This window comes from Bariatricus sp. HCP28S3_F11, assembly GCF_052065395.1.
Taxonomy (GTDB): domain Bacteria; phylum Bacillota; class Clostridia; order Lachnospirales; family Lachnospiraceae; genus Allocoprococcus.
Map to the genome: position 1 here is coordinate 57,672 of NZ_JBQHUC010000009.1, position 47,691 is coordinate 105,362.

General features: G+C 43.5%; 43 protein-coding genes, 1 rRNA gene and 2 pseudogenes (1 of these 46 cut by a window edge). 41 read left to right on the forward strand and 5 right to left on the reverse strand.

Translation table 11 applies throughout. The features are described 5' to 3' along the window. Both ACTNBR_RS06375 and ACTNBR_RS06380 read left to right on the forward strand, forming a co-directional pair. Positions 1–274 carry the final stretch of a molybdopterin-containing oxidoreductase family protein gene (locus ACTNBR_RS06375; RefSeq protein WP_441017174.1) on the forward strand. Its footprint begins 1,820 nt before the window's first position, so 274 of the gene's 2,094 nt are visible here — the last part of the coding sequence; the start codon falls outside the window, past its left edge; it ends in the stop codon at positions 272–274. A 20-nt stretch (positions 275–294) separates the two neighbouring features. Next, positions 295–687, forward strand: coding sequence for a pyridoxamine 5'-phosphate oxidase family protein (locus ACTNBR_RS06380; RefSeq protein WP_427820138.1), 393 nt, complete (start codon positions 295–297; stop codon positions 685–687). A 63-nt stretch (positions 688–750) separates the two neighbouring features. Here the strand turns inward: ACTNBR_RS06380 and ACTNBR_RS06385 are convergent, their stop codons facing one another. Together ACTNBR_RS06385 and ACTNBR_RS06390 are read right to left on the reverse strand one after the other, a co-directional pair. Beyond that, complete coding sequence (locus tag ACTNBR_RS06385) at positions 751–1,842, reverse strand: 2-hydroxyacyl-CoA dehydratase (protein ID WP_441017171.1); 1,092 nt, start codon at positions 1,840–1,842, stop codon at positions 751–753. After that, entirely contained in the window at positions 1,835–3,022 is a 1,188-nt protein-coding gene (locus ACTNBR_RS06390) for a double-cubane-cluster-containing anaerobic reductase (RefSeq protein WP_441017168.1), read from the reverse strand. Before ACTNBR_RS06390 ends, ACTNBR_RS06385 begins: the two co-directional genes overlap by 8 nt. A 390-nt stretch (positions 3,023–3,412) precedes the next feature. On the opposite strand from ACTNBR_RS06390, the gene saoC reads away from it, so the two are divergent. Then, entirely contained in the window at positions 3,413–3,961 is a 549-nt protein-coding gene (saoC, locus tag ACTNBR_RS06395; RefSeq protein WP_441017287.1) for a Cys-Cys-COOH (seleno)protein SaoC, read from the forward strand. A gap of 86 nt (positions 3,962–4,047) precedes the next feature. Here saoC and ACTNBR_RS06400 read toward each other — a convergent pair whose 3' ends face one another. Continuing rightward, positions 4,048–4,560 (reverse strand): response regulator transcription factor, encoded by a 513-nt coding sequence (locus ACTNBR_RS06400; RefSeq protein ID WP_427808118.1) that lies wholly within the window; start codon positions 4,558–4,560, stop codon positions 4,048–4,050. 161 nt (positions 4,561–4,721) lie between these two features. Between ACTNBR_RS06400 and ACTNBR_RS06405 the strand changes: the two genes are divergently transcribed. Further along, positions 4,722–5,636 carry a selenium metabolism-associated LysR family transcriptional regulator gene (locus ACTNBR_RS06405; protein WP_427808116.1) on the forward strand — a complete coding sequence of 305 codons (915 nt, stop codon included), beginning with the start codon at positions 4,722–4,724 and terminating at the stop codon, positions 5,634–5,636. Positions 5,637–5,739: 103 nt separating this feature from the next. On the opposite strand, the pseudogene ACTNBR_RS06410 reads toward ACTNBR_RS06405, so the two are convergent. Beyond that, positions 5,740–5,910 (reverse strand): annotated as a pseudogene (locus ACTNBR_RS06410) (ABC transporter permease subunit SaoP); the annotation flags it as partial. Here ACTNBR_RS06410 and saoT point away from each other — a divergent pair. The 5 genes from saoT (at position 5,900) to saoD (ending at position 8,597) form a co-directional block, all read left to right on the forward strand. Continuing rightward, on the forward strand, positions 5,900–6,142 hold the full coding sequence (gene saoT, locus ACTNBR_RS06415; protein WP_441017165.1) for a thioredoxin-like (seleno)protein SaoT: 243 nt from the start codon (positions 5,900–5,902) through the stop codon (positions 6,140–6,142). The pseudogene ACTNBR_RS06410 and the gene saoT overlap by 11 nt on opposite strands. Then, positions 6,139–7,278, forward strand: a complete 1,140-nt coding sequence (gene saoE, locus ACTNBR_RS06420; protein ID WP_441017162.1) for an efflux transporter SaoE — start codon at positions 6,139–6,141, stop codon at positions 7,276–7,278. Before saoT ends, saoE begins: the two co-directional genes overlap by 4 nt. 3 nt (positions 7,279–7,281) lie before the next feature. Further along, positions 7,282–7,926: an ABC transporter substrate-binding (seleno)protein SaoB gene (saoB, locus tag ACTNBR_RS06425; protein ID WP_441017159.1), complete on the forward strand. Its 645-nt coding sequence runs from the start codon at positions 7,282–7,284 to the stop codon at positions 7,924–7,926. A 137-nt stretch (positions 7,927–8,063) separates the two neighbouring features. Beyond that, complete coding sequence (locus tag ACTNBR_RS06430; RefSeq protein ID WP_441017156.1) at positions 8,064–8,189, forward strand: hypothetical protein; 126 nt, start codon at positions 8,064–8,066, stop codon at positions 8,187–8,189. A gap of 9 nt (positions 8,190–8,198) precedes the next feature. Beyond that, the gene (gene saoD, locus ACTNBR_RS06435) at positions 8,199–8,597 is read left to right on the forward strand and encodes a DsrE-related protein SaoD (protein ID WP_441017153.1); all 399 of its coding nucleotides are present in this window, start codon (positions 8,199–8,201) and stop codon (positions 8,595–8,597) included. 57 nt (positions 8,598–8,654) lie between these two features. Here the strand turns inward: saoD and ACTNBR_RS06440 are convergent, their stop codons facing one another. Beyond that, complete coding sequence (locus ACTNBR_RS06440) at positions 8,655–8,945, reverse strand: hypothetical protein (RefSeq protein WP_441017150.1); 291 nt, start codon at positions 8,943–8,945, stop codon at positions 8,655–8,657. A 191-nt stretch (positions 8,946–9,136) separates the two neighbouring features. Here ACTNBR_RS06440 and ACTNBR_RS06445 point away from each other — a divergent pair, with 191 nt between their 5' ends. The 32 genes and pseudogenes from ACTNBR_RS06445 to ACTNBR_RS06600 form a co-directional block, all read left to right on the forward strand. Continuing rightward, positions 9,137–9,907 (forward strand): TatD family hydrolase, encoded by a 771-nt coding sequence (locus ACTNBR_RS06445; RefSeq protein ID WP_427808128.1) that lies wholly within the window; start codon positions 9,137–9,139, stop codon positions 9,905–9,907. Between the two features lie 49 nt (positions 9,908–9,956). Further along, positions 9,957–10,829, forward strand: a complete 873-nt coding sequence (gene rsmA, locus ACTNBR_RS06450) for a 16S rRNA (adenine(1518)-N(6)/adenine(1519)-N(6))-dimethyltransferase RsmA (RefSeq protein ID WP_427808104.1) — start codon at positions 9,957–9,959, stop codon at positions 10,827–10,829. Between the two features lie 19 nt (positions 10,830–10,848). Next, positions 10,849–11,529, forward strand: a complete 681-nt coding sequence (locus ACTNBR_RS06455) for a TIGR00266 family protein (RefSeq protein WP_427808102.1) — start codon at positions 10,849–10,851, stop codon at positions 11,527–11,529. A 190-nt stretch (positions 11,530–11,719) separates the two neighbouring features. Next, positions 11,720–13,102: a citrate/2-methylcitrate synthase gene (locus tag ACTNBR_RS06460; protein WP_427808100.1), complete on the forward strand. Its 1,383-nt coding sequence runs from the start codon at positions 11,720–11,722 to the stop codon at positions 13,100–13,102. Positions 13,103–13,254: 152 nt separating this feature from the next. Further along, positions 13,255–13,767, forward strand: coding sequence for a MarR family winged helix-turn-helix transcriptional regulator (locus ACTNBR_RS06465; RefSeq protein WP_427808098.1), 513 nt, complete (start codon positions 13,255–13,257; stop codon positions 13,765–13,767). Beyond that, a complete protein-coding gene (locus ACTNBR_RS06470) occupies positions 13,730–15,478 on the forward strand; it encodes an ABC transporter ATP-binding protein (RefSeq protein ID WP_441017147.1) in 1,749 nt (582 codons plus the stop codon). The genes ACTNBR_RS06465 and ACTNBR_RS06470 overlap by 38 nt, the downstream gene beginning before the upstream one ends. 3 nt (positions 15,479–15,481) lie before the next feature. Next, a complete protein-coding gene (locus ACTNBR_RS06475) occupies positions 15,482–17,389 on the forward strand; it encodes an ABC transporter ATP-binding protein (protein WP_441017144.1) in 1,908 nt (635 codons plus the stop codon). 284 nt (positions 17,390–17,673) lie between these two features. Next, a complete protein-coding gene (locus ACTNBR_RS06480; RefSeq protein WP_441017141.1) occupies positions 17,674–19,110 on the forward strand; it encodes a M20/M25/M40 family metallo-hydrolase in 1,437 nt (478 codons plus the stop codon). A 34-nt stretch (positions 19,111–19,144) separates the two neighbouring features. Then, positions 19,145–20,158, forward strand: coding sequence for a transglutaminase domain-containing protein (locus ACTNBR_RS06485; RefSeq protein WP_441017138.1), 1,014 nt, complete (start codon positions 19,145–19,147; stop codon positions 20,156–20,158). Continuing rightward, entirely contained in the window at positions 20,158–21,105 is a 948-nt protein-coding gene (locus ACTNBR_RS06490; RefSeq protein WP_441017135.1) for a DUF3878 family protein, read from the forward strand. Before ACTNBR_RS06485 ends, ACTNBR_RS06490 begins: the two co-directional genes overlap by 1 nt. Before the next feature lie 75 nt (positions 21,106–21,180). Further along, positions 21,181–22,386, forward strand: a complete 1,206-nt coding sequence (locus ACTNBR_RS06495) for a MalY/PatB family protein (RefSeq protein WP_441017284.1) — start codon at positions 21,181–21,183, stop codon at positions 22,384–22,386. Between the two features lie 110 nt (positions 22,387–22,496). After that, entirely contained in the window at positions 22,497–23,672 is a 1,176-nt protein-coding gene (locus ACTNBR_RS06500; RefSeq protein WP_427820548.1) for an iron-containing alcohol dehydrogenase, read from the forward strand. Between the two features lie 312 nt (positions 23,673–23,984). Beyond that, positions 23,985–25,835, forward strand: coding sequence for an ATP-dependent nuclease (locus ACTNBR_RS06505; RefSeq protein ID WP_441017281.1), 1,851 nt, complete (start codon positions 23,985–23,987; stop codon positions 25,833–25,835). Beyond that, positions 25,829–26,582: pseudogene (locus tag ACTNBR_RS06510) on the forward strand (flotillin family protein); the annotation flags it as partial. The gene ACTNBR_RS06505 and the pseudogene ACTNBR_RS06510, both read left to right, overlap by 7 nt. Before the next feature lie 521 nt (positions 26,583–27,103). Continuing rightward, the gene (locus ACTNBR_RS06515) at positions 27,104–27,799 is read left to right on the forward strand and encodes a response regulator transcription factor (RefSeq protein WP_427808069.1); all 696 of its coding nucleotides are present in this window, start codon (positions 27,104–27,106) and stop codon (positions 27,797–27,799) included. Positions 27,800–27,814: 15 nt separating this feature from the next. Continuing rightward, entirely contained in the window at positions 27,815–30,415 is a 2,601-nt protein-coding gene (locus tag ACTNBR_RS06520) for a sensor histidine kinase (protein WP_441017132.1), read from the forward strand. A gap of 140 nt (positions 30,416–30,555) precedes the next feature. Next, entirely contained in the window at positions 30,556–31,707 is a 1,152-nt protein-coding gene (locus ACTNBR_RS06525; RefSeq protein WP_441017129.1) for a class I SAM-dependent methyltransferase, read from the forward strand. Beyond that, complete coding sequence (locus ACTNBR_RS06530; RefSeq protein ID WP_441017126.1) at positions 31,700–34,210, forward strand: hypothetical protein; 2,511 nt, start codon at positions 31,700–31,702, stop codon at positions 34,208–34,210. Before ACTNBR_RS06525 ends, ACTNBR_RS06530 begins: the two co-directional genes overlap by 8 nt. A 36-nt stretch (positions 34,211–34,246) precedes the next feature. After that, positions 34,247–35,110, forward strand: a complete 864-nt coding sequence (locus ACTNBR_RS06535) for a methionyl aminopeptidase (RefSeq protein ID WP_427808061.1) — start codon at positions 34,247–34,249, stop codon at positions 35,108–35,110. Positions 35,111–35,228: 118 nt separating this feature from the next. Beyond that, positions 35,229–36,305 carry a 6-phosphofructokinase gene (locus tag ACTNBR_RS06540; protein WP_427808059.1) on the forward strand — a complete coding sequence of 359 codons (1,077 nt, stop codon included), beginning with the start codon at positions 35,229–35,231 and terminating at the stop codon, positions 36,303–36,305. A 20-nt stretch (positions 36,306–36,325) separates the two neighbouring features. Continuing rightward, positions 36,326–37,891 (forward strand): DNA polymerase III subunit gamma/tau, encoded by a 1,566-nt coding sequence (dnaX, locus tag ACTNBR_RS06545; protein WP_441017123.1) that lies wholly within the window; start codon positions 36,326–36,328, stop codon positions 37,889–37,891. A gap of 56 nt (positions 37,892–37,947) precedes the next feature. Continuing rightward, complete coding sequence (locus tag ACTNBR_RS06550) at positions 37,948–38,301, forward strand: YbaB/EbfC family nucleoid-associated protein (protein ID WP_427808055.1); 354 nt, start codon at positions 37,948–37,950, stop codon at positions 38,299–38,301. A gap of 24 nt (positions 38,302–38,325) precedes the next feature. Continuing rightward, positions 38,326–38,922 carry a recombination mediator RecR gene (gene recR, locus ACTNBR_RS06555; RefSeq protein WP_427808053.1) on the forward strand — a complete coding sequence of 199 codons (597 nt, stop codon included), beginning with the start codon at positions 38,326–38,328 and terminating at the stop codon, positions 38,920–38,922. A gap of 55 nt (positions 38,923–38,977) precedes the next feature. Next, a complete protein-coding gene (locus ACTNBR_RS06560) occupies positions 38,978–40,114 on the forward strand; it encodes a LacI family DNA-binding transcriptional regulator (RefSeq protein WP_441017120.1) in 1,137 nt (378 codons plus the stop codon). Positions 40,115–40,331: 217 nt separating this feature from the next. Continuing rightward, positions 40,332–40,988, forward strand: a complete 657-nt coding sequence (fsa, locus tag ACTNBR_RS06565; protein WP_427808049.1) for a fructose-6-phosphate aldolase — start codon at positions 40,332–40,334, stop codon at positions 40,986–40,988. A gap of 55 nt (positions 40,989–41,043) precedes the next feature. After that, positions 41,044–41,880 carry a transketolase gene (locus ACTNBR_RS06570; RefSeq protein ID WP_427808047.1) on the forward strand — a complete coding sequence of 279 codons (837 nt, stop codon included), beginning with the start codon at positions 41,044–41,046 and terminating at the stop codon, positions 41,878–41,880. Then, positions 41,868–42,809, forward strand: a complete 942-nt coding sequence (locus tag ACTNBR_RS06575) for a transketolase family protein (RefSeq protein ID WP_427808045.1) — start codon at positions 41,868–41,870, stop codon at positions 42,807–42,809. The genes ACTNBR_RS06570 and ACTNBR_RS06575 overlap by 13 nt, the downstream gene beginning before the upstream one ends. Before the next feature lie 197 nt (positions 42,810–43,006). Then, positions 43,007–43,558 (forward strand): phosphohydrolase, encoded by a 552-nt coding sequence (locus ACTNBR_RS06580; protein ID WP_427820555.1) that lies wholly within the window; start codon positions 43,007–43,009, stop codon positions 43,556–43,558. A gap of 60 nt (positions 43,559–43,618) precedes the next feature. Then, positions 43,619–44,794 carry a LysM peptidoglycan-binding domain-containing protein gene (locus ACTNBR_RS06585; RefSeq protein ID WP_441017117.1) on the forward strand — a complete coding sequence of 392 codons (1,176 nt, stop codon included), beginning with the start codon at positions 43,619–43,621 and terminating at the stop codon, positions 44,792–44,794. A 52-nt stretch (positions 44,795–44,846) separates the two neighbouring features. Then, positions 44,847–46,019, forward strand: coding sequence for a DUF5711 family protein (locus ACTNBR_RS06590; protein WP_441017114.1), 1,173 nt, complete (start codon positions 44,847–44,849; stop codon positions 46,017–46,019). Between the two features lie 8 nt (positions 46,020–46,027). Continuing rightward, positions 46,028–46,927, forward strand: a complete 900-nt coding sequence (locus ACTNBR_RS06595) for a CvpA family protein (protein WP_441017111.1) — start codon at positions 46,028–46,030, stop codon at positions 46,925–46,927. A gap of 648 nt (positions 46,928–47,575) precedes the next feature. Continuing rightward, positions 47,576–47,691: ribosomal RNA gene (locus ACTNBR_RS06600) — 16S ribosomal RNA — on the forward strand; the annotation flags it as partial.

Consider the following 47,691-nt stretch of genomic DNA (forward strand, 5'->3'; position numbering starts at 1 on the left):
TGATATGAACGCAGAAGATGCAAAACGTTATGGCTTGGAAGATGGAGAAGAAGCAATCGTAGAGACAGTCTTTGGAAAAGGTGAATTCAAAGTACGCATTTGCCCGATGGCAAAAGGCAGTATACATATTGCCGGCGGTGCAGGAAGCTTCTATATGGAAGGAGAATGGAAGAAACATAATGTCAATGAAATCTGCAGTATGAAGTATTCAGATCCATTGTCCGGATTCTTGACATTCAAATCCGTACCTTGTAAAGTGACAAGTATAAAATAAAGAACATGGAGGATACTAACATGGAACGCGTTGAAAAATTTTTAAAAGAAGCAGAAACATATTATCTCGCAACGATGGACGGAAACCAGCCAAGAGTCAGACCTTTTGGAACGGCGCATATCTTTGAAGGAAAGTTATATATACAGACCGGAAAAGTGAAAAGTGTGTATAAACAGTTGAAAGAGAACCCGAACGTAGAAGTCTGCGCATGCATGAACGGAAAATGGCTTCGCGTATCAGGAGAATTGGTAGAAGATGACAGAAGAGAGGCAAGAAAATCTATGTTGGATGATTATACATCTCTTAGAGCCATGTATTCCGAAGATGATGGAAATACAGCAGTATTTTATTTTCAGAATGCAACTGCAGTATTCAGCAGCTTCACAAGTGAACCGGAGACGATTTGTTTCTAGTTTGTTTTGGGGACAGGTTCCGTGACTCACTCTCTTGTGAGTGAGCCACGGAACCTGTCCCCGTTATAACATTTCAATAAATGCCGCAACACGAGTCGCAAGCTGTCCGCTGTTTTCTTCGGAAGAATCCGTTTCCACTGCCATGTAAGGAATTCCGAGAGAATCCTCACAAAGCCTCAGCATTTTGTCTCTTTCCACTGTATACGGGTGGCATGTCTGCAGTGTGACATCCAGAACTCCGTCCACTTTATACTCTTCACAGAGGCGTTCGATCAGCCGGAAACGCAGATTATTCGGAGCCATGATCGCACAGGCGGTATTTTGGTAGCAGTCTGCAAGCGCAGCAATGACATCGCTGTTTTCTGTGTCGAAATGCCGGATGGCAGATTTGACAACTTCACAGTTCTCGATACATACGACAACCCCTCGGTTTTCTTCAACAGTGTGCAGGATTTTCTGGTAAATGCTGCTTAACGGGCATCCGGTTACGAGGATTCGTTTTGCCCGTTTCGGCACAGGACTTTCTCTGCTCAGCAGTTCATCACGGGTTTTTATGTTGGCAGCGATCCGCTCTTCGATATCCGGAATCGTACGATGCTTTTCCAGTGCTTCGAAAATCTCACTTCCCCAGGCAGCCGGCGGAGTCTGACGCTGAATTTCCATTAGGTTCATAATACTTTCACGCTCACGGTTCAGAAGAGCTCCGGCTGAGTGAATTTTTTCTTCTGTCACATCTACATCAAAACGCTTTTTCAGTTCCCGGATGAGAAAACGGCATTCAGACTGGATGAGCGGTTTCACATAATGGCGGTCAGCACCCTGTGGAACTTGATAAAAATAAACGCGGTCCTGCCGTGAAATCAGTTCGTACATTTTTCGTTTTCCATCGCAGGAAGTCTCGGCGAGAATTAAATCGGCATCTTTGAGAGCCTCATCCTCGCAGATATCACAGCAGTTCTTCACAACCGGACAAACATTGCGGGGGAGAAGCCGTGAGGCTGCATCTTTTACACCCCGCACATAGGGGATCCGAAGCGGGATCATATCTGCGGCGAGAAGAATTTCCTGAGGCACATGGGAACAGAATAAAACAGCCACTTTTTTCCCGGTTTTATGGCAGTCATCGATCAGTTGCTGCAAATTCTGATTATTCATGTGCAGCCTCCTTTCCCATACGAATCATTTCAAGGAAAGCTTCAATTCGGGTGCGGATCTGTCCTGCATCACCTGGGTAAAAATCGGTCTCAATATGTAGGAGCGGGATGTCCATCTCTTCACAGACACGACGGATATTTTCGGTTTCGATGGCAAATGGGTTGCAGGAATGCAGCGTGATGCTCACATACCCGTCTGCGTGCCATTCTTTAATCGTTTCTCTGACCTGATCCATACGCCGGTAGTTCGGAGAAACAACTGCACAAGGAACTTCAATATATTTTTCCGCGATACGGACATATGGATCACGGCTGCGGTCTTCATCGACCAGACGGCGGCGTGAGGAAATGCCGCAGCAGCCTTCATAACAGACGATGGCGCCGCCAAGTTCTTCCATAACATTGATCGTTTTGGCAGAGACTCCGCCGTATCCGCCGCCGGAAACGATCAGACGCGGACGATTCGGATCCGGTTCATATGGATAGATACCATCGTGCCAGTTCTTCTCGCACTGGTCAAGAATCTCGTTAATCTTATTATATTTTGCCTCACGGTCGAACATATACTGCTCGCCTTCCATGATGTCGTTCATTTTGGTTCCGGTGATAGCCGGCGGGTCGTATTTACCCAATTCATAGATGCGGGCAGCCTGAATCCTTTCTTTGTTGCACCATTCGATGGACTCGTTCAGCATATCATCCGTGATCGTGACATTGAATTTCTCTTCCAGACCTTTGGCAAATGCTCGGATCTCTTCGGTCCACATTTCCAGAGAACGTTCATAGTCCGGTACATTCGGAAGATGAATGACCTGCATTGGTTTTAATTCCCCAAGAAGTTCGTACATTTTTTTCTTGCCGTCACAGGTTGTTTCACCGACAACCACATCTGAGAAATAAGCATATGGGCAGCTTTCTTCCAGGGCATGTCCGTAACTTGCTTTGATGAGAGGACATAAATTGGCAGGAAGCCTTGTCTCGGCAGTTTTGATGGGATCAGGACTTCGACCACAGAGAGCCACCTGGTAAAGTCCGGCTGCATAGATGATTTCGGATGGGGTGTACTGGCAGAAAGCGCCGCATATTTTTTCACCCTTGTCTTTTAATTCTTTTACTTTGAGGAAGCCTTCCCGTCTGGCTTCTGCGAAATCCTCAAAATGTTCAGGCAATGAAGTTGGCATGTCATTTTCCTCCTTTAACGTATTGTAAAACTACTGTGACTGTTCAGAGCCAACCTCGAAAACACTTCGTGTTTCCTCAGTGTGGCGTATCCGCCAAATAGATTTGTACAAAAAAGTGCTCACGAATGCAAGCATTCATCGCCCTTGTTTGACAAATCTGCTTGGCTCTGAACAGTTACAAACTACCTATTATTATATGTTACGAAAATCAAATAGGCAATGAAACAACCGACTTGCATGAAAAGATAATATTTGAATAGTGATTTATTGGGAATTTTGATATTTGAAAAAACCAAGTACCTAAATGGATAATTCCTTTACATTAAAAAAATGCAGTTAGAATATATTACAGAATTGTTATAAATGCAAGAAACAAACAGAGGAAATAAAGTGAAAGAAAAGAAATCAATTTTACGAAGCACGTGGGCGAAAGCAGTACCGATCGTTTTGCTCGTATTTGCAGGATTTTTAATCCGGGGAAAACTGGATAATGTCTATGAGCAGATGAAGGAAAAAGAGAAGCAAGAGGCCGAGGAAGGACCGGTTGGAAGAGAACTGGATTATGCGGAAAATGTTTCAGAAGACAATAAGATTCTGCAGGCGTTTCTGGCAGAGTATCCGGGAGCGGAGGTGCTTGTTGCCTGTGAAAATGATTTGACGAACGATGGCCTTGACGATTTGGTCGTCATATACAGGCTGGAGGGGCATACGTGGCTGCTGGTTACAGTGGACTCGGGAAACAGCATTGATTATGGCTTCACAGAAGCGATTCCGGCTCCTGTTGAGAATCAGAAGATTACGTTCAAGAATATAGATGAGAAGGACGAAATGGAATTTGTCCTGCAGGGACAGAAAGGAAATAAAGTGGGATACGGCATTTACAGGGTGGTCGATAATGCACCGATGAACCTCTTTGGAGAAGGAATGGAAGATTGCTGAGATGTCGTGTAAATTAGAGATTTCTAATTAGGGCAATTCAAGTTAAAGATAAAACAAAACGCGTCTATGACGCGTTTTGCTGAATATTAAGGGAAAAACTGGTATCCTTTTCCCCATACTGTCATCAGATGCTTTGGCTTAGAAGGGGTATCTTCGATTTTGTCACACAGACGCTTGATGTAGACCAGAATGGTGTTATCATCAGAAGCCTCACTTTTCCACACCTTGGAAAAAATCTCCTGTTTCGTGAGGAGCGTTTCCGGATTCTCTATGAAAAGGCATAACAGTGCGAATTCTTTTGATGAGAGCGAAATCTCTTTACCATCTTTTAGGACAGTCTGTGAATCAAAGTGAAAAGTAAAACTTCCGCGTTGTGCCACAGTCTGGAGAACAGATGGGGACGACGGTACTGCAGTATATTGCTGTGCTCGTCTTACGATTGCACGGATCTTGGAAACAAGTACTGTTTTGCTGAATGGCTTGGTCATATAATCATCAGCACCAAGCCCCAGACCTTCTACCTGGGCTGAATCTTCCTCACGTCCGCTCAGCAGGATCACGGGAGTCAGAATCTGGCGTTCTCTAAGTTCTTTTAACAAAGATGAAAAAGAATATTCCGAATCTAAATAAATAGATATAATAAATAATTAAGATTATCCATTGCTTTTTTCGATTAGACTAAAGTGTGAATGAGCATTATAATTATAAAAGAAATAGAAATATGGTTTTATGTTATTAAAGGAAGTTGAAAGTAAGTAAAATGCGTTTAGAGTACGTAAGAAGTTTTATTGGAGTTGTAAATTACAAAAGTTTCTCTTTGGCTGCCAAATATCTCTATTTGTCACAGCCGACAATCAGCACACATATCAAACAACTGGAAGCCGAACTGGGGGTACAGCTTTTGGTTCGTTCGACAAAGGATGTTTTGCTTTCTGAGGAAGGAAAGGTATTTTATCCATATGCATTGCAGTTATTAGAGACGGAGAATCAGGCACTGAAACAATTATGCCGAAGTGAAAATGAGATGAACCAAATGGTCAATGTAGCTGTTTCATCGGTGCCGGGGCATTATATGTTTCCGCAGTTTTTGGCTTATTTTCGAACTAAGAATCCAGATATATGTTTCCGGATTTCGGAAGGTGACAGCGGTGATGTTCTGCAGAAAATTTTGGATTATGAAGTAGAAATCGGGATTGGAGGACTTGATAGCGAAAGTGAAAAGATTCATATGGAAATGTTGTTTGAAGATGAGATTATCCTGATTACACCCAACACGGCAAAATACAGGAATATGAACGGAAAATTCCCGGTTGAGCAGATGAGAAAAGAGTGGTTTATAACGCGTGAATTGGGCAGTGGGACAAAGAATGTCTCTGAAAATATAGAACAGGCACTGAAGCTGGATACTACATCATTGCATGTGGCGGCGCAGTTTGAATCTTCAGAGATGGTGCGAAGAGCAGTAGAAGCGGGAGCAGGAATTGCGTTTATCAGTAAAACCGCAGCAAAGGAATCTCTGGATAAGCAGAAAGTACTGGAATTCTCTTTTGGCGGAGTGAATACAAAGCGGAAAATGTACTTAATGTATCACAAAGAGAGGAGACTGGGAGAAGCAGCGGAACAAATGATCGGTACACTTAAAGATTACTGTGTGGAAAAATACAGCATTATATAATGAATAAAAAAGGGTGCTGCCCCATAGATGATGATTTATCTATGGGGCAGCACCCTTTTTAGACGGCGGCAACCTGGTGGACATGCCGTAGATTCCGTCTTTATTATTCTTTCCATCTTAATAATACGCGTTCACAAAGAACTAAGATTGTATCAATAAGGAAGCCGATAAGTCCGGCAATCACCATATAAGCGAGAACCTTCTCTGTCTGCAGTCTTCCTTGTGCTTCCACCATTATGTAACCGAACCCGGCACTTGTCGCAATGAACTCCGCTCATTGTGCATGTGCGTGATGCGAAGTATTTGGCGACTTGGTTCAAGTCCTGGAGAAAGAATATGAAGGACGGGTAAATGTAAAAATTTATCGTGCTGGAAAAGATTTCGATTATATAAAAAAGTATGGAGCAACTACGAAAAGTATGCTGATTATTAATGAGAAAAAAGCAATTACAAAGCTGACGAAACCTGCTGTGCGTCAGGCTTTTGAGGAGGCATTGAAGTTATGATATCCGAATTGGGAAGTTTTATTTTCAGCATCATTCAGTCCGCGTGGTCAATGCTGAACAGTTCTTCTTCGTGGATGGTATTCAGTTTTGCTGTGGCAGGTGTGCTGCATGAATTCCTGAAACCGGAGAAGATTCAGAAAACCGCGATCGGTTCCAAGAGGATCAGCGGAGCCTTCTGGACAACATTGTCCGGAATGTTTATACCAATCTGTAGCTGCGGAACGATTCCGCTTGGAATCAGTATGTATTACAGTGGTGCATATCTGGGGCCGACACTGGCATTTATGACCAGTACACCGATGATCAATCCTCTGGCTGTGATTCTGGCATGGGGACTTTTGGGAAAAGAAATTACGATTATATACATAATAACCGGATTTGTCGCGCCGATGATTATTGGAATCGTGGCAAATCATTTCGCGGGGAATGAACTGCATATCGGTCTTCGAAATAAGAATAATGAAGAAGCAGAAGGAACCATTTCCCTGGAAACAGACGAAGAGGAAGAACCGGCTATGATCCAGCTGGAATTCGAGGAACCGTCCGTCTGGGAAAAACTGAAGAGTGGACTGAGATGGTCGTTTACAGAACTGAGCGTGACTATCAGCAAATACACGGTGTCCGGAATGCTGATCGCGGGATTTCTTTTTACAGTGGTACCACAGTCATTTGTGCAGGATTATCTGGGGAATCCGGGTATGATCTCCCTTCTGGGGATTACAGTTGTCGCAGCACTCATGTATGTCTGCGCAGTAGGACACATCCCGTTTATTGCAGCGCTGGTTGCGAGCGGTGCGGCCCCCGGAGTGGCAATCACCTTTTTGATGGCCGGGGCCGGAACCAATATCCCGGAGCTGCTTACGATTTCCAAAACGATTGGGAAACGAGCCATGTTTATGTATTTTTCCATGGTGGTTGTGATATCCAATCTGGTTGGTTATCTTACAAACCGTCTGCTTATGCCGGGATTCAATCCGGTACTGGATTTTGACAGAACGTCACACACGATTCAGCAGGCCAATAAACTGATCATTGCACTGCCGGATTGGGGCGAATGGATCTGCAGTGGGATTCTGGTTGCGTATGCAGCATATGCATTGTTTAAGGCTGTCAGGTCTAAAATGAAGAAGGCATAGCAGATGAACAGCGATAAGAAGATTGCGGTTTTTCTGGCAGGTTTTATTCTGGTCGGAGTTATGGTAACCGTTTTCTTCCCGAAGGAAAGGGAGAAAAATGTGGATGCAGTGATCCGGATCGGTGCAGGAGACGATATCTCCGGAGTGCTGATGAATGAAACGGTTGAGGAAAATGAGAACGTCATGATTTATGGACCAACCGTGATGAATGCAGAAGTGATCTGTTTTAAAGATGATTTTGATCAGGTAAGAACGGTTGGAGTCAGTCAGGGAAGAGAGCAGGAAAAGGCAGTTGCGCAGAAAACCTACCCCCAGAATGAAAAATTTGAGGAAATTACGCAAAAAGGAATTCTGTATTCTCTGGAAGACGGACAGGTGGACGCAGTGATTCAGGATTTAACAAAGGCAGCGGGAGTGCCATCTTACTTGTGCAAGCCGCTTTCTGACACGGATTATATTTCCTATGTTATCGTCGTTGACAAAAAGTTTGCTCAGACGGAAGCGTTTGCAGATTTTATAAATAGCTACAACAAAGCAGTTGACAAGCTGAATAAGCCGGAATACCTGGCAGAGAAACTGGGAGTGGAAAAAAGCTGGTTTCAGGATAAAACAATTCAATTTTTACGGTTAGAAGAAAGTGAGGATTAGAAAATGTCCATATCAGTAGAAGGAATTTCGAAAACTTTTAAGGGCAGGAAAAGAAGCTACGGCTTAAGTGACAAAAGAAAAAGGAATTGCAATTAATTATTTTAGAAGGAAAAAGTTTAGAAGGGAAGCAATTGAATATGGAACAGAATGTAGAGCGTAAGTTTAATAGCAGACAGAATCAGGTGAGACATTATATTCTGGAGTTTACAGTGAATGAAGGCAGAGCATTTAATCTTGAGGAAGATAAAGCAGGTGTGCTTTAGGAACTGTCTATGACGGAGCAGGAATATTGGGACTGTATCCGCGGTATCCGGCGAACCGGTCTTTGTAAAAATTGTGAATGGAGAAGTGGCAGATTATGCGCCGAACACGCAAGAGAAATCCTTGAGAACATGATTATTCCTCAGATGGAAGAAGATCGTCACGGAGTTGAGGTTGCTGGTATGATGTTCTTCTTCGACAATGCATATATGCTTGTCGAAGGATCTGATATCGCTGCAAGACTTCAGAAATTAAGTGAGAAGACAGGCGTTCTTCTGATGGCATGCGACAGATGCTGTTACCAGAGAGATATCGCTGACAAGCTGATCGCACCGGCAGGAATCGGATGTTTCCCGAACGTATACGCAGCACTTGCACCGGCAGGAGTGGATCAGGTGATTACTCTGTAAAAATATGAAACAAAAATGGCGGGAAATTTACTTGAATTTCCCGCCATTTTTGTCAGCTTAGCTGAGTTCAATTTTTACAGCTTCTTCCGGTTTGAAATCATTTGCCAGATCGTACAGGTTATGACCTGTAGATTCACTGAGAACTCTTCCTTTGTAGGAATAGCAGCGGATAAAACGTCTGTTGTCGATAGATGACCAGTGTTCTACATCCCATGTAAGATATCCGTCAGCATCGGATCTTGGTGCCGGGAGATATACATCAACCTGACGTCCTGCTACCATGATATCAATCAGTCCCTGAGTATCAGCCTCTAATTCTACATTGTTTACAGTATCATATACTTTCATTGCAAAAACCTCCTTTAACTTGCTGGATGGATAGTCGCCCCGACTTCCATTTTTACACTACCTCTAGTATACATAAGTAGGAGACAAGGGGCAAGAGAAAAATATATTTTTCTTTAAGAAAGAATGTGATATACTACAAATGTATCATGCAAATTGGTATGGACTATAGAGACAAATGAAGGGTGACAAAAATGATATTTGATACACACGCTCATTATGATGATGAGCAGTTTCAGGAAGATCGGGATGCGCTTCTGGAAGCAATGCCGTCCCTTGGGGTAGGAACGATTGTAAATGTAAGTGCCACGTATGAATCTTGTTTACACGCAGTGGAGCTTGCAAAGAAGTATCCGCATGTATATGCGGCTGTCGGGATTCATCCGGATGAGGTGGGGGTTCTTGATGAGGAAAAGTTCGCAAAGATGCGGGAATTTTTTAAAGAGGATAAGGTGGTTGCGGTTGGAGAAATCGGTCTGGATTATTATTGGGATAACGAATCGCATGAGGTTCAGAGAAAGTGGTTTGTACGTCAGCTTGAACTGGCAAAGGAACTGAATCTCCCGGTGGTGATCCACAGCCGTGATGCTGCTGCGGATACAATGTATGTGATGGAGAATTATGCGAAAGATCTTGAGGGTGTGATTCACTGCTATTCCTATTCAAAAGAGATGGCTGAGGAATATGTGAGGATGGGATTTTACATTGGAATCGGCGGAGTGGTTACGTTTAAGAATTCAAAGAAGATGAAAGAAGTCGTGGGGGCAGTGCCACTGGAGCGTATCCTTCTGGAAACAGATTGCCCTTATCTTGCACCGGAACCGTTTCGGGGTAAGCGGAATCAATCATCTTATTTATTATATGTTGCAGAGCAGATTGCTGAATTGAAGGGGATTTCGGCAGAAGAAGTGATTGCCACAACGGAAGAAAATGCACGCAGAATGTATCGGCTGGATCCTGTTTAGCAGGCAGAATCCCTGCCGTATTATGTGAGAAACGAGAGGAGACAGCAAAGTGAAAGAACCGACATTAGGGAATCCGCAGAATACCATTGAGATTCTGCAGAAATATCGATTCAATTTTCAGAAGAAATTCGGACAGAATTTTCTGATTGATACGCATGTACTGGATAAGATTATCCGGGCAGCGGACATTACGAAGGATGATTTTGTGTTGGAAATCGGGCCGGGGATTGGAACGATGACGCAGTATCTTGCATGTGCGGCGCGAGAAGTGACGGCGGTGGAGATTGATAAAGCATTGATCCCAATCCTGGAGGATACTTTATCAGATTATGATAATGTGACAGTGATTAACGAAGATATTCTGAAAGTGGATATTGCTGCGCTTGCAGAAGAGAAAAATGGAGGAAAGCCGATTAAGGTGGTTGCGAATCTTCCATATTATATTACGACACCGATTATCATGGGACTGTTCGAAAATCATGTGCCGCTGGAGAGTATTACAGTTATGGTGCAGAAGGAAGTGGCAGACCGAATGCAGGTAGGACCAGGTACAAAGGATTATGGTGCTTTGTCGCTTGCGGTTCAGTATTATGCCGAACCGTATATTGTTGCAAATGTACCGCCGAATTGTTTTATGCCGAGACCTACTGTGGGATCTGCTGTGATCCGACTTACCAGACATGCGCAGCCGCCGGTACACGTCAGAGATGAAAAACTGATGTTCCGGATTATCCGGGCATCGTTCAATCAGAGGAGAAAGACGCTTGCGAACGGGCTTAAAAACTCGCCGGAATTGGATTTGCCGAAAGAGGTCATCAGTGAGGCAATCGACCGTCTGGGAAGAGGGGCAAGTATCAGGGGAGAGGCTCTTACACTGGAAGAGTTTGCAGAACTTGCAAATCACATCGGTGAGCTGATGTAGAATATAGGAGGAAACAAGTATGAGGTATCAGATACAAGGTGACACATTACCGGTAGTAATCTGCGAACTGGAGGATGGGGAGCAGATGGTGACAGAGAGAGGATCTATGTCATGGATGTCTCCGAATATGAAAATGGACACATCTACCAATGGAGGAATCGGTAAAGCATTCGGAAGAATGTTTTCCGGAGAATCCATGTTTCAGAATACTTACACGTCTCAGGGCGGGAAGGGACTGATTGCATTTGCATCCAGTTTTCCGGGTTCGATTAAGGCGTTTGAGGTGAGACCGGGACAGGAATATATTTTTCAGAAGAAGGCATTTCTGGCTTCGGAAGCAGGAGTAAGCCTGACCGTGCATTTTCAGAAAAAAGTAGCCTCTGGACTGTTCGGAGGGGAAGGTTTTATCCTGCAGAGAGTATCCGGAAATGGAATTGTATTTGCAGAATTCGATGGACACGTTGTGGAGTATGATCTGCAGCCTGGACAGCAGATCGTGATAGATTCCGGATATCTTGCCGCAATGACTGCGAGCTGCCAGATGGATATCCAGACGGTACCGGGACTTAAAAATATGGTATTCGGAGGCGAAGGACTGTTTAATACTGTAATTACCGGACCGGGGCATGTATGGCTTCAGACGATGCCAATCAGCAGTGTTGCAAATGCACTGAGACCGTATTTCCCAGCTGGAAATTAATGTAACAGTTTTTGTCAAATCTGCTTGGCTCAGAACAGTAACAATTAATAATTAGGTTATAAAACTTTAAGAATTATAGGATTGTATTTTTGTATACTATTTGATAGAATAGAGCAACACACCAAAATTGGAGACGCTTGATGGCGAAAGGTACTTATTGGTTTAAGACAGAAAGAAAGGGGTATGGTAGATGACCAATAACGGAAAAACTGTGGAGCAGGTGTTGTTCGAGAATACACCGGAGATTGAGAGACTTGCGGCGCTCTGTGAGAAGAGTAATGCGATCGACAAGGAGCTTTACACGGAATATGATGTGAAGCGTGGTCTTCGGGATGTGAATGGGAAGGGTGTACTTGCCGGGCTTACGAATATTTCGGATGTCTGCGCAAAGAAGATCGTGAATGGCGAAGAAGTCCCTTGTGAAGGCAATCTCTATTATCGGGGGTATAATATCAAGGATCTTGTCAGAGGATTTCTGGAGGCAGGACACTTTGGATTTGAGGAAGTCGCATATCTTCTGCTCTTTGGAGAACTTCCGAATGCTAAGCAGCTTGCGGAGTTTCATGAGATGCTGGTGGAGCGAAGAACCTTGCCGCCGACATTTGTCAGGGATGTTATTATGAAAGCCCCCAGTCGTGATATGATGAACAGCCTGTCGCGTTCAATTCTGAATTTGTATTCTTATGATGACAAGGCAGATGACACAAGCATTCCGAATGTCCTGAGACAGTGCTTGAATTTGATCAGCCAGTTCCCAATGCTGATGGTTTACGGCTATCATGCATATAATTATCGCATGGGTGATGACCTTTATATTTATGCACCGGAGCCGGATAAATCTGTAGCGGAGAATATCCTGATGATGCTGCGTGAGGACAGACAGTATACCGATCTGGAAGCGAAGCTTCTGGATATGGCACTTGTACTGCATATGGATCATGGCGGCGGAAATAATTCGACATTTACGACGCACGTTGTGACTTCATCCGGAACGGATACCTATTCTACCGTGGCAGCGGCGATGGCTTCTCTGAAAGGCCCGAAGCATGGAGGTGCCAATATCAAAGTGACTCAGATGTTTGCCGATATGAAGAAGGAAGTAAAGGACTGGGACGATGATGATGAGGTGCGTGCATACCTGGAAGGCCTTTTGAACAAAGAGCGATTTGACAAGAAGGGGCTGATCTATGGAATGGGGCATGCGATTTACTCTGTTTCTGACCCGCGTGCAGATATCTTTAAGAGCTTTGTAGAAAAGCTTGCTGTCGAGAAGGGGTGTCAAAAAGAATACAATCTGTATGCAAAAGTAGAAAAGATGGCGCCGGAGATCATAGCACAGAAGAGAAAGATGTACAAAGGTGTAAATGCGAATGTGGACTTCTACAGTGGACTGGTATACAGTATGCTGGGAATTCCGGAGCAGCTTTACACACCGATTTTCGCGACAGCACGTATAGTAGGCTGGAGTGCACATCGTCTGGAAGAGTTGAAAAATGTAGATAAGATCATTCGTCCGGCATATAAGCCTCTGGCACCGCACAGAGAGTATGTGAAGATGGAAGATAGATCATAGTATATGAGAAGAGCAGTTGTTTAACTGCTCTTTTTGCTTACCCAAAATATAGACGAAAAGTCAAGAAAAAGATTGACATTTAGAAATATTGAAGTAAAATATGTTTAGTATCGAACAATTCGAAAACGAACTAAAAGAAAGGCGGTAGTCGGATGACAGAAAAGAAGCGGGATCAGGTCGGTCTGGTCCTCAAGCGGCTGGATCATATGATGCGCCGGAACCTGTCGATGCATGTGAAGGAAGCAGGAATCGATGAGATTACACTGATGCACGGATGGATCATTCGGTATCTGTATGAGAACCGGGACCGCGATATTTTTCAAAAAGACATTGAAAAGCACTTTTCAGTAGGACGTTCGTCTGTCACGAACGTTATTCAGTTGATGGAGAAAAAAGGATATCTTCGGAGAGAGTCGGTGGACTATGATGCCCGCCTTAAGAAAGTATTGCTCACAGAGAAAGGGATTTATACCCATGAAAAAATCGAAGGGATCATCAGTGGACTTAATGTCAGGACGCTGGAAGGAATCTCAGATGAAGAATTGGATGCCTTTTTTATTGTTACTGAGAAATTAGAGAAAAATCTTATAAAACAAAAGGAACTTTTTATCAACAAGGAGGAGAGAGATGATTCGGACATTACTGAAAGAAGTAAAAGAATTTAAAGCTGCATCAATCATAACGCCGATGTTCATGATTCTGGAAGTGCTCATGGAAATGATGATTCCGTATTTGATGGCTTCTATTATTGATGACGGAGTCAATGCCGGAGACATGGGACACATTTACAAAGTCGGAGCGGTGATGATCGTTGCAGCCTTTGTGGGGCTTTTTGCCGGAATTATGGGAGGAAGGTTCGGAGCGAAGGCTTCCACAGGATTTGCGAGAAATTTAAGAGAAGCGATGTTTCGCAATATCCAGACATTTTCATTTTCCAATATTGATAAGTTCAGCACAGCCGGGCTTGTGACAAGACTTACGACGGATGTGACAAATATCCAGAATTCCTATCAGATGGTACTCAGGATGTTTACACGTGCGCCTGCCAGCCTGATCTGTGCGATGGTGATGGCATTCCGTATTAACGCGCGCCTGGCTTCCATCTACCTGATTGCTGTAATTATTCTGGGAGGAATTTTGTTCTTTATCATGAGCAATGCAACCAAATATTTTCAGATGGCTTTTCCGAAATATGATGATATGAATGCTTCTGTGCAGGAAAATGTGTCAGCGATCCGGGTGGTAAAAGCTTATGTAAGAGAAGAAGAGGAAACACAAAAATTTAAGCGGACGAGTGAGAATATTTATAAGATCTTTAAAAAGGCTGAATGCAATCTGGTTTACAATTCACCGATCATGCAGTCTACCGTTTATACCTGTATTCTGCTGATCAGCTGGCTCGGTGCAAAAATGATCGTTTCTGATACATTGACCACCGGAGAATTGATGAGTCTTCTGACATACTGTATGAATATTCTGATGAGTCTTATGATGCTGTCCATGGTTTTCGTTATGATTTCCATGAGTATGGCAAGTGCTAAACGTATTTCTGAAGTTCTAAGTGAGACCAGTGATCTGAAGAATCCGGAAGAACCGATTCATGAAGTGAAAGACGGTTCTATTGAATTCAGGAATGTGGATTTCTCTTATAAAAAAGATGCAGGAGAGCCGGTGTTGAAGGATATTAATATCTGTATTCATTCCGGTGAAACGATCGGAATTGTCGGAGGGACGGGAAGTGCGAAAACTTCGCTTGTGAATCTGGTAAGCCGTCTGTATGACGTGACGCAGGGAGAAGTGCTTGTAGGCGGAAGAAATGTTAAGGAATATGATATGGAATCCCTCCGTAATCAGGTTTCCGTCGTGCTGCAGAATAATGTACTGTTTTCGGGTACGATTCTGGATAATCTGCGTTGGGGTGATAAAAATGCGACTCGTGAAGAATGTGAGAAGGCATGTCAGCTGGCATGTGCGGATGAATTTATCCAGAGATTCCCAAGAGGCTATGAGACACATATCGAGCAGGGAGGAAATAACGTATCCGGCGGCCAGAAGCAGAGACTTTGTATCGCGAGGGCACTGCTTAAGAAACCGAAGATTCTGATCCTGGATGACAGTACCAGTGCGGTGGATACGGCAACCGATGCCAAAATCCGCAAAGCTTTTGCTGAGGAAATACCGGATACGACAAAACTGATTATTGCACAGAGAATTTCAAGTGTGCAGAGTGCGGACAGGATCCTTGTCCTGAATGAAGGAAAAGTGGATGGATTCGGAACGCATGAAGAGTTGCTTGCCGGAAATGAGATTTACCGTGAGGTATATGAATCTCAGACAAAAGGCGGCGGAGATTTTGATGAAAAGGCGGGTGAATAGAAGATGGCAGGACCAATGAAGCCGGGAGCTCCAAGAGGAACAAAACCGAAGGTTAAGGATCCCGGGAAATTATTTATAAGACTGATGAAATATGTTCTCAAAAGCTATAAGATCCATTGTATTTTCGTGTTCTTATTCATTTGCGGAAGTGTGCTTGCAAATGTGCAGGGAACCATGTTTACCAAGAACCTGATCGATGACTACATTACGCCGTTTCTGCTTTCCGACACGCCGGATTTCGGACCGCTTGCACATGCGATTGGCAGAGTGGCCGTGTTCTATGCATTGGGAGTACTGTGTACCTATTTGTATAACCGGATCATGGTCAATGTAACGCAGGGAACGCTGCGGGATCTGCGAAATGATCTGTTTGAACACATGGAAAAACTGCCGATCAGGTATTTTGACTCTCATGCTCATGGAGATATCATGTCGGTCTATACGAACGACATCGACACGTTGAGACAGATGATCAGCCAGAGTATTCCGCAGGTGATCAACAGTGGATTTACGATCATCAGTGTATTTGTCAGTATGCTGATCTTGAATATTCCGCTTACGATTGTGACCCTGGTTATGGTGGCGCTCATGATCAAAGCGTCCGGATTCGCGGCAGGCAAGAGTGGAAAATATTTCATGGAACAGCAGGTGAATCTTGGAAAGGTTAACGGATATATTGAGGAAATGATGAATGGACAGAAGGTTGTCAAAGTCTTCTGCCATGAAGAGGAAAATGAAGAACGATTCAAAGAACTGAACGATCAGCTCTTTGAGAGTGCAGACAGAGCCAATACCTTTGCCAATGTGTTAGGACCGATCAACGCACAGCTTGGAAATGTGAGCTATGTAATCTGCGCGATTGTGGGAGGTATTCTTGCGCTGAATCATGTGGGCGGATTTACACTCGGCGGACTTGCAAGTTTCCTGACTTTTAATAAGAGCTTCAGTATGCCGATTAACCAGATCAGTAACCAGCTCAATGCGGTTGTTATGGCAATGGCCGGTGCAGAGAGAATTTTCCGGATGATTGATGAACCGATTGAGAAGGATGAAGGTTATGTTACGCTGGTCAATGCAAAAGAAGAAGACGGAAAGCTTGTAGAGAGTGCGGAGCGTACCGGAAGATGGGCATGGAAACATACGCATCAGGCAGACGGAACTACAGATTATGTAGAAGTGAAAGGTCATGTAGTCTTCAACGGAGTTGATTTCGGATATACAGACGAGAAGATCGTTCTTCACGATGTGAAACTTTATGCGGAACCGGGACAGAAGATCGCATTCGTAGGATCTACCGGAGCAGGAAAGACGACGATTACCAATCTGATCAACCGTTTCTATGATATTCAGGACGGTAAGATCCGGTACGACGGAATCAATATCAACAAGATCAAGAAACCGGATCTGAGAAGGTCTTTGGGAATCGTACTCCAGGATACACACTTATTTACCGGAACGGTCAAAGAAAACATTCGTTACGGGAAACTGGATGCGACCGATGAAGAGGTCATTGCAGCGGCAAAGCTTGCCAATGCAGACGGATTTATCCGAAGACTCCCGCAGGGGTATGATACCATGCTTCACGGAGATGGGGCAAACTTAAGTCAGGGTCAGAGACAGCTTCTTGCGATTGCCCGGGCAGCGATCGCAGATCCACCTGTACTAATTCTTGATGAGGCGACCAGCTCGATCGATACAAGAACCGAGCGAATCGTTCAGGACGGTATGGATAAACTGATGCACGGACGTACCACATTTGTCATCGCTCACAGATTGTCAACGGTACGGAATTCAGACTGTATCATGGTTCTCGAACAGGGAAGAATTATTGAGCGGGGAACGCACGAACAGCTTATGGAGGAAAAAGGAAAGTATTATCAGCTTTATACCGGGAATGCAATCAGCGCGTAAATGAAAAATATGGAATTTATGTCAGGGGATGTGCCCTTCGGAAACGAAGAGACATCCCCTGATGTCGTATCCGGGCACCCGATAAAACAGATTGCTTTTTCCTGTGCAATACCATATACTTTTATTTGTATGAGAGCGAAAAGAACTGGTCGGTGCTCGTTGTATATGCGTGTACCTGTCTGGACGAAGTGGGCAAGATCCCATGGGTGATGTATCACTATCGTAAATACATATGGGTCAAGGACTTGACCCGTGAGCTTTAAAAAAGAAGGAGGAAGAAAAATATGATGATTATTGGAGTGATTCTGGCGGCTCTTGCAGTGCTGATTCTCATTGTAGTGCTCCGCGCGGTCATGCTGAAGCCGACTGAAGCAAAGGAAGCAAAAGTGAAGCTTGATACGAGTCAGCGGAGTGTGGAATACGGAAAACGTCTGGCAAAAATGATTCAGAAAGAGACGATCTCCTGTTTGAATCAGGAAGACAGAAGCAAGTTCTATGAATTTCATGAGGTTTTGGAAGAATTATTTCCGAACGTGCATAAGAACTGTGAGAAGCATGTATTTAACGGAAGCCTGCTCTTTAAATGGAGCGGAAAAAGCAGTCAAAACCCGATTCTTTTTATGAGCCACCAGGATGTGGTAGAAGCAGGCGGAACTTGGGAACATGCCCCTTTCAGTGGTGACATCGACGAAGAAGGAAGAGTATGGGGAAGAGGAACGGTGGATACCAAAGGAAGCCTTTTCTGCATCTTCACGGCGATCGAAGAACTGATCGGAGAAGGATATCAGCCGGAAGTAGATGTCTATATCGGAAGCAGCTGTACTGAAGAGTGGAGCGGTGACGGAGCTCCGGCTACCGTTGAATATCTGAAAGAACAGGGAATCGAACTTGCGCTGGTACTGGATGAAGGCGGCATGATTATCGAAGAGCCGATCGGTGGAGTCAAAGGAACCTATGGCATGGTCGGCGTTGTGGAAAAAGGATATGGGGATGTCAAATTCACGGCCAGAAGCAACGGAGGACACGCGAGCGCACCGAAGAAGAATTCTCCGCTTGTTCGTCTCGGAAAATTTATGGTAGATGTAGAAAAACACAGCCCGTTCGTGAACAAATTCACACCGACACTGGATGAAATGTTCCGGCGCTGCGCTCCGAATATGGATTTTGGAATGAAAGTAATCTTTGCCAATATGTGGCTGTTCAAGCCGCTTCTGGAGAAATTACTTCCATCTATCAACTCCGTGGCAGGCGCGATGATCCACACGACACTCGCATTCACCACGGCAAAAGGATCCGATGGCCTGAACGTACTCCCCCAGGAGGCCTATGTGACCGGCAATATGCGTTTCAGCCATCACCAGCCAAATGAAGAGAGCATCAAAGCCGTGAGTGAAATCGCAAAGAAATATGATATCGAGACAGAAATCATCTGCCAGGATCCGCCATGCCCGATCGTAGATTATAACAGCAATGCATTCCGTCTTGTAGAAGAAACAGCAAAAGAAATGTATCCGGGAATCGGTATCTGCCCGTATATCATGACCGGCGGAACCGACGCAAAATACTATTCCGAAGTCAGCAAAAACTGTATCCGCTTTGCGCCGCTGTACATCGATGGGCAGCAGTACGGAAGCATTCATGCGTTGAACGAGAATATTTATCAGGGGACACTTCCGATGGGAGTTGACTTTTATAAGAATGTGGTGAAGAAGAGTCGGTAGTCATCCCTTGATGAAATAAGAGGTAATTGGATCTATGGAACCATACTATTACAACAAGATGACAAAACAGCAGCAGGGGGCATACCATGCAATCCTTCAGGGGGTGCTTGCAATTTCAGATGAATTTCAGATTCCCCGACTAGAAGCAGAAGACCTTTACAACGTGTTCTTCCGCCTTCGCCTCGACCACCCGGAAATATTCTGGGTGCCCGGCTATAAATACAAATATTATCCGGATTCACCCAATCTCATATTTGTCCCGGAGTATCTGTTCGAAAAAGGGAAAATTAAAGAGCATCAGAAAGCCATGAAGGCGAGAGTTGACAAATTAGTACGCCCGGCAATGAATTTGCCCGAGTGGGACAAAGAGAAATACATACACGATTTTATCTGTGAAAATATACATTATGATAAGCTGAAAAAGCCATATTCCCATGAAATCATCGGTCCGCTTGGACAAGGTGTCGGGGTATGTGAGGGTATTGCAAAGTCAGTAAAGATTTTGTGTGATGCACTGGGAATCTGGTGCATCATTACAGTCTGCGGCAACAACCCGGATAAGGGGATTAAATATCGCCATACATGGAATATTGTGAAAATCGGTGGAAAATATTATCATCTGGATGCAACGTTTGATAATACGCTTGGAAAGGATGAAGTGCGTTACGATTATTTCAACCTGGATGATAAAAGTATCTTTCGGGATCATGAGCCTTTGATCGTACCGGCACCGGCCTGTATAGATGGGGATCATTTTTATTATAAAGAAAAGAAATTATCATTTACCAAAAAGGAAGAGGTATATAAGAGAGCGCTTCAGGCGGCGAAGAAAGGGAAAATGTTCACATTCCACTGGCGAGGAGGATATTTGACGAAAACGGTACTCGAAGAACTGTTGGAGTTGATCCAAAAGGCAGGAGAAGAGAAAGGAAAACGAGCAAAGATCAGCCTGAACTGGTCACAGGCAGTCATCCGATTCGCGTTTACGGAAAAAATTGGTCAGGCGGAAGTTGTGGTGGAAGAAGCAAATGAAGGAGAACTGGAATAGTGGATGCATTAGCTATGCTGCAGGAACTTCTGGAACAGGATCAATTTGAACTGGTGTTTCGGGAAAAGCAAGAAAAGGCAGACAAGGACATTCGTCTTGTTTATTTGATGAATGATGCGGTAGAGAGCTTTCTGGTGTTTAAAAATGCAAGGATGACCGGGGAGTACCGGAAAGACTATGAAGGAGAGCTGGAAGCCTCCATCAGCCATAATGGTAAGGAGTATATTTTGATTGTACGCCAGGGAAATTCAGTGGTCACTCTGTTTTTTGATGATATATTTCCAGAGGTACATCTTTATGATTATGGAGAAATCGGACATTTCTGGGTACAGGGATACGAATATCTCAGACAGCTGGAGTATCGGATCGCAATCTTAAGAGATAAATTGTATTATCTGGGGGAGAAATTCTGCACGCCCAAGGAGCGAGAATTAGCTGCATTGTCGGAATTCCCGCCGTTGAATTATTGCTGTTATCCGGCGGTTCCGAATCAATATATTGTACCGAGAGAAGATGGATGGAGACCATCCGAAGAGGCAATCACGGTGATGGAAGAATTGGCCGGCAAGGTGAATGATAAGCGAATGAAGCGGATCCTCAGATTTTATCGAAGATATCCTCTTTCGACGGTGGCTAAAGAGATCGCACGAATGCTGCACCGGAATGCGCATGCAGAATTGGTGGATTTATTAAATAAGAGATTAAAAGAAGAATCTGCAGTATATCCGAGGCGCTCATTCGGAGAAGAAGATCAAAAATATATGGCGTTGATTGAGAAGGTGAAAAAGAGGCAGGAAGAACTGAAACTTCAGGGGCAGGAATCTGTGCTCCTCCGAGAAGAACCTTTTGTGAATGTGAAAGACGGGATTAATTTTCAGGTACATTTGATGATCTGGGAGAAGGGGATCGTGAATAGGAAAGTGGTAGTGGAGAGTTATGAATTATAATGGGCAAGTGTTAGGAAAACGATTGTGGTGATATGGACAAAGAATTTATATAATAAATAAGGAGAGTGAATGAAAATGAAGTATGATTTTACAACAATAATGAATCGCCTGGGAAAAGATGCTATTGCAGTCGATGTACCGGAAAAATCTCCGGATTTTGGACCTCGTGATGAGGAATTTGATTTTATCCCGATGTGGGTTGCGGATATGAATTTCGCAACAGTCCCGACTGTGCAGGAGGCTATCAGAGAACGTCTTGAACATCCTGCGTTTGGATATTTTGATCCCAGAGAAGAGTACTATCAGGCAATCATCAATTGGCAGGAGACACGTAATCATGTCACCGGGCTTACTCAGGAATGTATTGGATATGAGAATGGAGTGTTGGGAGGACTTGTTTCAGCGCTCAACGCATTTGCTGCGCCGGGGGACAGTGTGCTGGTGCATAGTCCGACCTATATCGGATTCACCAGAAGTATTACCAATGCCGGATACAAGATCGTCCTCAGTGAGCTCAAACGTGATGCAGAAGGAATCTGGCGAATGGATTATGACGACATGGATGAGAAGATCAAGAAGAATAAGATCCACGTTGCGGTCTTCTGCAATCCGCATAATCCGACCGGAAGAGTATGGGAGCGCGAAGAGCTGGAAAAAGCAATGGAAGTGTACCGGAAGAATGACTGTATCGTGATTTCAGATGAAATCTGGTCCGATATCATTTTAAATGGAAATCATCATACTCCGCTGCAGTCGGTCAGCGAAGATGCAAGAAATCGTACAATGGCACTTTACGCACCGAGCAAGACATTTAATCTGGCGGGACTGATTGGAAGCTATCATATTATTTATAATTCTTATCTGCGTGACCGCGTACGCGCCTGCAGCAGTAAGTGCCATTATAATTCCATGAATGTATTGTCCATGTATGCTCTGATGGGAGCTTACAGACCGGAAGGTATGGAATGGGTCGATGAACTGCGGGAAGTATTGTCCGGAAATGTGAACTACGCATATGATTATATTCTGGAACATTTTGATGGCGTGACGTTAAGCAAGCCGCAGGGAACCTATATGTTGTTCCTGGACTGCACCGAGTGGTGCGAAAAAAATGGCAAGACGATGGATGAGCTACTGAAAGCGGGATATCGTGTAGGTGTCGGCTGGCAGGATGGAAGACCGTTTCACGGAGAACATTCGATCCGAATGAATTTGGCGCTTCCGTTTACAAGGGTGCAGGAGGCGTTTGAACGATTGGATAAGTATGTTTTCAATCCATAAACTTATTTAGGGATGAAAATCCGATTGTTTTTCCCTATTCCGCATGGTATAATTTCCTGACAGAAAAGGAAACTTTTCAGACTTTTCATGATGAAGATAAAGGAGAATGTATGGAAAATTTTACATTTTATGCACCAACGTATTTTGCGTTTGGCAAAGACACGGAAAATGAAACAGGAAAATATGTAAAACGTTTCGGGGGAACAAAAGTATTGATTCACTACGGCGGCGGTTCCGTTATCCGCTCCGGACTGCTTGAGCGCGTGAAGAAATCATTGGAAGAAGAACAGATTGGTTATGTAGAACTTGGCGGTGTAAAGCCGAATCCGAGAAGCGGACTCGTATATGAAGGAATCGAACTCTGCCGGAAAGAAGGCGTGGATTTTATTCTCGCTGTGGGTGGAGGGAGCACGATCGACTCAGCCAAAGCGATCGCGGCAGGCGTCCCGTATGATGGGGATTTCTGGGATTATTATCAGGGCGGTATTGTAAATGAGGCCGTGCCGATCGGCACGGTGATCACGATCTCGGCAGCAGGAAGCGAAGGCTCTGCTGATTCTGTCATCACGAAAGAAGAGGGAATGTATAAGCGATCCACTACGGGGGAAGCACTGAGACCCAAATTTACGATTATGAATCCTGCCCTGACGCAGACACTGCCGGCTTATCAGACTGCGTGCGGCATTACGGATATCATGGCACATTTGTACGAGCGTTATCTGACGAATACCAAAGAAGTGGAATGTACAGACCGGATGATCGAAGCTCTGCTTCTGACGATGATCCACGAGGGGCCAAGAGTGATCGAAGATCCGGATAATTATGATGCACGTGCCAATATCATGTGGGCCGGGATGATGGCGCATAATAATTCCTGTGGTGTGGGAAGAAGTCAGGACTGGACGAGCCATTGCATTGAGCATGAGCTTTCGGCAATGTATGACTGCGCACATGGTGCAGGGCTTGCTGTGGTTATGCCGGCTGTCTTTACTTATAATCTTCACCATGATGTCATGCGTTTTGCGCAGATCGCGGTAAGAGTATGGGGATGTCAGATGGATTTCCAGAATCCGGAGAGAACAGCAAAAGAAGGAATCGAAGCACTCAGGAATTTCCTGATTTCAATTGGTATGCCAAAAAATTTTGAAGAACTCGGAGCAAAAGAAGAAGATATTGAGAAACTTGCATATACCTGTTGCTATGGAGATGTGGAAAACGGAACAACCGGTGGTTTTGTTACATTGAATCAGCAGGATGTGGAAAATATATATCGCCTGATGCTGTAAAAATGAATTGGATACGCGAAAACCCGCCAACCTTTCGGCTGACGGGTTTCGTTGTTTTTATAGTTATCTAAAGGAATGAGAGTAAAGTGTGGCAATCGGGTTCCCCCGATTGCGCTACTTTATGAGGGGGGAGATAGTTGTGTTATCAACTATCTGGTACTTAGTATACCCTGAAAATATGTCCAAAATGTGATGAGACCATTAAAGAAATCGAAAAAATATAAAAAACTTCTTAAGAAAGCTACAAAAAATGTCTTAATTATTCTTTGCTGTGATAAGATAAAGGCAAATAGCGATGTGGAGGTGCTGCATATGAGGATTACCAATCTTCGGATTAAAAATTTCAAATCTATCCGTAATATGTACATCAAAGAGATTGAAAATGCATTAATTCTGGTGGGAAAGAATAATACCGGAAAGACAGCAGTACTGGAGGCCGTCTGTGCAGTGGGCGGGACCTATCAGATCTGTACGGAAGATTTTCAGGAAGACTTCCCGAATATTGAAATATTTATGACGCTTGAGATAACAGAAGAAGATTTGCATGTACTTCATCAGAACGGCATTGTAAGTCAGTACAGAAGATATGATATCTGGTTTCAGGATTTCTGCAAAAAACTGCCTTCTTTTCAAGACGGTGAAGTGGACTTTGAGTTTGTGGCGAATCGGGATGGAAAGATACGTTATAGTGATGGTGTGAAGAAGAATAACCCTTATATTTTAGAGGTATTTCCGAGAATTTATCACGTAGATGCACAGAGAAATCTCAGGCAGCTTCAGGATGATATTCTTCTGCTTCAGGAGGATGAACTGCTCAAGAAGATGCGTGCGGATTGTTGTATGTTTGAACGCGCCAAGAAGTGTACACATTGTTTTTCATGTATCGGACTGATCAATCAGAAAACGCCGGAAGAAATGAATGCGTTTGAGGCGGCTAAGCTTCTGGATTATAAGCTTTACCAGCTGAATCTGGATGCATTTGCGAGAAAAGTGAATCAGAATTTCCGCAAAAACGGCGGACAGGCGGAGATTATTTATTCTATGAATCGTGACGTGGAACGTATGCTGCAGGTGACTGCCGAGATACGGGGAAAATCCAGGAATGAAACACATCCGGCGGAACACATGGGCAAAGGGATGAGGAGTATTTACATGCTTTCCCTTTTGGAAACAGGACTGGATGATGAGAATGCGCTCCCATGCATTGTGATCGTGGAGACGCCGGAAATCTTCCTGCATCCACAGCTCCAGAAAGTAAGTGGAGATATTCTGTATCGGCTGGCAAAACAAAAGCAGGTCATGTTTTCCACACATTCTCCGAACCTACTTCCCAATTTCAACAATCGTCAGATTCGCCAGATTGTAGAGGATGAGGACGGATTTTCGCAGGTGAAAGAGAAGACGGATATCAGTGCGGTGCTGAATGACCTGGGATACTCGGCAAATGATCTGATGAACGTGGATTTTGTATTCATCGTGGAAGGAAAGCAGGACAAAAGCCGTCTGCCGCTTCTTCTCAGAAAATACTATTCCGAGATATATGATGAACAGGGAAAGCTCTCCAGAGTTGCGATTATTACAACGAACAGCTGCACAAACATCAAGACGTATGCGAATTTAAAATATATGAACCAGATTTATCTGAAAGATTCGTTCCTTATGATCCGTGATGGAGACGGCAAAGACAGTGAAAAGCTGAAGCGCAGTTTGTGTCGTTATTATGAAGAACGCAATCTGGAGGACGCAGACGGACTGCCGCGCGTGACAGAGAAAAATGTACTGATTTTGAAGTATTATTCTTTTGAAAATTATTTCTTTAATCCCTGTATTATGGCGAAGATCGGGATCGTTGATTCGGAAGAAGCGTTTTATGAAGCGTTCCTCGTAAAATGGAAGGAATATTTGTATCGCCTTTCCAGCGGCAAAAAGCTTCGGGAAGTAATCGGACATGATCTTATATGTGTGCAGGATGTGAAAGATCATATGGAAGAGATTCGGATCCATATGCGGGGACATAATCTTTACGATATTTTCTATGGAAGGTACAAGGACCGAGAGGAAGAAATCCTTGGAAAATATATCGATCTGGCACCGAGAGAGGATTTTGAAGACATTCTTGACGCGATAGACCGATTTATCTATTTTGAAAATCGAAAATGTTAAGTGAAATTATTGAAATGGCAGGTGTGATTATTCCTGTTGCGGTGGTCGTGGTAATCCTTGTTCTGTTTTTGGCTACAGAGTATGTGAAAGCATCTCCCGATACGGCATTTATCATTTCCGGTCTGAGGAAACAGCCAAAAGTCCTGATCGGTAAAGCAGGCATCAAGATTCCGTTTCTTGAAAAGAAGGATGCTTTGAATCTGCAGTTGATTCCAATCAATGTGAAGACATCGAGTGCGGTTCCGACAGCCGATTATATTAACATCCGGGTCGATGCGGTCGTCAATGTGAAGATCAGTGATGATGAACAGAGACTTGGACTGGCGGCTCAGAACTTCCTGAATCAGCCGACAGACTATATCAAGCAGGTTGCAAGAGAAGTTCTGGAAGGTAACATGCGTGAGATCGTCGGCAAGATGAATCTGGAGGAAATGGTTTCAGACCGCCAGAAATTTGCGACACTTGTAAAAGAGAACTCCGAGCCGGACCTTGCGGCGATGGGACTTGATATTGTCAGCTTTAACGTGCAGAATTTTGTGGATGAGAATGGCGTCATTGAGAACCTTGGTGTGGATAATATCGTTAAGATCCAGAAAAATGCGGCGATTTCAAGAGCAGAAAGTGAAAAAGAAATCGCCCGGGCTCAGGCGATCGCCAAGAAAGAGGCGAACGATGCACAGGTAAGTTCCGAACTGGAGATTGCCAATGCAATTGCAAAAGCACAGAAAGAAAAAGCAGTTGTAAAGGCGGAGGCTGACAGAGAGTCAAAAGAAGCGCAGATCAATGCGGAACCACTCGCAAAAGTTGATAAGATTACGATGTACGGTGAAGGAAATTCCGCAAAACTGATGAAAGATATTATGGGAACTCTGAATCAGGTGACGGATGGACTCAAAGAATCCACAGGAATTGATCTGCAGGCAGTGCTGGCAGGATTTGCCGGGGCGAAAATAGCTGAAAACAGTGACAAGAATGATAATGAATAAAGAAAATCCGCCAGTCATGGGGACTGGCGGATTTCTTTATCGTTATCTAAAGGAATGAGAGTAAAGTGCGGCAATCGGGAATCCCCGATTGCGCTTACTTTATGAGGGGGGAGATAGTTGTGTTATCAACTATCTGACTCTAAGTATATACTGAAAATGTGTCTAAAGTATGAGTAGATTCTAAAAGAAATCGAAAATTTCTTAAATGAAAATTAAGAAAACTCCCCGCATGCTCTTAAAAAATCTTTGATAATCTTGTATACTGTAGAGGAGGTGATGAATATGTCTACAATTTTAGTTTGTGACGATGATAAAGATATCGTAGATGCGATCGATATTTACCTGACTCAGGAGGGATATCAGGTGCTAAAAGCCTATAATGGCGAAGAAGCAATCAAAGTTTTAAAGGAAAAGGAAGTGGATCTTCTGATTATAGATGTCATGATGCCGCGTCTTGACGGAATCAGGGCGACCTTAAAGATTCGGGAAGAGATGAGTCTGCCGATCATTATTTTATCAGCGAAGTCGGAAGATGCAGATAAGATTCTGGGACTGAATATCGGTGCGGATGATTATATGACGAAACCGTTCAATCCGCTTGAATTGGTTGCAAGAGTGAAATCTCAGTTGCGTCGTTATACCCAGCTTGGAAGTACATCAAAAGAAGACAGCAAATATGAATTTAAAACCGGAGGACTGGTCATCCGGGATGATTTAAAGCGGGTGACCGTGGATGGTGAGACAGTCAAATTAACTCCTATTGAGTATAATATTCTACTTTTACTGGTCAAAAATCAAGGAAAAGTATTTTCAATCAATCAGATTTATGAAAGTATCTGGAATGAAGAGGCGATCGGCGCAGATAATACGGTTGCGGTACATATCCGGCATATTCGTGAAAAGATAGAGATTAATCCAAAGGAACCTCGCTATCTTAAAGTCGTCTGGGGTGTAGGGTATAAGGTGGAAAAAATATAATCAGGAGGCGACAGTATGAATAAATGGTATAGGAGTGCGCCATGTAAGGGAGTTCTTCTTGTGTTGGAACATCTGATGGCGTCAACTGCGGCGGTCTGTCTTGTGTGGATGATGACTTGTTATATGAATGGCGGTATGGCGGCGATTTTGGATAAACCGGAGCAGAAATACGAAGACTCCAAAGCTTTTGAAGAACAGCTTCAGGGAGTTGCATCGGACATAATCTGGGCTGAACCCAGAATGGAAGAATTCGAAACAGAAGGAGTCTATGATGAAAATAAGACGGTAGACCTCAGAGAATTCCTGGATGATGAAACAATCTCGGGTGAGAATAAAAGCGGTCTGGCATATAGGCTTGGTGATTTGTATGAATGGGGGATAACCGGGGTATATGGAAACTATGGGGCGACAGCGGATATCGATAAAAAAATCATAGTCTGTAAGCGTGAAGATGGTACATACCAGTATTTTTACCAGGATGAATTTCAGAAAATGCTTGAGGATGGATCACTAAGATTTTCTACGATAGAAGAAGCAAAGAGCTTCGGGTACGAAACACAGGAAGAGATATTTGGATTACTGTTAAACGGAGAGGTAGGCTATGAGAGCCTATACAAAAATCTGCTCGACAGTGATGGGAGAATTGCATTTACCAGCTTTTGGCTATACGACGGGTACATGGTAGAAGAAACATATAAACCGCTGGGAGTATCAAATCTGGTGGAACTGGTGAATACAGATCCGAGATGGAATGGAAAACTGAGTGAAGTGATGGAGGCAATCGCAGAAGCGGTGGATCAGATTAATAATGAAGTGGATAACTGCCGGACGATCCTGAATGAATGGTCGGAAGGAAATTCGAATCTTTATTATTTGCTGGTGGACAGAAAAACAGGAAAAATCTATTCCAATAGGGCAGAGATTTTGAGAATGTCAGATTGGAAAGAGGGCATTGAGTACATCAAGAAATATGGAAAATATGTTGTTGTTACGCCAAAACTTGCTGAGTTTGAAAGTAATATGAAGAAATCGGCAACGGTATGGAAAAGTGTGATTTCGTCTTTTGTACGGACTAATGATTATGTTTGTGCATTTGCGGTTGATACTACATATCCGGTTCAGGACCAATTTTACCAGGAAAATGAAGTGTATAGTGAATATGCTCCCGTTTACAGGACGGTCTTTGGAATCGGAATAACAGCGGTAATTATTTTTTTGATTTGCCTGACGTGGCTTACAATCATATCCGGCCGTTCCAACCGTGAGGAGGGAGTCTGCCTTCTTACGATAGACAGAATGAAGACGGAAATTTTCATTGTGATTGTGGGAGGTGCATGTGCCCTGGCTGTAACTGCTGTTGCTTATGTATGTGATTCTATCTTTAGTCAGGGATATTATCATTATACGACATCAACAACCACCAGTTCGACATCCTATGCAATTTCCAATGGATATATTTTGTGGACGTGGGACAGTGTCATATTGTTGGGCATGGCTTTTATGCTGCTCTGCGCGGCAGTTTCGATCTTGTGGTTTGGAATGACAAGAAGAATCAAAGCACATACGATCTGGAAAAACAGCCTTTTCTGCTGGATATGCAGGTTTATAAAAATGATGTTTTCCAATATCAATGCTTTGTGGGGGACGTTGGTCGGATTTGGAGTATTTACTCTGCTTCACTGGTTTGCTGTCGGCTGGGCGTGGCAAGCACCTTTCTGGCTCATCGTCATGCTGGCGGCGGAAGCGGTGGCGCTTGTTGTAGTGGTTCGTTCGACACTCGGACGCAATAGAATCAGAAAAGGAGTGTCTGCAATTGCGGAGGGACAGGTTGATTATCAGATTCCACTGGAAGGATTGAGCGGTGAGCAGCGGGGAGTGGCGGAACAGATTAATAAGATTGGAGACGGGTTGGATCGTGCGCTGGAAGCAAGTATGAAAAATGAGCGGATGAAAACGGATCTGATCACCAATGTTTCGCATGATATCAAGACGCCTCTGACTTCCATCATCAATTATGTGGAACTTTTAAAACGTGAGAATTTCGAGGATCCGAAGATACAGAATTATCTTCAGATTCTGGAAGAAAAAGCGTTTCGTCTGAAAACGTTGACGGAAGATGTAGTGGAAGCCTCCAAGGTCAGCAGCGGTAACATTAAACTGGAGAAAATGAATCTGAATCTGGTCGAGTTGGTCAATCAGACCTACGCAGAGCTGGAAGAAAAATTTACAGACAGGAACCTTCGTTTGGTTGTGAATCTTCCGGAGGAACCGGCAATTATATTTGCGGATGGCAGAAGAATGTGGCGCGTATTATTTAATGTATTCAATAATGCGGCAAAATATGCGATGGAGGGCACCAGAGTGTATGTTGATCTGATGACCGTGGGACAGGAGATCCGCTTTACTTTGAAAAATGTGTCAGAACAGCCTTTGAATATTTCTGCGGATGAGTTGACAGAGCGTTTTATCAGGGGAGATCTTTCACGAAGTACGGAAGGAAGCGGTCTGGGATTATCGATAGCAAAGAATCTTACAGAATTACAGGGAGGTACTTTTGAATTATATCTGGATGGAGATTTGTTTAAAGTGTTGATCTGTTTTCCGAAAGCAGAATAAGTTAGAAAATGTGAAACCTTTCAGAGAGCGGGAGCCCGGCGCAAGCCGGGCTCCTTATTCATGTGAAAACCCCTTGCGTTTCCAACATTTCCGTTTTACAATATTAGGGTATCTTCGACTATGATTCAGAGGAGTATATTATGGATACATTAAAATCAGTTTTGGATAAAAGTTTTAATATAGATTTTGTTTCTGCGGTGCTCAGTAATCCGCGGGAAAAAGATGGGACGGTGAAGGTTAAAATACGTCCGGTCATGAAGCAGGACAGACTGCTTTTTCAATGTGAAGAATACAGGAACAATCAGGCGTTTCATCTGAATCTGGAGGCGGAAGCGACTTCGGAATATGTGGAAAACCAGATGAAAGTTTTCAAGCAGATGCAGATGGAAACAAGGCAGTTCCGCTATCAGGTTCTTGTTAGTAAGAAAGGCAAGATGACGATACAGAAGAGACTGCAGACTGCTGAAGTGAAAGAAGTGAATTATTCGCACAATCGTGCGAAGCACTATATTCTGGAAGAAGGGAAAACGGTTCCTTTTCTGCGGGATCTGGGAGTTATGACGAAGACGGGAGAAATCGTGCGTACGAAGTTCGACAAGTTTCGCCAGATTAATCGTTTCCTGGAGTTTATTGAAGATATTCTGCCACAGCTGCCAAAGGACAGAGAAGTGACGATCCTGGATTTTGGCTGTGGAAAATCATATTTGACTTTTGCGATGTATTACTATTTGCACGAGCTGAATGGATATGACATCCGTATCATTGGACTGAATCTGAAAACAGATGTGATCGAAGCGTGTAATCAGCTTGCAAAAAAATATGGATACAAGAAACTGAAGTTCCTGGAAGGAAATATTGCAGATTATACCGGAAGCGACGAGGTAGATATGGTTGTGACGCTTCATGCCTGTGATACAGCGACGGATTTTGCGCTTGCGAAAGCTGTGGGATGGAAAGCCAAAGTCATTCTTTCGGTTCCTTGCTGTCAGCATGAGCTCAATGGGCAAATGGCAAATGAAGTGCTTGCGCCGCTGTTTTCCTATGGGCTGATTAAAGAACGGATGGCGGCACTTGTGACAGATTCGCTCCGTGCGGAGTATTTAAAAAGGGAAGGGTATGATACACAGATTCTGGAATTTATCGATATGGAACATACGCCGAAGAATATATTGATACGGGCCGTATATACGGGAAAACGGGGAGACAATGATGAGGCAATCTGTGCATGCGAGAAAATGCTGCATGTTCAGCCTACGTTGGGAAAATTATTAAAGGGTGAAATATATGATTAAAAAAATAGCGGTGCGCGCAAGTGTTCTTACTGCCGTGTTTATCATGGCAGTGATTGTGTTCAGTTATCTGACCAATCGTGGGAATACGGACATGAGCGCTGATATGGATGGTGCAACATTGCCGAGAATTTCATTTGTGACGGAAGGGTATGAAATTAATTCCATTCCTGGGTATAAGAATGACATGGAGATTCCATCAATGCGCGATACACTCACTCCGGTGGAAAATCGTGAGATAGAACTGCATCTCGAAAAATATGACAATCAGGTTCAGAAGATGACCTGGCAGGTATTTACATTGGACGGCGAAAAATGTCTGCAGCAGGAGACGTTAAAAGAGATTGGTGATGTGGAAACACTCAAGTTAAAGGGCGATGGAATACTGGATGAAGAACGTGTACTTAAGGTGACCCTCCATCTGGAAAATGAGGATGTATATTATTATACAAGAATTCGAAATCAGGAAGGATGCAATTATAAAACATGTCTGGATTTTGCAAATACTTTTCATGAGCGGGCCATGAAGAAAGAGCAGACAGATGAATTGGAGCCCTATCTGGAGACGACATCGGACGGTGCGGTTTCTACTTATCAGACAGTTACGATTCACTCGGATTTGAATCATGTAGTATGGGGAGAACTAAGGCCTCAGGTTGCTGGAGATGTGTTGTGGGAAGTGAAAGAGTGTAATGAGACATATACTTCCATCTTATTGACCTATCGTGTGAGGTGTGCCGGGGTAAGTGACAATCCGGAGGCATTGTATACAGTGAAGGAATTCTTCCGCGTCAGAGTTGTGGGGGATAAGCAGTATTTGATGGATTATAATCGAACAATGACTCAGAATTTTGACGGTACAACGAAGGCACTTGGCAGTAAGGGAATCCTGCTGGGAATCGCACCTGTGGATCTGGAATATCAGATTAATTCAGAGGGAACAATTGTTTCTTTCGTGCAGAATAATGAACTTTGGAATTATGACAAAGATGCCGATGAGATGTCGCTGGTATTCAGCTTTGCAGATGCAGAGAATGTAGATATTCGTAACTTTTATGACCGCCATGAAATTCATATTGTATCGGTGGATCAAGTGGGAAATACAACATTTACCGTGTCGGGATATATGAACCGGGGGACACATGAAGGAGAGACCGGTGTTGCGGTATACTATTTTGACAGTGAGAAGAATTCGGTGGCAGAGAAAGCGTTTGTTCCAAGCAGTAAAGGCTATTATGTCATGAAAGAAGAGCTCGGGAAATATGTGTACTACAGCAATAAAAGCGAAATGCTTTATGTGATGATGGATGGAACCCTTTACAGCGTTGACATGGAAGAAGATACCAGGGAAGTCCTTGTTCGAGGGCTTGAAAACGGACAGTATACGGCTTCACAAGACGGGCATCTGCTTGCGTATCAGGGAATCGGCGGTAAAGTAAATGAATCGGAAAAGATTACGGTTTTGAATTTGCAGACTGGGGATTCTTTTGAAATTGATGCGGAAAATGGTGAATATCTGAAACCAGTAGGATTTATTAAGGATGATTTTGCATATGGAACGCTTAAGTCAGAAGACGGAGGACAGACACTTGCGGGTCAGTCTGTGTACCCGATGTATAAGCTGCAGATTATCAACCAGAAACAGGAAATTGTGAAGACATATGAAGTGGCTGATGTGTATTTGCTGGATGGCTATATTAATGATAATATGCTGCAGCTGAACCGGGTAGCGAAAAACGGAAATATTTATATGGCGATCACTCCGGATTATATCACAAATAACGAAGAACAGGCAGAGAGTAACATTAAACTGGAGTCCTATACAGAAGATACGCGGCAGAAAGTAATGCGTCTGACTTATGAAGACGGAATCAAAGACAGTAATGCCAAGCTCCTCAAGCCAAAGCAGGTATTGTTCGATAAGTCGATGACGATTCGGTTTGATGAGTCAACGATGGATGGCAAGTATTATGTATATGCGCTTGGAGAATTGCAGGGAGTTTATGAACGCGCAAGTTATGCTGTGATAAAAGCCAATGAAGTGAACGGTGTTGCGGTTTCCTCTAGACAGGCGTATGTTTGGGAAAGAGGAAACTGGCCTTCCGTGTATGAGGTGGAGAATATGACGGAATTCCAGATGGAAGAGGGCGAAACCGCAATGGCTGCCTGCTTGCAGCAGATGCTTCAAAAAGAGGGAAAAACAGCTGATGTGGTGAAAGAGCTGAATGATGGGAAATCTCCGGAAACGATTCTCAGTACGTATATCGGAGGGGAGGGGCTGGACCTGACCGGATGTACAACGGAAGAGATCCTATATACGATCAGCCGTGAGACACCAGTTATTGCGATGTTTGAGAATGGGCATACAGTGCTGGTCATCGGATATAATAAAACGAATATTGCATATCTGGATCCGGCGGACGGGAAGAGATACTCTGTTACGTTTGCAGAAATGGAAAGCAAGGTCGGAGCTAGCGGAAATACATTTATCGGTTATGTGAAATAGTAAAAAATAAGAAAGTCAGGTAATAATATGAATCATATGGAACGAAATGAATTATGTTGGTGCGGAAGCGGTAAGAAATACAAAAAATGCCATCTTGCCATTGAGGAGAGGATTGCATATCATGAGGAAAAAGGAGAGATTGTGCCGACTCGTGATATTTTGAAGACGATTCCACAGATTGAAGGAATTAAAAAGAGTGCCCGGCTGAATACGGCAGTGCTGGATCATGTGGCTGAACACATTCATGCGGGAATGAGTACAGAAGAAATCGATCGCCTTGTTTATGATTTTACTGTGTCGCATGGAGGAATTCCCGCTCCGCTTCATTATCAGGGATTTCCGAAAAGTGTCTGCACTTCAATCAACAATGAGGTCTGCCACGGGATTCCGGATGAATCCATTATTCTGGAAGAGGGAGATATCATCAATGTGGACGTGTCAACGATTCTGGATGGCTATTTTTCAGATGCTTCCAGAATGTTTATGATAGGAAATGTCAGTGAGCGTGCCAGAAAACTGGTTGAAGTTACGAAAGAATGTGTAGAACTGGGACTTGCACAGGCAAAACCGTGGAATCATCTCGGGGATATTGCCGATGCAATCAATACGTATGCGAAGGCGAACGGATATTCTGTGGTGGAAGATATCGGTGGTCATGGAATCGGATTGGAATTTCATGAAGATCCGTGGGTGAGCTATGTGACCCCGAAGGGAAGCGAGATGCTTCTGGTACCGGGAATGATTTTCACGATCGAGCCGATGATCAATGAGGGAAGCCCGGATTTCTTTGTTGATGAAGAAAATGAATGGACAGTTTATACGGAGGATGACGGACTTTCTGCACAAGTGGAATATATGGTGCTGATTACGGAAGACGGTGCGGAAGTCCTTACAAAATAATTCCAAAGAGTCCACTATTGTTTCTGGAGAAAGAATCAGTTATAATAAAAGAAATGTGGGCGGCGCGAGACGTTATCTGTATGCGGACGCTCTAAAAGGACAGAAAGGATGAGGAGCAATGTTAAGAATAGGAATGCTGACCAGCGGCGGAGACTGCCAGGCACTGAATGCGGCAATGAGAGGTGTTGTAAAAGCGATTTTCTCAAAGCGTGATGATGTGGAGATTTATGGATTTCAGGAAGGTTACAAGGGATTGATCTATTCCAACTTTAAAATGCTGACTTCCAGAGATTTCTCGGGAATTCTGACAGTCGGCGGAACAATCCTCGGAACATCCCGTCAGCCATTTAAACTGATGAGAGTGCCCGGACCGGACGGCATTGATAAAGTGGAAGCGATGAAGCATACGTATCACAAGCTGAATCTGAACTGCCTTGTTGTACTTGGCGGAAACGGAACTCATAAGACAGCAAATCTTCTGAGAGAAGAGGGACTGAATGTAATCACACTGCCGAAGACGATTGATAATGACCTCTGGGGAACCGATATGACGTTTGGATTCCAGAGTGCGGTGGATATTGCAACCGACACGATTGACAGAATCCATACCACAGCAACATCTCACAGCCGTGTATTCATCGTAGAGGTAATGGGACATAAAGTGGGATATGTAACACTTCATGCCGGTATTGCAGGCGGCGCAGATATTATCCTTTTGCCGGAGATCCCGTATAAACTGGATACCATTATCAATGCAATCAATGCCCGTGCAAAAGCTGGAAAGAGATTTACGATTATTGCAGTGGCGGAGGGAGCAATTTCTGAGGAAGATGCAGCGCTTCCGAAGAAGAAACTGAAAGAAAAACAGGCAAAGAAGAAATATCCTTCTGTTGCATATGAATTGGCTGAGAAGATCCAGAACCGTACCGATCAGGAAGTACGTATTACAGTACCGGGTCATACACAGAGAGGTGGAACACCATGCCCGTATGACCGTGTTCTTGCAACGCGTCTGGGTGCCGCAGCCGCGGATCTGATTCTGAAAGAAGATTACGGCTACATGGTGGCAATCAAGAACGGACAGATTAAGAAAGTGCCGCTTGCTGAGGTGGCCGGAAAGCTGAAGATGGTTGATCCGAATTCCGATATTATCAAAGAAGCAAGGATGACCGGTATCAGTTTTGGAAATGAATAGAAACTGAGGAGTAAAAGAACATGTCATATACTGCCTTATACCGCAAGTTCCGGCCTACGGAATTTGAGGACGTGAAGGGACAAGATCACATTATTACAACATTAAAAAATCAGATAAAGGCAGAGAGGATCGGACATGCCTATTTGTTCTGCGGAACAAGGGGAACCGGGAAAACGACTGTGGCGAAGATATTTGCCAAAGCAGTGAATTGTGAGCATCCGGTGGATGGAAGTCCATGTGGGGAGTGCCCGATGTGCAAAAGCATTGCGGCGGGCACTTCCATGAATGTGATTGAAATTGATGCGGCCTCCAATAATGGCGTTGATAATATCAGGGAGATCCGGGAAGAGGTCTCCTACCGTCCGACAGAAGGCCGTTTTAAAGTCTATATTATCGATGAGGTGCATATGCTTTCTATCGGGGCATTTAATGCACTTCTTAAGACTCTGGAGGAACCTCCGGAGTATGTTATTTTTATTTTGGCTACAACAGAAGCCCATAAGATACCAATTACGATTCTGTCACGTTGTCAGCGTTATGATTTTAAAAGGATTACGATTGACACGATTGCAGCGCGTTTGACGGATCTGATGAAGAAAGAACAGGTAGATGTAGAGGAGAAAGCTATCCGGTATGTGGCAAAAGCGGCGGATGGTTCCATGCGTGATGCGCTCAGTCTTCTGGATCAGTGCATTGCGTTTTATCTGGGACAAAAACTGACGTATGATCATGTACTGGAAGTCCTGGGAGCTGTGGATACGGAGGTGTTCAGCCGTCTTCTGCGGGAAATTATTTCTCAGAATGTGTCAGCAGTACTGAAAACGGTGGATGAACTGGTCATGCAGGGAAGGGAACTGTCGCAGCTCGCTGCGGATTTTACCTGGTATCTGAGAAATCTTCTTCTGGTAAAGAGCTCTGATAATATGGAAGATGTGCTGGATGTATCAACAGAGAATCTGGTGCAGCTTAAAGAAGAAGCACAGATGATAGAGGATGAAGTGCTCTTGCGCTATATCCGTATTTTCTCGGAGCTTACCAATCAATTGAAATACGCGACGCAGAAGAGAGTTCTGCTGGAAGTGACGTTGATCAAGCTGTGCAGACCGCAGATGGAAACGATCCGGGACAGTTTGCTGGATCGAATTCGCGCTCTGGAGAAGCAGGTGGAGGAAGGGATTACAGCAGCACCTGCCGGAGAACGAGTGGTGTATGTGAACGGAGATGCGCCGGTAGAGGCGCCGAAACCAAAGCTTCCGAAGGCAATCGCAGAGGATGTAAAGCAGGTAGTGTCTAATTTCCGCGGGATTGCAAATGAAGCATCCGGTATGCTGAGAACGTATTTAAAGCAGGCAAGACTGAGTGTAGGGGCACAGAATCAGCTTCTAATCGTACTCCCGGATGAAATCAGTGCAAGTGTGGTTGGGAGCGATTCACATAAGCAGGAACTTCAGGAATTGATAGAAAAGAAAATCGGCAAAACGGTTGATATTGAAGTTCGTCAGGTTGAAAAAGGGCGGCATTTCGAGGACAGTTTTGTGGATATAGAAAAAATGATTCATATGGATATTACCATTGAAGATGAATAAAACCGGCAGCAGGACTGTCGGGGAAGAGATTGCAGCATTCAAGGAGGATTATTATTATGGCAAAACGAGGAGGATTTCCGGGTGGAGGAATGCCGGGGAATATGGCAAATCTGATGAAACAGGCACAGAAGATGCAGCGTCAGATGGAAGAACAGGCGAAAGAGATGGAGACAAAGGAATTTACTGCAACTGCCGGAGGCGGAGCTGTGGAAGTTACTGTCAGCGGGAAGAGAGAAGTGCTTAAGGTAAAACTTCAGGAAGAAGTCGTAGATCCGGATGATATTGAGATGCTGGAAGATTTGATCGTAGCTGCTACGAATGAGGCGCTGAGACAGGTTGAGGACGCCAATGCATCTGCGATGAGTAAACTGACAGGTGGAATAGGCGGAGGAATGCCGGGAATGTTCTAAAAGAACGTACAAGGAGAATAAATCATGGATTATTACAGCAGTCAGATAACCAAATTGATTGAAGAACTGTCGAGACTGCCTGGGATCGGAAATAAGTCAGCCGCAAGGCTGGCTTTTCATATGATAAATATGCCGAAAGAACAGGTGGAACAGCTTGCAAATACGATGGTCGAAGCGCGGAACAATGTGCGGTACTGTAAAGAATGTTGCACACTTACCGATCAGGAGCTGTGCCCGATCTGCGCAAGTACAGAAAGAGATCATCAGACAATTATGGTTGTGGAAAATACAAGAGATATGGGTGCATATGAAAAAACCGGAAAATATAACGGTGTGTATCATGTGCTCCATGGAGCGATCTCTCCCATGCTTGGAATCGGACCGGGAGACATCAGGCTGAAGGAACTTATGGCACGTCTTCAAGGAGATGTGAAGGAAGTGATCATTGCGACCAATTCCAGCCTGGAAGGCGAAACGACGGCGATGTATATCAGTAAACTGATTAAACCAACCGGAATCAAGGTGAGTCGGATCGCCAGCGGAGTACCGGTAGGCGGAGATCTGGAATATATCGATGAGGTCACACTATTACGTGCACTGGAAGGACGTACTGAATTGTAGAAACAGTGAGTATAGACTGAAATGATATTTGGGAATGATTCCGGAAAGGAGCTTCATGGGAAAGAAAAAAGTCACTTCTTCAGATGTTGCGAAAGCGGCTGGCGTTTCGCAGGCCACAGTATCTATGGTGCTGAACAGAAAATATAATGTTTCTTTTTCGAAAGAGACAATACAGAAGGTGGAACAGGCTGCAGAGGAAATGGGATATGAGATTCCCAAAAGAAAGAAGCGGAAGGAAAGCCGAAAGGAGAAGCTGATCGTTGTGTTTTGCCCTAATTTGACAAATCCATATTATGTGATGCTTCTCCAGGGGATTGAAACTCGTGCGAAAGAACAGGGCTTTGGGCTGTTCATCTGTAATACGCAGCGTGAACTGAAAATGGAAGAACGTTATCTGAAAATGATGTGGGAGTTAAAACCGCTTGGGATAATTTATACATGTAATCCGAGCAGGTGTTTTATGGAACTTGTAGAAGAACTTGCGGAACACATACCGATCGTGGTCGTTAACAATCAGAATGAACGATTAAATGTTGATGCGGTAGAATTGGACAATTCTAAACTGGGCCGTCTGATGGCACGTCATCTTCTGGAACTGGGGCATCGTAAAGTCGCATATATCGCTCCTCCGCTCACAACCCGGCAGAAGCAGCGGTCCAAACGTGTGGAAGGATTCCTGAAAGAGTTTGAATCGAGAGGATTGAAACAGAATGTGATCATCAAAGCTGCGGATGAGAAAATTGATATGAGTGTTCCGAATATTGATTCAGAGTATAAGATTGGATATGACCTGACAAAAGAATTGCTGCGGGAACAGAACGATGTAACGGCTATCGTAGGGTTGAATGACATGATTGCATTCGGAATTCTGGATGCACTTCAGTCGGAAAAATACAAAGTGCCGGGAGATATTTCGGTCATGGGGTGCGATAACACGTTGTTTGCAAGGATGCACAAGGTATCGCTTACAACAATTGAACATTTTGTGGTCTTTAAAGGAAGAGATGCCTGTGATATCATTATGAAAAAAATTGCTTCGCAGAACAGCAAGGTTTCAGAATTTCAACCCATCAGCACCTATCATGTTGAATATGAACCGAAATTGATCGTGAGAGGGACAACTTCGTATGCAAAAACTAAAATTAGTTCAAAAGCAAAAAATATTAGTAATAAATTAAAAGACAAATCTTGAAAATAGCGGTAAAACAGTTGGTTGATTAGTAAAATAAGACATAAATGTAGTTAATAATTTACGATTATTAATAAAATAAATTATTAATAAAAATACAAGGCTATTGACCAACTTCTCCTGAATGAGATATAATTTAAATAAACCGGGCGGCAGTAAAAAATGAATCAGGCTGTCGAATTGCGGAAAAGATTTCTTATATTTTAAGGAGGAGAAAAAGATGAAATTTTTCATTGACACAGCGAATGTTGAAGACATCAGAAAAGCAAATGACATGGGTGTTATCTGCGGAGTAACAACTAATCCATCACTGATCGCAAAAGAAGGACGTGTATTTTCAGAAGTTATCGCGGAGATCGCTTCTATTGTAGACGGACCGATCAGCGGAGAAGTAAAAGCTACAACAGTAGATGCTGAAGGAATGATCGCAGAAGGAAGAGAGATCGCTAAGATTCATCCGAATATGGTTGTAAAGATTCCTATGACCGTAGAAGGTCTGAAGGCTTGCAAAGCTTTAAGCGCAGAAGGAATTAAGACAAATGTTACACTGATCTTTACTGCAAACCAGGCACTTCTTGCGGCAAGAGCAGGAGCTACATATGTTTCTCCGTTCCTTGGACGTCTGGATGATATTTCTGTACGTGGAACAGATCTGATCAGCGAGATCGCAGAGATTTTCGCCGTAGCAGGTGATATTGATACACAGATCATTGCAGCAAGTGTACGTAATCCGATCCATGTAACTGACTGTGCACTTGCAGGTGCAGATATCGCAACGGTACCGTATAAAGTAATTGAACAGATGACACATCATCCGCTTACAGATGCCGGAATCGCAAAATTCCAGGCTGATTATAAGGCTGTTTTTGGAGAGTAAGTATAAACGGTCGAAAGTAACATTCATATAAACATTCCATCAGGAGGCAAATTTCATGGACAAGTTAGCACTTATGAAAACTGCAAATGAAATCCGTAAAAGTATCGTGACAGCAGTGCATGCTGCAAAATCAGGACATCCGGGCGGATCTTTATCTGCAGCAGATATTTATACATATTTATATTTTGAAGAAATGAACGTGGATCCGGCAGATCCGAAGAAAGCGGACCGTGACCGTTTTGTATTATCAAAGGGACATACTGCTCCGGGCTACTATTCTGCACTGGCTCACAAAGGATTTTTCCCGGTTGAGGATCTGACGACACTTCGTCATACTGGTTCTTATCTTCAGGGACATCCGGATATGAAACATATCCCGGGCGTTGATATGTCAAGCGGATCTTTGGGACAGGGAATCTCTGCTGCTGTTGGTATGGCGATCTCTGCAAAACTTTCCGGAGATGACTATCGTGTATACACACTTCTTGGTGATGGTGAGATTCAGGAAGGCCAGGTATGGGAGGCTTCTATGCTGGCAGGATTCAAAAAACTGGACAACCTGGTAGTGATTGTGGATAACAATAACCTTCAGATTGACGGACGTATTGATGAAGTAAATTCACCATATCCGATTGATAAGAAATTTGAAGCATTTAATTTCCATGTAATCAATATTGACGGACATAATTTTGATGAAATTGATGCTGCATTCAAGGAAGCAAGAGCTACCAAGGGAATGCCGACAGCTATTATTGCCAAGACTGTAAAGGGTAAAGGGGTTTCCTTCATGGAAGATCAGGCAGGATGGCATGGAAAAGCTCCAAATGATGAGGAGTATAAGATCGCTATGGAAGATTTAGAGAAAGTAGGTGAAGCATTATGTCAGAAGTAAAGAAAATTGCAACAAGAGAAAGCTACGGTAATGCTTTGGCAGAATTAGGTAAATTACATGATGATGTAGTCGTTCTGGATGCAGACCTCGCAGGCGCTACAAAAACCGGCGTGTTCAAGAAAGCGTTTCCGGAGCGCTTTATTGACTGCGGTATCGCGGAAGGAAATATGATGGGGGTTGCGGCAGGTATTGCTACAACAGGAAAAGTTCCTTTTGCAAGTACCTTTGCTATGTTTGCAGCAGGACGTGCATTCGAACAGGTACGTAATTCTATCGGATATCCGAAGAATAATGTAAAGATCGGAGCAACACATGCGGGTATCTCTGTGGGAGAAGATGGAGCATCTCATCAGTGTAACGAAGACATTGCTCTTATGAGAACAATTCCGGGAATGGTAGTTATCAGCCCATCTGATGATGTGGAAGCAAAGGCGGCAGTATTTGCAGCTTATGAGCATCAGGGACCGGTTTATATGCGTTTTGGAAGACTTGCAGTTCCGGTAATTAATGACAACCCGGACTATAAATTTGAAATCGGAAAAGGTATCGTATTAAGAGAAGGAAAAGATGTAACGATTGTTGCAACCGGACTTGAGGTCAGCGAATCTCTTGCAGCAGCAGAAAAACTGGCAGCAGACGGAATTGATGCGAAAGTGATCAACATTCATACGATCAAACCGCTGGATACCGAGCTGATTCTTGCGGCAGCAAAGGAAACGGGAAAAGTTGTTACAGTTGAGGAACATTCTGTAATTGGCGGCCTTGGAAGTGCTGTGTGTGACGTGTTATCTGAAAATTGCCCGACGCCGGTTCTGAAAATCGGTGTAAATGACGTATTTGGCGAATCTGGTCCGGCAAAAGAGCTGATTGTGAAATATGGTCTGGACGCTGACAGTATTTATGAAAAAGTAAAAGCATTTGTAAAATAGTTGTTTTATCTGAAGTGAAAAACAGGCGGTTTTCGAAAACGAAAACCGCCTGTTTTTCGTTCAAATCTTATGTTTTTCCTAAATTTATCAAAAATACTATAGAAAATGCGGCTATTCTGGTATACTAACAATGTCAAAAAATGCAGCTCTTTATGGAAAGAGTGAGGGAGGAAATTATGCAGGCTTTCCGAAAAAGAATGGCAGGGCGTCTTCAGAAACTCCGCCGTGAATGGAATAAGGAATTCTATGATTGTATCCGTGATGTTGCAGAACATCCGGTGGTGCTCCGTATGAAATTGTATCCGCACCACGGTAGCAGTAATTGTTATCAGCATTGCATGCATGTCGCATATTATAATTATCAATGGTGCCGCTTTTTTAAGCTGGATGCACGTTCGGCGGCCAGAGGAGGAATGCTGCATGACCTGTTTTTATATGATTGGCATACACATGCCAGAAAAACAGGGGACCATTTTCACGGTCTGACACATCCTGAAACAGCATTGAAGAATGCGGAAAAATTTTTTGATCTGAATGACATTGAACGTGATATTATACGAAGTCATATGTGGCCGGTTACATTTTTTACAATCCCACATACCAGAGAAGCCTGGATTACGACCCTGACAGACAAATATTGTGGAGGATGCGAGACAAGTCGGCGAAAAAATGCAGATACAACAAGAATTCGAAGAGATTTGTCCCGGCTTGTCGAGTATTTTAATTATCTGATAGACACAAAGCGATAAAATAATTGATTTCCATATGCTATCATAAGCCAAATAATTATTTTGATGAGGTGAGAGTATATGGAAAACAGATTTCCCAAAAACGTACGTCAGATAGGAAATGTAAGTGATACTCCAAAGATTTATGTAGAAGATTATGTAGATACCTTTTTGAGCCAGATTTGTGAAAATACAGATGAGGAACCGGTGGGGGCGTTCCTGGTCGGTCGTATAGTGAGATCAGATGATCAGGAGGTTGTGTATATTTCCGGTGCGGTCCGTATGGAAGAGATAGGGATTGATGGAATGGATATTGTGATCGCAAGGGAGACATGGGAGAAAGCTCGGGAAGATTGCAGTGAGTATTTCGGTGGAAGAGAGATGCTTGGATGGTTCATAAGTCTTCCGGGATATCCTGCCGTATTAAATAGTAATTTGCGGCAACTGCATGAGCAGTATTTTGGTAAAAGTGGGACGGTTTTGATTTTGAAAGAACCATCGGGGACAGATGAGTTGTTTTTCGCACATAAATATGGTGAGCTGATGCCGATAGGAGGCCATTATATTTATTATGAAAAAAATCCGGCCATGCAGAATTATATGGTAAGCGCAAGAAAACAGATCGGCGTGACTCCCAGTGAAGCTGTGGAAGATAAGGCTGCAAAGGAGTTTCGTAATATTGTAAAAGAAAGATTTGAGTTTCAGGAACAAAAGCGTAATTCCAGATTTATGTATGCGGCCAGTGTCTTTCTGGTTCTTGTTGTATTGGTGATGGGAGTTACGACGATCAATAATTATGATAAAATGCGTTCCGTTCAGTCATCTGTGGAAGATATAAAAGAAAGTGTTGCAAGAAATGAAGAAAGATCTGGTACTGAAGAGACCACAGAGGCCTCAGCTTCCGGAGACAGTGTCACAGCTATGATGGAAGAGAAAAAACCGGAGAATCCGAGCGGAGAAGAAGAAAGTACAGCACAGCCTGAAAATGAGAATCAGGGAGAAGGGGATGGGGGAGAAACGTCAGACGGTACTTCAGGAAATTTAGATGGGGCACAGGCGGATATAGCAGGCAATACGGCTTCCAGTACGATCCAGGAGATGAGTGAAGATATTTACATTGTACAGAAGGGCGATACGCTTGCTAAGATCAGTAAAAGAGTTTACGGTGATATCGGACATGTAGATGCTATCTGCAGGATGAATGGGCTTGAGGACGGGAATTTGATCTTCATTGGACAGAAATTATTGCTGCCCTAGAGCAGAAAGTGATATACTATATAATAAATGACGGAAAGAAAAAGGACACGATATGGGAGTTATAGTAGAGTTACGAGATCCTATGGGGGATCTGCAGGAAAAAATAAAGGTGCACAGACGCCGTATACGGAGAAAAGGAATTTTGACGATTTTAACGATTTTGGCGGCGGTTATCAGTACATTTCTTTTGATCGAGGTGCAGACATATGGCCAGACAAGGGTGATGCAGGAGTATGGAAGCGGAGGAAATAATGGCGGCAGCTATGTGCAGTTTTCAACGGGAGTATTGAAGTATAGTCGTGATGGAATTGCTTTTCTGAATAAAAAAGGAGAGGAACAGTGGAATCAGCCTTATCAGATCAAGAATCCTTTGGTGCATGTAGCTGGCAATTCTGCAGCGACGGCAGATCGAGGAGGAAATGATATTTATGTATTTGATAAGAAAGGACTTCGTGGTGAAATTCACACAAATTATCCAATAGAACAGTTCGCAATTTCGGAAAATGGAATTGTAAGTGTACTGCTCAAAAATGAGAGTACACCGCAAGTAGTGTGTTATGATGCGGCAGGGAATGTACTGGTTGAGCACAGAACTTCCTTGAGTGGACAAGGTTATCCAATCGGGATGTCGCTTTCGCCGAATGGAACGATACTTCAGATTTCTTATTTATGCGTAGTAGATGGAGTAGAGGCGACTCGAGTGGCGTATTATGATTTTGCAAATACTGACGAAGAATACGGTGTGCCGGTGGCAGAAGAGATTTATAAAAACCAGGTAATTCCTGTATCTTTTTTCGCAAACAATAAAACATCAGTCCTTATCGGTGATGGGGCGTTCTTGATTTACAGAGGTACAAATCAGCCGGAATTGTCAAAAACAGTGGAAATTGAAAAAGAAATAAAAAGTGTTTTCTATGATAAAGAATATATTGGATTTATATTACAAAATGTGGGAACAGAAGGCTATGAACTGAGACTTTATAATATGTCCGGTAATCTGGCATTGTCCAGAGATTTTGAAGGGGAGTACAGTAATATTAAAGTTTCAAATGGCAATGTTATCATGTATGATGGAAAGAAGAGTTTGATTTATTCTGAACTTGGGGTAAAAAAATTTGAAGGGGAGATGGATAAAGAGATTATGGAGATCCTGCCACTTCAGGGAATAAATAAATACTTAGTGATGAACGCCGATGGTATAGAAGAAATTCGTCTGGTGAAATAGGAGTGCGTATGAATTGGTTATTGATTATAGTTGTTGGTATCTTATTAGTAGGAGTACTTGTCGGATTTGTAAGAGGGGCCGTTCGGATTGCGGTGTCATTAGTTGCGACGCTTTTTACGATTGCGGTGGTATTTGTTGCTACGCCTTATGTGAGTAAGGCAGTCATTTCCCTTACTCCGGTGGATGAAATGTTGGAAAAACAATGCATTCATACTGTTACAAAATTAATTTCCGGAGGACAGACAGAAGAGGGATTGACGGAAGAACAGGTGAGAGCAGTACTGGCTGGAGCGGGAGTTACAGAAGAACAGTTGGCGACGGCGGGAATTACAGTGCAGGATATTGTGGATGGAAAGGTATCGGGTGAGGATCTCGCAAAATATGGAATTTCCGCAGGAATTCTGGAGGGACATACGCAGGAAAAAGCAGCGGAAATTCTGAATGATGCGGAGATACCGCGCCAGGCTCAGATTGCGGCAATTGAGGGATCCGATATTCCGGATGTGTTTAAAGAATTGCTTTTGAGCAATAACAACAGCGAAGTTTATCGTGCATTGGGAGCCACTACTTTCATGGAATATATCAGCAAATATTTTGCTAAGCTGGTTATTGATATTATCTCCTTTTTGGGAACATTTGTTATTGTGACAATCGTTGTAAGAGCAATCGTATTTGCTTTGGACTTCGTTACTGAGCTGCCGGTTCTGGGAATCCTGAACAGATTGGCAGGAATGCTTGTAGGTGCATCTATTTCCTTGATTATTGTTGGGTTTATTTTTGTAGGAATCACATTATTATATACGACTGAGATTGGAAAAACACTTATGGGAATGATTCGTGAAGATGAATTTCTGACATTATTATACGAACATAATTACATAATGAAATTAATAACTGTATTTAGATAGATACAGGAAATTATACGGTTATAAAAAAATATATAATGTAACTGGAAAAATCTATATTAAACTATCTGAATTGCATGAAAAAAATAAAAAAGAGAAAAAACATTGACAATTAAGGAAGTAAGTGGTAAGATATGACTCGTTGACCGGACAGGAATCAGAAATGAGGGGCCGGGCAGCGGGTCATAACTGATTTCCGAAAGGGCTGAGACAGAGGCCAGGGGGCGGCATGCAGAAGTCTGATAAGAAAAAAGTTGTTGACAAACGTCGAAAGATGTGATAACCTATTTAAGCTGTCGCTCTGAAGAACAGAGTTCCGAAGAACGGATCGGCAAAAAAGAAAAATAAAAAAGTCTTGACAGAAGCTTGAAGATGTGATAGTCTAATATAGCTGTCGCGAGACAGAGAAGAAAGAACATTGATAACTAAACAATAGACAACAACCCTGAAAATTCTTTAAGAGATTTTTCAAGAACGGTTGAATCGACAGATTTAACAAACCTAAAAACAGTAAGAAGGAACAGAATTGCCAAGCGATTCTGGACTGGATACAAACAATGAAGCTCCGATGGTTCTAGGTTCGAAAGGACCTCACCAAGAACGCACGGAGCGCATAAACCGTAAGGTCTGAAAAGACCAGACCTAACTTTTTTATGCGAGAGTTTGATCCTGGCTCAGGATGAACGCTGGCGGCGTGCCTAACACATGCAAGTCGAACGAAGCACATTGGATTGATTCTTCGGAAGAAAGAGAATGTGACTGAGTGG

Coding starts and splice junctions, on each gene's coding strand:
- ACTNBR_RS06380 (WP_427820138.1), top strand. CDS start 295: ATGGAACGCGTTGAAAAATTTTTAAAAGAAGCAGAAACATATTATCTC.
- ACTNBR_RS06385 (WP_441017171.1), bottom strand. CDS start 1,842: ATGAATAATCAGAATTTGCAGCAACTGATCGATGACTGCCATAAAACC.
- ACTNBR_RS06390 (WP_441017168.1), bottom strand. CDS start 3,022: ATGCCAACTTCATTGCCTGAACATTTTGAGGATTTCGCAGAAGCCAGA.
- ACTNBR_RS06405 (WP_427808116.1), top strand. CDS start 4,722: ATGCGTTTAGAGTACGTAAGAAGTTTTATTGGAGTTGTAAATTACAAA.
- saoE (WP_441017162.1), top strand. CDS start 6,139: ATGATATCCGAATTGGGAAGTTTTATTTTCAGCATCATTCAGTCCGCG.
- saoB (WP_441017159.1), top strand. CDS start 7,282: ATGAACAGCGATAAGAAGATTGCGGTTTTTCTGGCAGGTTTTATTCTG.
- ACTNBR_RS06430 (WP_441017156.1), top strand. CDS start 8,064: ATGGAACAGAATGTAGAGCGTAAGTTTAATAGCAGACAGAATCAGGTG.
- saoD (WP_441017153.1), top strand. CDS start 8,199: ATGACGGAGCAGGAATATTGGGACTGTATCCGCGGTATCCGGCGAACC.
- ACTNBR_RS06440 (WP_441017150.1), bottom strand. CDS start 8,945: ATGAAAGTATATGATACTGTAAACAATGTAGAATTAGAGGCTGATACT.
- ACTNBR_RS06445 (WP_427808128.1), top strand. CDS start 9,137: ATGATATTTGATACACACGCTCATTATGATGATGAGCAGTTTCAGGAA.
- ACTNBR_RS06455 (WP_427808102.1), top strand. CDS start 10,849: ATGAGGTATCAGATACAAGGTGACACATTACCGGTAGTAATCTGCGAA.
- ACTNBR_RS06460 (WP_427808100.1), top strand. CDS start 11,720: ATGACCAATAACGGAAAAACTGTGGAGCAGGTGTTGTTCGAGAATACA.
- ACTNBR_RS06465 (WP_427808098.1), top strand. CDS start 13,255: ATGACAGAAAAGAAGCGGGATCAGGTCGGTCTGGTCCTCAAGCGGCTG.
- ACTNBR_RS06470 (WP_441017147.1), top strand. CDS start 13,730: ATGATTCGGACATTACTGAAAGAAGTAAAAGAATTTAAAGCTGCATCA.
- ACTNBR_RS06475 (WP_441017144.1), top strand. CDS start 15,482: ATGGCAGGACCAATGAAGCCGGGAGCTCCAAGAGGAACAAAACCGAAG.
- ACTNBR_RS06480 (WP_441017141.1), top strand. CDS start 17,674: ATGATGATTATTGGAGTGATTCTGGCGGCTCTTGCAGTGCTGATTCTC.
- ACTNBR_RS06485 (WP_441017138.1), top strand. CDS start 19,145: ATGGAACCATACTATTACAACAAGATGACAAAACAGCAGCAGGGGGCA.
- ACTNBR_RS06495 (WP_441017284.1), top strand. CDS start 21,181: ATGAAGTATGATTTTACAACAATAATGAATCGCCTGGGAAAAGATGCT.
- ACTNBR_RS06500 (WP_427820548.1), top strand. CDS start 22,497: ATGGAAAATTTTACATTTTATGCACCAACGTATTTTGCGTTTGGCAAA.
- ACTNBR_RS06505 (WP_441017281.1), top strand. CDS start 23,985: ATGAGGATTACCAATCTTCGGATTAAAAATTTCAAATCTATCCGTAAT.
- ACTNBR_RS06515 (WP_427808069.1), top strand. CDS start 27,104: ATGTCTACAATTTTAGTTTGTGACGATGATAAAGATATCGTAGATGCG.
- ACTNBR_RS06520 (WP_441017132.1), top strand. CDS start 27,815: ATGAATAAATGGTATAGGAGTGCGCCATGTAAGGGAGTTCTTCTTGTG.
- ACTNBR_RS06525 (WP_441017129.1), top strand. CDS start 30,556: ATGGATACATTAAAATCAGTTTTGGATAAAAGTTTTAATATAGATTTT.
- ACTNBR_RS06530 (WP_441017126.1), top strand. CDS start 31,700: ATGATTAAAAAAATAGCGGTGCGCGCAAGTGTTCTTACTGCCGTGTTT.
- ACTNBR_RS06535 (WP_427808061.1), top strand. CDS start 34,247: ATGGAACGAAATGAATTATGTTGGTGCGGAAGCGGTAAGAAATACAAA.
- ACTNBR_RS06540 (WP_427808059.1), top strand. CDS start 35,229: ATGTTAAGAATAGGAATGCTGACCAGCGGCGGAGACTGCCAGGCACTG.
- dnaX (WP_441017123.1), top strand. CDS start 36,326: ATGTCATATACTGCCTTATACCGCAAGTTCCGGCCTACGGAATTTGAG.
- ACTNBR_RS06550 (WP_427808055.1), top strand. CDS start 37,948: ATGGCAAAACGAGGAGGATTTCCGGGTGGAGGAATGCCGGGGAATATG.
- recR (WP_427808053.1), top strand. CDS start 38,326: ATGGATTATTACAGCAGTCAGATAACCAAATTGATTGAAGAACTGTCG.
- ACTNBR_RS06560 (WP_441017120.1), top strand. CDS start 38,978: ATGGGAAAGAAAAAAGTCACTTCTTCAGATGTTGCGAAAGCGGCTGGC.
- fsa (WP_427808049.1), top strand. CDS start 40,332: ATGAAATTTTTCATTGACACAGCGAATGTTGAAGACATCAGAAAAGCA.
- ACTNBR_RS06570 (WP_427808047.1), top strand. CDS start 41,044: ATGGACAAGTTAGCACTTATGAAAACTGCAAATGAAATCCGTAAAAGT.
- ACTNBR_RS06575 (WP_427808045.1), top strand. CDS start 41,868: ATGTCAGAAGTAAAGAAAATTGCAACAAGAGAAAGCTACGGTAATGCT.
- ACTNBR_RS06580 (WP_427820555.1), top strand. CDS start 43,007: ATGGCAGGGCGTCTTCAGAAACTCCGCCGTGAATGGAATAAGGAATTC.
- ACTNBR_RS06585 (WP_441017117.1), top strand. CDS start 43,619: ATGGAAAACAGATTTCCCAAAAACGTACGTCAGATAGGAAATGTAAGT.
- ACTNBR_RS06590 (WP_441017114.1), top strand. CDS start 44,847: ATGGGAGTTATAGTAGAGTTACGAGATCCTATGGGGGATCTGCAGGAA.
- ACTNBR_RS06595 (WP_441017111.1), top strand. CDS start 46,028: ATGAATTGGTTATTGATTATAGTTGTTGGTATCTTATTAGTAGGAGTA.